This is a genomic window from Arthrobacter sp. RCC_34, assembly GCF_041360795.1.
Taxonomy (GTDB): Bacteria; Actinomycetota; Actinomycetes; order Actinomycetales; family Micrococcaceae; genus Arthrobacter_E.
On sequence record NZ_JBFUPW010000002.1, the window covers coordinates 398,540 to 453,663 of the forward strand.

The following is a 55,124-nucleotide window of genomic DNA, read 5'->3' on the forward strand; positions in this document are numbered from 1 at the left end:
CACGAGCGCGGACTGCGCATCATCATCGCGGGCGCCGGCGGCGCCGCTCACCTGCCGGGGATGCTCGCCTCCGTCACTCCCCTGCCCGTCATCGGCGTCCCTGTGCCGCTCAAGACGCTGGACGGCATGGACTCGCTGCTCTCGATCGTGCAGATGCCGGCAGGCGTGCCGGTGGCGACGGTCTCCATCGGCGGCGCACGCAACGCCGGGCTCCTGGCGGTGCGTATGCTCGCCGCCGGTGAAGGCGAGTTCGCACAGTCCCTCCGCGACGATCTGCTCCGCTTCTCCGAAAGCCTGAACGCCGTCGCCTCGGCCAAGGGCGCTTCGTTGCGGGCCAAGGCCGCGGAGGTCTTCGGGGCCTCCGGAGTGCCCCTCGGTTCGGCAGCGGATGAGGCGCAGGCCTAGGGGCGCCATGATGAGCCGCAACCGCCTGGACGACCCGATCCGCCGGCCTCAGGAGGCGGAGCCGGGCGACCGGGTGCGCCGTGCCTGGGTCCTGATCGCCCTCACCCTTCTGGTCCCGGGATCCGCGCAGGTGGTGGCCGGTGACCGCCGTTTCGGGCGCATCGCCCTGCGGGTCACCTTCGCAGTCTGGGCCCTGGTGCTCCTCGCGCTGGTGCTCGCCCTCCTGAACCGTGCCCTGCTCCTCTCCATCCTGACCCACCCGGTCCTCATGGTGCTCTGGATGATCGGTCTGGTGGCGCTCCTGATCGGCTGGGTGCTCGTGTGGGTGAACACCTTCCGCCTGTGCCGCCTGGCCATCCTGCCGCCGCGCTGGAAGGCCCCTGTGGCCGCCGTGCTCGTGGTCCTCATGGTGCTGAGCTGCGGCGCCCTCGGCTACGGCGCGTACCTGGTCAACGTGGCCCGCGGCGCCCTGGGCGATGTGTTCGACGCCGGCCGTCCGCCCTTCGACCCGGTGGACGGCCGCTACAACATCGCGCTGCTCGGCGGCGACGCCGGCGAGGGCCGCGAAGGTCTCCGCCCGGACAGCATGTCCGTCATCAGCATCGACGCCGCCACCGGCGCCTCCGCGATCATCTCGGTGCCGCGCTCCCTCCAGTACGCGAAGTTCCCGGACAGCTCGCCCATGCACCGCATCTACCCGGACGGGTTCAACAATTGCGAGCCCGATGCGCTGAACTGCCTCCTGAACGCGGTCTACACGGACGCCACGAACAACCACAAGGACATTTACGGCGCGGGGAAGAACGCCGGCGCCGAAGCCACCAAGGACGCCATCTCCGGCACCCTCGGCATCACCATCCAGGCCTACGCCCTGATCGACATGGACGGCTTCGCCCAGCTGATCGACGCCATGGGCGGAGTCAAGATGCGCGTGGGCGCCTGGGTGCCCATCAGTGGCGGGATGCTGCCCGGGAGCGACACCCGGCACGTCAAGCCGGACGGGTGGATCCACCCCGGCAACCAGACCCTCAACGGATTCCAGGCCCAGTGGTTCGCCCGCTCCCGCGAGAACGTGGACGATTTCGCCCGCGTCCAGCGCCAGCAGTGCGTGCAGCAGGCCATGATCAAGCAGCTCGACCCCGCCACCGTGATCACCAAGTTCGAGGCGATCGCCAAGGCCGGCGCGCACGTGGTGGACACGGACATCCCGCAGGGCCAGCTGGGTGGCTTCGTGGACCTGGCCGCCAAGGCCAAGGGGCAGCCGACGGTCCGGATGACGGTCGGCCCGCCGGACTTCCCCGCCGACTTCAGCCTGGGCGATCCGAACTTCGATCTCATCCACTCGAAGGTCAAGGCCCTGCTGGCCAAGGCGACCGGCAAACCGGCCAAGGCCGCGGCTCCGCTGCAGCCCGGCGCGGTGAGCGAGGACGGCACGGTGTCCGCCGCCGTCGCGCCCGGGACCGGAGCACAGGCCCAGGGCGCGGTCCGACCGCCCCTCACGGACGAGCTGCCGCCGGACTTCCCGCTGAGCACCACCCGTCCGGACGGCCAGCCCATCACGGCCCAGTACCTCAATTCGCTCTACGACGCCCAGGATTACCAGACCCTGGACCAGCTGCTGGCGAAGAACGGCAATTGCGCCGCTCTCTGACCCCGTGCCCGGTCCCCTCCCGATCCCGAAAGGACACCCGTGATGCTTCGTCTGGACAATGAGCTGCGCCCCTACGCCTGGGGATCCACCACGGCCATTGCCGAGCTGCTGGGGCGTGCCCCGTCGGGAGGGCCGGAGGCGGAGCTGTGGCTCGGCGCCCACCCGGACTCCCCCTCGCGGGTGCCGGGGGGGGAAGGCCTCGACGAGGTCATCGCCGGCGATCCGGCGCATTTCCTGGGGGCGGAGAGCGTGGCGGCGTTCGGGCCGCGGCTGCCGTTCCTGATGAAGGTCCTCGCCGCGGCGGAGCCCCTGTCCCTCCAGGTCCATCCGAGTCTGGAGCAGGCCCGGGAAGGGTTCGCCCGGGAGGAGGCCGCGGGCGTCCCCCGCGACGCCGCCTGGCGCAATTACAAGGACGACAACCACAAGCCGGAGATGATCCTCGCCCTCACCCCGTTCCGGGCGCTGTGCGGCTTCCGTCCGGTGGAGCAGTCGGTGGCGCTGTTCGAGGCACTGGCCGCCGGCGCCTCGGACGACGACGCGCGGGACCACGCCGCGGGGATCGTCGCGGCGCTGCGCGGGGCTGAGCCGCTCCGGACCGCCTTCGCGGCCCTGCTCACCGGCGGTGACGGGCTGGCCGCCGCGACCTCGTCCCTGCGGGCCGTCGTCGACGGCCTGCCCGTGGACGACGCGCACCGCACCGCACTGGAGGCCGCAGCGGATCTCCAGGACAAGTACCCGGGCGATCCGGGCGTCCTGGTGTCGCTTCTTCTCCATCTCGTGGAGCTGGCTCCGGGCGATGCCATCCACCTTCCGGCCGGAAATGTGCACGCGTATCTGGAGGGCCTCGGGATCGAGGTCATGGCGAACTCGGACAATGTGCTGCGGGGCGGGCTGACCCCCAAGCACGTCGACGTCCCCGAGCTCCTGGCCACCGTGGACTTCACCCCCCTGTCGGAGGTGCCCCGCACGCCCCGCGAGGAGACGCTGCTCGGCCAGGAGGTCTTCACCCCGCCGTTCCGTGAGTTCGCCCTGCAGCGCATCGAGCTTCAGGAAGGAACCGAACACCTCGCCGTCCGGCAGGACGGCGGCACGGTCCTTCTGGTGGTGCGCGGCGCGCTCCGCCTGGACTCCCCTCAGGGCGAGCTGATTCTGCAGCGTGGCGAGAGCGCCTTCATCCCCGCGTCGGAGGACCCTGTCACGGCTCACCCCGCGGTGCGGACCGGATCGATCGCCACGGACGGCGACGGTGATGTGCTGGCGTTCGCCGTCAGCACGGGACTGGGCGTCTCCAACGCCCTGTGAGCGGCAGATGAAAGCCCAGCTGAGTTAATACCGCGGTCCGGACGCGTCCGGCACGACGAAGGCGTGGTCCCCGCAGCGGAATCCGAAAGGATTCGACTGCGGGGGCCACGCCTTCGTTCCGTTCAGGGCTGCGCAGCCCTGGACGCCAAGCGGATCAGGCCCCCTTGGCCTTGACCTTGGCAAGCAGGCCGCGGGCCTTGCTCATGACCTTCTTCGCCTGGGGCAGCGCGACCTCCCACAGGGGGTTCGCCACGGACAGCGGCAGCGCGTAACTGCCCACGAAGTGGTTCTCGTGCTTAGCGAAGTAGCGCTTGAAGTCGCTGATGCGGTCATTCAGGAGACCGTTGAGGTCGAACTGCTCCACACCCTGGGACTTCATGAGCTTCATGCACTCCCACTCGAAGCCGCCGTTGGCCCGGAGCTTGCGGCCCTTGGCGTTCACGCCGCCGTACAGGGCGAACGCGACCCGCGGGGTGACCAGCAGGAACTGGAAACCCACGGTCTCGCCTTCGGAATCCACCAATTCATACACCGGGCTGCCGTCACCCAGATCATCGAAAATGGCGTAATAATAGGCGTCGTCGTGCAATTCGAATCCGGCGCGGTCCGCGATTTCCTTGTATATCTCCAGGCACCGCGCGATTCCCGCGTGATCCGTCACCTCACGGAGTTCAAAACCTTTGTTCCCGAATTTCCGGATGTCCTGCCGGCGCTTCTGATGCATGGCGGCCAGCAGCGTCTCCTCATCCTGCGTGAGATCCAGGACGAGGGTGTCGCCCAGCAGAAGCTTGTTACGCGCGGGCTTCCACTCCTCGGACCCGGCGGGCATGGAGCCCTCCCAGTCCGGCTCGATCATGATGTTGACGGCCTTGCCGGAGTAGTTCTTCTTCAGGTAGTCGCGGAGCGCCTTGAGCACTCGCCCGCGGTCTTCCGGGGCGCAGACGGGCCCGCGGGGGACGTAGAGGAAGGAACGGAACGGGAAGGGCAGCGAGCGGCGGAGGACCTGTGCGGCGCCGATGACCTTCTCGCCGTCGACCACCTGCAGACGGGCCGCGCGCCAGGCTCCGCGCTCCTTGAGAGTCCCCCAGCCCCAGAGCTGCAGCGGGTGCCCGCCGTGCTCCCTGATATGGGCATCCCATGCCGCCTGTTCGGTGCACACCTTCACGTCAACCATGGTCTCCAGTCTACATGGTGTGATAAACGCGTTTGATCGAATTCTCTTTCTCCGGAGATATCCCGAAATGCGGAAAAGAGAATCGAATATTCATGAATTGCCGGGCGTCGTTGAATTCCGCTGCGTGGAGATCACCGCCGGAGCGCCGGCGACTATTTCGGCATCGGTGCTTTGATCGCGGCCGCCCAGGAACGGATCGCCTGGCGTTCCGACGCATTGCACACGTAGCCGTAGCCCACCCTGTAGCCGTTCCGTTCCAGCGACCATTCGTTGTAATAGGTGAGGGCATAGCAATCGGCCATTTTCTCGTTGCTCTTCTGAAAGAGCCCGCGGGCCACGAGCCGGTCCGCACGGCTTTCACCGCCCGGAGAGGACCACTCGTCGGCTCGCTGATAGACATGGGCCAGCTCGTGGACCACAACCATCCGCAGATCCCAGTCTTCGGAAAACGCGCTTTCCTTGAGGAGATGCACCGTCAGGGGGTCTGATCCCTTCACACAGCCGACCGTCTGACCCGTCTTGGACTTCGCCTTGCCGCAGGCCGTGGCCGCGTCCCAGCGGATGTCGATGAAACCGTTCCCCGCACTGTCCACGAGTCCTTCGGACAGCGACCCCGAGGCGTTGACCCGGCGCACCTTCGCCGCGGCGATCCGCTGTTCCAGCTTCTGCCGCAGCTGCCGCGCCTCCGCGGTGAGATTCGTCGCCGACCGGACGCTGAGACCGGGGGTCTTCGCCCGCGTCTCGAGCGAACGGAGACTCCGGGCGTCAGCGACGATCGGCGCCACCGGATTGTTCTTGAGCGTGGCCGCCAGCTGGTCGAACTTCGCCATCTCCGCCTCGAAGGCGCGGAGCTGCTCTTGTGCGCCCGAGCTGGCCGACGGGCCGTTGATCAGGGGCTTCTGCGCCACTCCGGGCGGTCCTTGCCGGTCCCCGGACGAGAAGATCGCATTGAGTCCACCCAGACCGAAACCCACCAGGACGAGCACGAACACCAGCGCCAGGCACCCACAACCGGCGATCCACGGGCCAGGACCGCTCCTCCGAGGGACCGCCGGCCCCGCCATCCCCGGTCCATAGGCTCCGGCCGCATCCCCGGCCTGGGGATACGCGCCGGCAGGGCCGCCCGGGCCGTACCCGGGCGCCTGTTGCAGCGGTGGAACGGGCTGTGGGAAGCCGGGCTGCTGACCGCCGTACCCGACGGGCTGGGCGCCTGCCACAGGGTACTGCCGCAGATGAGGAGGATTGACCTGGGCGATCCACTGCCGGAGTTCCGGTCGCAGCGCGGGATTGGCCTCGAGCACCGGATGGAGGTCCCAGCGCCGGAACGCGATCTCGGACAACAGCCCGGGCGGCGCCCCGGGATCCTGCGCCGCGATCCAGTCCCCATCCTGGTATGTGCCCGTCATGCCCCCATCGTATGCGGCGAGGCGGTCCGGTCCGTGCCGGTGACAGGGCGGGACGGGCAGCACGGCAGCGGGCACCGAACGACGAAGGGCCACACCCCGGGGATCCGGTGGCATGGCCCTTCGTCAGAGGTGACTCGCGAGCGCTGGACTCAGCGGCGCGCCCAGCTCTCCCACTTGGAGGCGTGGTGCTCGGCGTCGACCAGGCGCACGGTGCCCGACTTCGAGCGCATGACGATCGACTGCGTGACCACACGGTCCTTCTGGTACCGCACACCGCGCAGCAGGTCGCCGTCGGTGATGCCGGTCGCGGCGAAGTAGCAGTTGTCGCTCGTGACGAGGTCGTTGGTGGTCAGCACGCGGTCGAGGTCGTGGCCGGCGTCGATCGCCTTCTGCTTCTCCTCGTCGCTCGTCGGCCAGAGGCGGCCCTGGATGACGCCGCCGAGGGACTTGATCGCGCATGCCGCCACAACGCCTTCCGGGGTGCCGCCGATGCCCATCAGGGCATCGACGCCGGTCCCGCTGCGGGCCGCTGCGATCGCGCCGGCGACATCGCCGTCGAGGATGAACTTGGTCCGGGCGCCGGCGTCGCGGATCTCCTCCACGAGCGGCTTGTGGCGGTCACGGTCCAGCACGCAGACCGTCACCTGGTTGATCTTCACGCCCTTGGCCTTGGCGATGAGGTGCAGGTTCTGCTTCACCGGCAGGCGGAGGTCGACCATGTCGGCGGCCTCCGGACCCGTCACGAGCTTCTCCATGTAGAACACGGCGGACGGGTCGAACATGGAACCGCGCTCGGCCACGGCCAGCACGGCCAGCGCGTTGTTGATGCCCAGGGCGGTCAGGCGGGTGCCGTCGATCGGGTCCACGGCCACATCGCACTCGGGGCCCGTGCCGTCGCCCACCTGCTCACCGTTGAACAGCATGGGGGCTTCGTCCTTCTCACCCTCGCCGATGACCACCACACCATTGAAGTGGACCGTCTTGAGGAAGGAACGCATGGCATCCACCGCGGCGCCGTCGGCCTTGTTCTTATCGCCGAAGCCCACCCAGTGGCCGCCCGCGATCGCCGCGGCCTCGGTCACGCGCACCAGCTCAAGGGCGAGGTTGCGGTCCGGCTCGTCGTTCCCGACCGCGAGGTCCGGGGAGATCGTTGAATACTTGCTAGCGCTGGAAGCTGCGGCCACCGTGTACCTCTTCGTTGAGTTCTGCTGAAAAGTAAGGACCCGGGCTCCGAAGGCGCCGGGAGAGGGGAGTTCGGTCCTCGGAACGATCATAGACCGCGGCCTCCGCCCTGCGCCGTGATGTGACAGGTGCAACAGTGTCACAGTCCCGCTTCCCGCCGTTTGGCGCTGGGCACCCGGCATGGGGGACCATGGAGGGGTGAGTGATTCCCCCAAGACCCCCCTCCCCGCCGCCGAAGACTCCTCTCCCGAGACGGTCCCTGAGGCTGCCGGCGAAGCGTCGGGCCGGGGTCCCCTGCCCGGGGAACCGGGGTTCAAAGCGGTCCTCTCGAAGAACGCCGCCAAGCGGGCCAACGCTTCGGTGATCGGCATGATCCTGGCGCTGGCGGTGTCGATCGCCTGCATCCTTCCGGTCATCCTCCTGAACGCCCAGCCGAAGCAGCCCGGCTACGACCCGAAGATCGACGTCTCCGCCGTGTCGGTCAATGCCGCCCCGGTGGCAGGGTTCACTCCGGCCGCTCCGGCGCTCCCCTCCGGCTGGCACCCGAACTACGCGCGCTGGAAGTCCGGCACCGAGTCCGGCGTCCCGGCCTGGGAGGTCGGTTTCGTCTCGCCCGCCCAGGGCTTCGTCGGGCTGACCCAGACCAGGAAGGGCAACCCCACCTGGGTGGCTCAGATCGCGGACAACGCCCCCGTCACCGGCAAGCGCACCATCGACGGCCAGGACTGGACCCTGCGGGACAAGGGCACCGGGCCGAAGACGCTGGTCCTCGAACACCGCGGCTTCACCCTCGTGCTCAACGGCCGTGCGGACCTGAAGGAGTTCGACGTCGTGGCATCCGCCGTCCTGAAGGCCGTGGACGCGGCGCCCGCCGTCACGCCCGCGCCCTCAGCCTCCCCCACCGCGTAAAGTAAGCGGCGTGAGCTCGAATCTGACCCCCCAGCAGGCCTGGCAGAAACTCGTCGAAGGCAACGCCCGTTTCGTCTCGGGCACGTCGTCCCACCCCAATCAGGACGCCAACCGACGCAGTTCCCTGGTCAACGCCCAGAATCCCTTCACCCTGATCTTCGGCTGCTCGGACTCCCGTCTGGCCGCCGAGATCATCTTCGACCTCGGCCTCGGCGACGCTTTCGTCATCCGCACGGCCGGCCAGGTCATGGACGACGCCGTCCTCGGCACCCTCGAATACGGCGTGGACGTCCTGGGCATCCCCCTGATCGTGGTCCTGGGCCACGACAACTGCGGCGCCGTCACGGCCACCAAGGAGGCCGTGGACTCCGGGGACATGCCCGGCGGCTACATCCGCAATCTGGTCGAGCGCATCACGCCCTCCGTGCTGAACTCCCTGCGCCACGGCGAACACGAGGTCAACGACATGGTGGTGGAGCACACCCGCCAGACGGCCGAGCGGCTCGTGGAGCGCTCCCCCTCCATCAAGGCGGCCATCGACGCCGGCCGCACCGCGGTGGTGGGCATGGCCTACCGCCTCGAGGAAGGCCGCGCAGACCTGGTCTCCGGCGTCGGGCACTTCCAGGACTGAGGCGCACCCTGCCGGCCCGGGCAGCCGGGCCGGCCATGACCTCCGCCACATGCGCCCCGGGTGGCACGACGCGAGTTTCAGCGCCGCCGTCGTGCGTCATACAGTAAGGTCATGACTTCTGCTGCTGAAGAATTCCGCATCGAACACGACACCATGGGCGAGGTCCGCGTCCCCGTGAACGCGCTTTACAAGGCCCAGACCCAGCGTGCCGTGGAGAACTTCCCCATTTCCGGCAAGACCCTGGAACGCAAGCACATTGAAGCGCTTGCCCGGGTCAAGAAGGCCGCCGCCCGCGCCAACGAAGAACTCGGAGTGATCGACGGAGATCTCGCCGACGCCATCGCCGACGCCGCGGACCGCGTGGCCGCCGGCGAATTCGACGATCAGTTCCCGATCGACGTCTTCCAGACCGGTTCCGGCACCTCCTCCAACATGAACATGAACGAGGTCCTGGCCGAGCTCGCCACCCGCTCCTTCGCGGACAAGGGCAGCGATCGCGTCGTCCACCCGAACGACCACGTCAACGCCTCCCAGTCCTCCAACGACGTGTTCCCCACCTCGGTGCACGTCGCCGCGACCAACGCGCTGCTCAACGACCTGGTCCCTGCCCTGACCTACCTGGCCGCCTCCCTCTCCCGCAAGGCCGAGGAGTTCAAGGGCATCGTCAAGTCGGGCCGCACCCACCTCATGGACGCCACCCCGGTCACCCTCGGCCAGGAGTTCGGCGGCTACGAGGCCCAGATCCGCTACGGCATCGAGCGCATCCACGCCTCACTGCCGCGCGTGGCCGAGGTCCCCCAGGGCGGCACCGCCGTCGGCACCGGCATCAACACCCCGGACGGCTTCCCGCAGCGCGTCATCGCCCTGCTCGCCGAGGACACCGCGCTGCCCATCACCGAGGCCCGCAACCACTTCGAGGCGCAGGCCAACCGCGACGGCCTGATCGAGGTCTCCGGTCAGCTGCGCACGATCGCGTACTCCATCATGAAGATCAGCAACGACCTCCGCTGGATGGGCTCCGGCCCCAACACGGGCCTGGGCGAGATCGCGATCCCCGATCTGCAGCCGGGCTCCTCCATCATGCCGGGCAAGGTCAACCCCGTGATCTGCGAGGCCGCCATCATGGTCGCCGCCCAGGTCATCGGCAACGACACCACCATCGCCCTGTCCTCGACCAACGGCGCCTTCGAGCTGAACGTGGGCATCCCGGTCATGGCCGCGAACCTGCTCGAGTCCATCCGCCTGCTGACCAACACCTCCCGCGTCATGGCGGACAAGATGATCGACGGCATCAGCGCCAACGAAGAGCGCGCCCGCTTCCTGGCCGAAGCGTCGCCGTCCATCGTCACGCCGCTGAACAAGTACATCGGCTACGAGAACGCCGCGAAGATCGCCAAGACCGCCGTCAAGGAGGGTCTGACCATCCGTCAGGCCACCGAGAAGCTCGGTTTCGTCGGCGAGGGCGACGGCAAGGTCACCGAGGAGGTCCTCGACAAGGCCCTCGACGTCACCACCATGACGGGCAAGTACTGAGCAAGCACTGGGACTGAGCAAACACTGCTCAGCGACTGAGCTGAGCTGAACTCAGCTGAACTGAATGACTGACGACGACGGCGGGTGACCACCCGCCGTCGTCGTCATCTCCGGGTTCGGCCACCATCTTGAGTAAAGTGAGCGGGACACTACTCGACGCTCCGGGACACACAGGGGACCAGTGGCAGGCCAGCAGAAGAAGTACCCGTACCGCACCCGGCCGTGGGCGGCGATCGTGCTGGGCGGGCTCACGGGTCTCATGGCCCTGATCGGGATCGCCCTGAACATCCCCACGTCGACGGTGACGGTCGAGGTGCACGGCTCCGCGGTGTCGGAGAGCCAGGTGCGGGCGGCCCTCGGCGGGCCGCTGAAAGCCTACGAACCGACCCGGCTCCTCGTGTGCGACGCCGGAACCGCGCCTCAGTGCTCCGCTCCGCGGGCGGGGACGGTCGCCGTCGTCGTCAACGGGACGTTCGCGGGGGCGCGGATCCAGAAGGGCTGGTTGCCGGTCCCCCACAATCAGAAGAACTACGACCCGGATGGCGACGACATGGTGTTCGACGCCTTCGCCAACGCCTACCATGCCGGTCAGCGCGCCGGAGCGGCCGCGCTGGCCGCTCGCGCCGCCGTCGACGCGCAATCCCAGGCGATCGGCCGCACGCCGCTCGGATGGCTCGCGCTCACGGCCGCCGGAACCCTCGGCACCGTGGTCCTGGCCCGGCGTCACGCGGCGCGGATGAGGGACGCCCGGAAGCTCTGGCATGACCTCGCCGTCGGGTCCCGGCATCTGGCCACGGTGACCCTCGATCTGGAGCTGACCCGGCTCGCTTCCGAACAGCTCGCCGACGCACCCGCTTCGACCACGACCGCCCGGCTGAAGGCCTCGGCCGAAGAGGTCAGCCGCCGGTCGCTCGAACTCACCCGCGCCGAGGCCGGACTCTACGAGCGTCTCCCCCGCGGGATGCCGACCATGAACGACCTGACCCCGGAGGACGCGGCCGCCTTCCGCCGCACCGCCACGGCGCTGGACGAACTCGACGACGGCGTGGTGCAGGGCACCGCGCTGGTGCTCGGCACTCCGACGGCCTCCCTCGCCTGGGATCTGAACGCGCGACCGTACCTGGACGCCGCGGACCACGTGCGGACGCTGGCGCGGGAAGCAGGACTCGCTCTGGAAGGCGGGCTGGGCACCGCGGTCCGGCGGCTGGAGGACGTCAGGGCCTCCCTCCTGCCGCTCGGCTCCCGCTGGAACGACGGCGCGTCCGCCGATCCGCCGGACGGTGAGGATGCCATCGCGGCGCTCCTGGCGGCAGCGGAGGACACCTCGGAGGCGCTCCGCCAGGCGCTGCATGCCGGGCTTGCCCCGGATCGCGGGCTGAACGCCGACACGGCCCTCGAGCGCGTCCAGGAGCTCTCCGTGCGACAGCCCGGTCCCCCGTTGCTCCGCGCGCTCTGGGGGTCGCCGTCGGCCGCCCCGGCTGCTGTCACGGGTGCAGTCACGGGTGTGCGGAGAAGCCTCAGCCGACAGACGCGGCCGGCGGAGAAGCTCCCAGAACAGCTCCCGGCACAGCCCGGCTTCGACGGACTGAGCCTTGACGGCCTCGACGCCTGGTGGGAGGAGACCCGCGCATCCCTCGGTCTCGCCCCGGTCCTGCGCCCTGATGAGGGCCGTGGACACGGGCGCGTCCCCTGGTGGCGGGCCGGCCAGGATCCGGCCGCGGAGAATCGGACGTCCGACCGCAAGGCCTGGCGCCCCGTCCTGGCGCTCGGTGCGCTGATGGTGGTGATCGTCGCCGGGACCCAGGGCGCGCTGATCGTGGGCACCGTGCTCGGCCAGGACAAGCCGGTGCACTTCGTCTCGCTGCCCACCGGCCCGGGGTGGCAGAGTCTCGCGGAGGCAGACGCGGGCGCTTCCGCGGTCCGCGCCTTCGTCCCGTGGCGCCTCGCCGTCCTCGAGATCCCCGCGGACCCGACCGAGGACGTCGTCGTCAAGGCCAGGCCGGACGAATACTCGACCGGCCGGGAATTCACCAGCCTGAGCAGCACGCGCACCACCGAGCTGCTGCGCACCGCATTCACCCGGCGCCCCGAACTGGTCGATCCGGCCACCGGCGATCTGTACCCGGACGTCATGGTGAACGTGGTGCGCCCTGTAGGCCAGGGCGAATACCGCGAGATCGGCCTCGCTTGGGGCCCCACGCCGGCGCCCCGCCTGTCGGGAGACCATCTGAGCAGTGGTGGCAGCGACTACGCCGATGACCCCCGGGGCCTCGCTTACACGCTGACCTACCGGCTCAAGCAGGACCTGGCCGAGAGCCTCGGCAAACCGGCCTGGACCGAGACCGAAGCCGCCAAGGTCGGCGTCGGGGCCGGGGCCGTGCTCCTGGTGGTCCTCCTGTTCGCCATCCCCTCCGCCATCGGCCGGCTCCGTCGCGATCGCACGGTGTCTCGGAAGGAGAACGACCAGAGGCTGCGCGAGATCCGCACCGAGCTGGAGACCCTGTTTCTCGCCGAGGACTCCGCGGCTCTCGACGCCGTGACGGCCGAGGCGGCGCACGGGACACCAGAGCTGGAGGACCGGCGGCTCCGCGTCCGCGCGCAGACCCTCGCGCTGCGGCGATGCGAGGAACTGGAGACCCGCCATCGGCGAGCGCGCGGGCAGGAGACTCAGGCATTCGACGTCGAGCGGCTGGGCGGACTCGTGAGCGCCCTCACGAGCCGCGAGCGCGATCTGGGGCAGCGCGTGCGCGCGTATCTGGCGACGCTCTAGCGCGCGACGCCGGGCCGCCGTCGCGCGTCAGCCTTTCCTCAGGCGGGCAGCGCCAGCGCCATGGCGGCGCCGGCGATCATGAACGGTCCGAAGGGGATCGAGTCGCGCCATCCCACCCGCCGGGACAGCACCAGGCCCAGGGCCGTGAGTCCAGCCAGGGTGAAGGCGAGCAGCGTCCCGAGCAGCAGGGCCCACCAGCCGACGTAGCCCAGGTGCATCCCGAGCACGCCGGCGAGTTTCACGTCGCCGAAACCGAGGCTGGACGGGTTCACGGCGCGCAGGAGGAAGTGGAACAGCCAGGCGAGGACGCCCCCGGCGATCACTCGCAGTCCCCAGACGCCCCAGAGTGGCGCGGCCAGATCTTCCCGCTGTTCGAACAGGGAAGTGAGCCACTCCGCGGAGCCCGGTGCACCGTGGCCGGTGAAGCCACCGGGACTGAAGACTTCGTTCGCCGACGGAGCATAGGCGACCCAGCCGATGTCGGACGGGAGGTTGCCCGCGCACCCGCAAGCCGCCAGCAGCAGCACTCCCGAAACCACCGCCCAGGGCAGCATGATCCGGTCCGGGAGGAGGCGGGTCTTCGCATCGATCCAGGCCAGGCGCCCCGCCGCGTACAGGAAGACGAGCACCACCAGGGCCAGGAGGACGAGAGTGGCGAGCGGCCAGCCGGCGCCGAGATCCCAGAGCAGGGTCATCCGTGTGAGCATGAGCCGACCCTAACGGGGCTGCCGTGGCAGGGCCATTCACACGTGAGTCTCCCCGGCTGTCCCCGGCTCTCCCCGCCCCCGACGACCGGCCACAGCGGGCCTGCCGGTCCGCCGCGCGTTGGCCGGAGCAGTGCGTTGGCTAGACTCGTCGCCATGCTGACTCTCGAGGAGATCTTCCCGCCCTTCGGCCTGGTCCTGCGCGCCCCTCGCGTGGAGCTCCGCCTGATCCGCGACACCGAACTCCCCGAGCTCATCGAGGCGGTCCGGTCCGGTATTCACGAGCCCGGCAAATCACCCTTCTCGGTCGCCTGGTCCGAGGCCCCCGAACACGAGCTTCCGGCGAACACCGCGCAGTTCCACTGGGGTTCGCGCTCCCGGTTCACACCCGAGCACTGGGACCTGGCCTTCGGGATCTGGCACGACGGGGAGCTGATCGGTTCCCAGTCCCTCATGGCCAAGGAGTTCGCGGCGTTCCGCGTGGTGTCGAGCGGGTCCTGGATGCGGAAGTCGTCACAGGGACGGGGGCTCGGCAAGGAGATGCGGGCGGCCATTCTGCTGTACGCCTTCGACCATCTGGGCGCCGAGGTCGCGGAATCCGCCGCCGCCGTGTGGAACGAGCGGTCCCTCGGGGTGTCACATGCTCTGGGGTACCGGGACAACGGCCGGCACCGCGAACCATCCGCGCAGGGTCCCGCCGAGATCCAACAGCTCCGGCTGGACTCCGCGGACTTCCGGAGGCCCGACTGGGACCTGGAGGTCGAAGGCCACGAGGCCTTCGCTCGCTTCATCGGCCTGGACGCCTGAGCGCACGGCCCCATCCGCCGTCGCGCCCTCACCCCCGCTCGCGAACCGCCACTCGGTGCCCGAACACCCCACGGATACGGGCACCTAGTGGCGGTTCGCGTGGAAGCAGGGCACCGAAAAAGTCCGTGCTCTCGTGCCGCCCCGCTCCTACGATGAAGCGAGGAAGGAAGTGGCATCCATGAAATTGACCACCATGACGCAGGTGACCCTCGACGGCGTCGCGCAAGGCAACGGCGGGGCGACGGAACAGGACATCCGAAACGGCTTCACACGGGGCGGCTGGGCGATGGGCGCGTTCGACGACGAGACGTTCACCTTCATCGTCGAGACCTATCAGCGGGCCGGGGCTTTCCTCTTCGGCCGGACCACCTACGACGTCTTCGCGCCCTACTGGGGTTCGATGCCGCCCGGCGGCCATGCCATCGCGGACGCCCTGAACCGCGCTCCCAAATATCTGGTTTCGTCGTCCGAACCCGAGACCGCCTGGGAGGGCACCACCCGGCTCAGCGGGGATTTGGAAACCCGGATCCGGGAGCTGAAGGACGCGCCGGGCGGCGATCTCCAGGTCCACGGGAGTGTCAGACTGGTCCGCTGGCTCCTAGAACGCGGCCTCGTGGATGAACTGACCCTGCTGGTGGTGCCCGTCGTGCTGGGACAGGGCGATCGGCTGTTCCCGCAGGACGGTCCGGACCTCGCACTCGAGCTGCTCAGCTCGCGCACCGACAGCCGCGGTGTGCTCACGCTCGTCTACCGTCCCGACGGCCCGCCCACGTACCCGAACCGCCAATAGGTGCCCTGATCCGGGAGGGATTCGGGCACCTACTGGCGGTTCGGGCGGGGCACGGTCCGCGTGGGGTGTGAGCGGAGGCCTAGATCTCCGCGCCTTCCAGCAGTTCCGTGACGAGAGCCGCGATCGGCGAGCGCTCACTCCGGGTCAGGGTCATGTGCGCGAACAGCGGGTGCCCCTTGAGCGTCTCGACGACGGCGGCGATCCCGTCATGGCGTCCGACGCGCAGATTGTCGCGCTGCGCGACGTCGTGGGTGAGGACGATCTTGGAGTTCTGCCCCATGCGGCTCATCACGGTGAGAAGCACGTTCTTCTCGAGGGACTGGGCTTCGTCCACGATCACGAACGAATCGTGCAGCGAGCGTCCGCGGATGTGCGTGAGCGGGAGGACCTCCAGCATGCCGCGGTCCATGACCTCCTCAACCACCTCCTGGGAGACCAGAGCGCCGAGGGTGTCGAACACGGCCTGCGCCCAGGGGTTCATCTTCTCCGCCTCGGAGCCCGGCAGGTAGCCGAGTTCCTGGCCGCCCACCGCGTACAGGGGCCGGAAGACCACTACTTTCCGGTGTTCCTGGCGTTCCAGGACAGCCTCGAGGCCGGCGCAGAGGGCCAGGGCCGACTTGCCGGTGCCCGCCCGGCCGCCGAGGGACACGATCCCGACCGAGGGGTCCATCAGCATGTCGATCGCCAGCCGCTGTTCCGCCGAACGCCCGTGGAGGCCGAACACGTCGCGGTCGCCCTTGACGAGACGGACCTGCTTGTCGGCGCCCACCCGGCCGAGGGCCGAACCACGCGGCGAGAGCATCACCAGACCGGTGTTCACCGGGAGTTCGGCCGCGGCCGGGATCAGCACCGGTTCGTGGCCGTAAAGGGTGGAGACCTCCTCCTCGGTGACGTCCAGCTCGGACAGACCCGTCCAGCCGGTGTCCTTGACGAGTTCGTTGCGGTATTCGTCGGCGGCCAGGCCCATGGCGGAGGCCTTCACGCGCATGGGCAGATCCTTGGACACCACGGTCACATCGTGGCCCTCATCGGCGAGGTTCTTGGCGACCGCCAGGATGCGCGCGTCGTTGTCGCCGGACCGGAAGCCGGCCGGAAGCACCTCGGCGCTGATGTGGTTCAGTTCCACCCGCAGCGTGCCGCCGTCGGTCCCGAGCGGGATGGGCCGGTTGAGGCTGCCATGCTCGACCCGGAGGTCATCCAGCAGCCGCAGTGCCTTGCGAGCGAAGTAGCCCAGCTCGGGATCGTGGCGTTTGCCCTCCAGCTCGGCGATCACGACCACCGGGACGATGACCTCGTGCTCAGCGAAACGCAGCAGGGCCCGCGGATCGGAGAGCAGGACGGAGGTGTCGATCACGAAACTGCGGCCAGCGGGCGCCTGGTCCGGGGCCGTCCCCGTCGTGGAACGCCCCCGCGTGGTGCGAGAGGTAGCTTTCTTCGCGGTGCTCTTTTTCGCACCGGTGCCCTGCGCCGTGTCGTTCGCGGTGGTCACATCGGAAATAGCCACATCAACTCCAGCCCCGGGCGCTCGCCCGGATTGATCTAGGTGAGGCGGTCGGCCCGGAGGCCGGATCCGGCCTCCCCCGCAGCTGGTGCGATTCCTCGCTCCATGGATGGCCTCCCGTGGCGCCGGGAGTGTTCCCCGGCGTTAGGACCACGCTAACCCCGGAGGCCCGGCCACGACAGCCGCCACGGCAAGCGCGGCGTTAATTTTCCGTGAACGGCCGAGTCCGGGACCACCGGGGCGCCCCGATAGGCTGGCATCATGGCGACGACGACGATGCAGGAATGGGCGAGCGGGCTCTACACGGGCGAACTGACGGTGCTGCGGGGCCTTCTCCCCGAGGACCTCCCGGAGCTCACGGGCTGGTGGAACGACCCCGGACTCGCCGTGCTCCAGCGCTACACGACCTCGCCGCTTCTCACCGAGGACATCACCGAGCTGTTCCAGCAGTGGAGCAAGAACGACTCCATGAAGGCCGTGGGGTTCAGCATCATCGCTCAGAGCGGCGAGATGTCCCAGGGTGGCGAACTGGTGGGGCACGTGACCGCCTGGGGCATGAACCCGCGCGTCCGGACGGCGACGCTCGCCATCATGATCGGCCCCCGCTATCAGGGGCAGGGCTTCGGCGGGGATGCCCTGCGCGTCATGCTGCGGGTCGTCTTCGAGGAGATGGCCGCTCACAAGGCCGCCCTGGACACCTGGTCCTTCAACGACCGCGCCCTGCGACTGTACCGTTCACTCGGTTTCGTCGAGGAGGGCCGGGAGCGCGACGCCGTGTTCCACCGCGGCGAGTTCCACGACAAGGTGCATCTCGGCATGCTCGAGTCCGAATACCGCGAGCGGTACCGCAGCTAGGCGACTCGCCGTCGTCGTTGTGTGCTCAGTTGTTGCGGGTGTTTCGCGGAATCACCCGCAACAACTGAGCACACAACGCAATAGGGCACAGTCAGGTCCCGAAGCGGCGCTGCCGGCCCGCGTAGTCGCGGAGGGCGCGGAGGAAATCGACTTTGCGGAACGCCGGCCAGAGGGCCTCGCAGAAGTAGAACTCGCTGTACGCGCTCTGCCACATGAGGAATCCGGACAGACGCTGCTCTCCGGAGGTGCGGATGACAAGATCCGGATCGGGCTGGCCCGCGGTATAGAGGAAGCGCGAGATGTCCTCCACCGTGAGCGAGGTGGAGAGGGTTTCCAGGGTCTCGCCTCGCCCGGCGGCGTCCTTCATGAGCGCGCGCACGGCGTCGACGATCTCGCGCCGTCCGCCGTAGCCGACCGCTACGTTGACGTGCACGGCTTCCTGGACGGGGGTCTTATGAGTCAGGCGGTTGAGGCGTTCCGCGAGGTAATCCGGGAGCAGCTCCGGGGCGCCCATCGCGTGGACGGAGATGTTCTCGTCCTCGTCGAGGCGGTCGAGGGTGTCGGCGATGATCGTCATGAGTTCATCGAGTTCTTCGGAGGAGCGGCTCATGTTGTCGGTGGAGAGCATGTAGAGCGTGACGACCTTGACGCCGAGCTCCTGGCACCAGTGCAGGAATTCCAGGATCTTGTCCGCGCCGGCCTGATGTCCCCGGCTCGAGGGTGCGTTGAACTGCTTGGCCCAGCGCCGGTTGCCGTCCACCATGACCCCGATATGGCCCGGGATGCGGTCCTTGGCCAGCCCGTGTTCCAAGCGGCGTTCGTACATGCCGTAGAGGAAATCCTGAATGCTCATCAAGTCCCACCTCTTCCCGTTCGCGCGTACCCGCGCCGCGGGACTTCCGTGTCCAAGGCTACCGCCTGAGAAACGCATTCCGGGGCAGCTTTCAGGTTACCGGTCGGTAACCTACGGAAGCGTAAGTTAGCATGGAGGCATGCGGTCAGTAGCTCCCCAACAGCCCTCGTCCCCTGCCGCCCGCCTCGCGGCCCGCGCCGAAATGCTGGCCATCAAGCCCGCCTGGCGGGGATGGATCCACGCCGTGGCAGCGCCTCTCGCTCTGGCGGCGAGCATCGTCCTGATCTGCCTCGCTCCGACGCCGGACCGGAAGATCGTCTCGGCCGTCTACGCCTTCACAGGCCTCCTACTCTTCACGGTCAGCGCGATCTACCATCGCGGCAACTGGAGTCCGAAGGTCAAGGCCATCCTCAAGCGCCTGGACCACACGAACATCGTGCTGGTCATCGCGGGCAGCTACACCCCGCTGGCCTGGACCCTGCTCGACCGCCCGACGGCGAGCCTCGTCCTCTGGCTCGTCTGGGGCGGCGCGCTGGCCGCCGTCGCGTTCCGGCTACTGTGGCTGCATGCCCCCCGCTGGCTCTACGTCCCCATCTACGTGGCCCTCGGCTGCGCGGCGCTGCTCTTCCTTCCGCAGTTCTTCGCGGCAAGCGTGCCCGCCGCGATCCTGATCTGCTGCGGCGGCGCGTTCTACATCGCGGGCGCCGTGTTCTACGGCCTCAAGCGCCCGAACTTCAGCTACCAGTTCTTCGGCTTCCACGAGCTCTTCCACGCGTTCACGGTGCTCGGCTTCACCTGCCATCTGATCGCGATCTTCTTCAGCGTCCTGGGCTGAGGCTGCGCGGCAGCGGCCGCGCAGTCGGCACTGTCGTGCGCGACGCCGGGGACGGCGCCGGCACCCGGCGGCTGCGGGTGCCGCCCGGCGTCGTCGGCTGTAGCCGTTCGCGTCAGCGATGCGGCTGCTCAGCCCGGATGGGTGAACGCCACAGGCTTCCCCGCCGCTCGCGCGTAGGCGATCTCGCGCTTGGTCGACTCCCCGACGTAGCCACCGGGGTTGATGACCACGACGCGATCCGCCAGGTCGATCTTCCGGAGGTGGAGCTCCCCCTGGAACGCCTTCCGCTCGTCGGTAAGGGTTTCACCGGACCAGCCCGATTCGACCGGCGGAACCCAGCTCCCGCCAGGCTCTCTCGTCAGAAGAATCGAATGGTGCGGCGGAGTGCATCCGGAGATTCATCGAGCAGATCGCCCAGCGACTCGGCCCAGTCATGCTCATATTTCGGGTCGAGTGGTCTGCCGTCAGAACCAAGTTCCGACCTCGCGATGAACTCATCCAGATAGTCCATAGGACGGTCTTCGAACCGCCATATAAAATCCGCCGCTAACGCGAACGCATCCCGAAGGGTCAGGTACGCGACGTCACCATCGATCCTGAGTCGATCCTTCGGAATCGCCCAGAACGGAAACCGCCGCCCATATGCATCAGGCCGAAAGTTCTCAGCAGACGACGGCCACTCGATGTCCCCGACGTCGAGACACCCGAATTCCTCCCTGATCGCGACTCTCCAATCATCAGGTGATGCAGGATCGCCCGGAACTCCGTGACCCATAGGAACTGTCCCTCCGAGCAGGGTCACCAGATCATTGCCAGCACGCCCCCGATAATCGGCGACGAAACGAAGCATGACCCGATACGTTTCGGCAAGAGTGAGCTCGTCAGGGCGTGAGGTTCGAGCCATCACCGGATATTCCTTTCCACGGGCAGACACGCCGAGTCCCAGGCACTGATGACCCCGAAACGAAACTTCGCACGTCTGTTCGTCTGCTCATCCCTGGTTCGCCGACCAGCCCCGCATGATGGCCGATGCCTCCCGGCCGAGTTCCGGATCATCCACGTAGCCTGACACGAACTCTTTCCCCCGCGCACGGCCCAGGCGATTGATCGGCCTGAGAAAATAGATGCGATTAGTTCCGAACTCTGGGTTCTTCACGATGTTCATCATCTGATCCACATGAACCGAGCAGGCGCAACGTGAAAGGGCAGCTGCCAGACCATCGCTTTCACGGCTCCCACGAGGCGCCGCCCGGAAAAGCTCTTCTAGCTCATCCCAATACGGCGCCGCTTCGCGAGTTGCGCAGAGCCGAGCTATCCACCCCCGCGTATCGTCGTCATGGGCGCCGCTCTTCAGCTGCGAAATGGCAACTTCGAACAGCTTCGGATCGCCTATGCTCTTCCCAGTCGCTCGGTCATACGTCTCGACAATGCCTACCTCTGCCAACGCATCGTGGACTGGCTGCCTGTTACGACCCCTCTCAGCCGCACGAAGCGCCAGCTCGGCCTCTCTCGTCTTCTTCCGACGCAAATAATCTTCATCATTCATAAGTTTGGCCATCAGCTCGACAGAAGTCATAGGCTTCCGCCAGTTTCCGGAATTTGTCACGGTATCAACTCCTGGTTGATCAGCGTTTGGAGCATCGAAAAATGGAAGTTCCAGCTGCCGCGTTCGCCCAGCGATCCACCCATCCGCTCACTCAAATTCGGGACCGCACTGAATCGTGGACCATCCGGCGCCTCCAAAATTGGAGATAAAACTTCTCATGACAACTTCCGTTTCTTGGTCATTTTGGGCATCCTCGGATGACCCTGTGGAAAGTGGTTCTATCAGCTCCAGTGCGTCTGAAATATTTGTATAATATGACACGCCGAATAGCTCGAGTGTTGATAGCTCTAGTTCGGAACCCAGTATCACCATTTCCCAGCTGTTATCCGCCCAGCAGGTCCACTTCTGGCTCTCTCCGGAGATGGCCGTGCTCGTTGCGGAGTAATAGTTGTCTTCAACAGGATTCATCAGCATCGCCCAGTACGAGCCTGGGGTCATGGACGCCACGTCAATAGAATCCGCACGAGAGTGCAGCGTTTGTGAATTGCGAGATTCGCTCACTCCCACAAGATCGATAGAGCGATCACCGACGCGATTCGCAAATTCCTTCAGCAGATCAGAGAAATTTCCGTTCAGAAAGTGGTCCCAATGAAAATATGCCTCGTGCCTAAAACTTTGGCGAAATGGATCTGTAGGAACATGACTATTTAGGTCGAATATGCGGGAAAGTCTTGAATGAACATCTCCCCATGGGCGTATTTCGCGATCTACCTCCGCGTTTTCACTCATTCGTTCTACCTCCGTGCTAACCCAGTCGAATCTTCAATATTGCTTTGCGCATTCCGTCGAAGCAGTTGTCGAGCGCATGCCCAGAGATCAAGGAGAGCAAGTGACCACCGTCTTCTCTGAACCATCTACTCTCGTCAGTACGAAAGGTCCTAGGTACTTGGTTGTATGACAACCACAGGAGCGAAGGCTTTCGCTATCAGCTACTCGCTCCGACCTTCTGGGAATTCCCTCCACGGATCATTCTCTCTTAGCTGCGACCCCAAAAGACCTCTCAGGTATGAACCCGACTCGCCCGGGTCCGGGATCATTTCAACACCGCTGACAACTATTAATTGCTGAACTTCGTCCACCCCTTCGCTATAAGCACTTTCCAGCCAACTCAAGATTGCCTCTGCGACATCCCGATCTTGCGCACCTCTATCTGCCAGCCATCGGACGATGTCCGACATAATGAGGTGCGGCAACATTTCGCCAAAATTGTCCTCAAGAGACTCAGAGAGAATAGGTTCTAACTGGGGAAATGCGTGAACCATATTTCTGACGAACTGTTCTGTTTCATTTTTCATAGTTCAACCTTCAGTGCGCTGGATAGCTCATCAAGCAGGCTCAGCGTCGAACTCACGAGGACGCTGAAGTGTCACGAGCACGGTAGGACTTCCACTTGTTACAAGGCGAGTCGCACGAGAACTGCTTCGGAGGCTCCCTCAGGCCGTTGGGACCTCGCCCAGCGCCACGGATATCCTCTGCAGTTCCTCGGCCGGGCGGTTGGTAGCGACCTCCTGGCCGAAGTTCATGAGGGAATGGGCGTCAGCGGGGCGGTCACTCAAACCGGATAGGTGAACGCCACCGGCTTCCCCGCCGCTCGGGCGTAGGCGATCTCGCGCTGCGTCGACTCCCCGACGTACCCGCCCGGATTGATGACCACGACACGATCCGCCAGGTCGATCTTCCGGAGATGGAGCTCCCCCAGGAACGCCTTCCGCTCATCGGTGAGCGCCTCACCGGACCAGGCCGATTCGACCGGAGCGACCACGATCGCCCCGGCGAGGCCCAGCTCCCGCTGCGCGGCCCGGAACTCCTCCGCAAACCGCATCGAACCGCAGAGACAGACGATCTCGGGCCGCGCGATCTCCAACTGCCCAATCTCCGGCGGCGCAATCTCCGGCCGCTCAGTGCTCTCGGACACGGCTCCCTCCCCTCTCTTCGGCGCCGGACCTGCCGGGCAGGGCCAGCGCCGCCAGCGAAACACCGGCCATGGTCAGTGCCGCCAACCCTACTCCCCACGGTATCGAGGTCTGCTCGGCGACCCATCCGGCCACGACCGGGCTGAGGACGAAGGCCGAGTACCCGACGCCGTTGGTGAGGCCGATCGCGCGCCCCTCGGATCCGGCCGGCGCGTACCGGCCCGCCAGCGACATGCCGAGGGGCACGATCGGCGACAGGGCGAATCCCACCAGACCGAACCCGAACGTCGCGATCCAGCCGCCGGTCAGCCAGAGGGAAGCCACAATCGCCAGCGCGGACATCGCTCCCGCGCCGAGGAGCACCGCCCGATCACCCCAGCGCGTCACCGCCCGCTGAGAGACCGACCGGCCCAGCCACGACGAGAAATGGAACACCGCGATCGTCGATCCGGCGAGCCACGCCTGCGCACCGGCTTCGTGACGCACCAGGACCGCCAGGAATGTCTCCAGGATGCCGTCACCGAAGAAGCACAGGACGACGATCGCCACCGCGATCAGCACGGTCGCCGGAAGCCGCACGCCTCCGAGCACCGGAGGCCGGCCGCCGTCGTGCACCGCCGGAGTGACGGGCGGCAGCGGCTGCCGCAGGGTCCAGAGGCCGAAGGCGATCAAGGCGACGCCGAGGAGGGCGAATGCCGGTCGGAAGCCCGCGCCGACCACGCTCCCCACGGCGCTCAGCGTCGCGCCCACCGCGGCCGCAAGGCTGAACCAGGAATGGAACCCGACCATCGACTCCTGCGCAGTGGAACGTTCGAAGTCGGACCCGATGGCGTTGGCCGCGAGGTCGAGAAAGCTGAGGAGCAATCCGTACCCCAGGCAGGCGAGAAGGAATTGGACATAGTCCGCGACCGCGGCGTTGGCCAGGAAACTGGCGCCGGCGCCCACGAGCCCCACCACCAGCAGAGGTCAACGGCCCACCCGGTCGATGAGGAGTGCGCCCGTGGTGAGAGTGAGGATCCCGGCGGCCGCGCCGACGCCCGCGCTGATGCCGAGCTGCTCCGGGCTGAGGTGGAGGACGACGGCGACGTCGGCCCATTGGACGGCGCGCACTCCAACTTGGAGGCCGAGCAGGGAGAAGATGACGGCGATGAACCGTCGCTGAGGTGCATACATGAAGGAGTCTCCTGAGGGAACGTCTGAGAAAGGCGCCCTCCCCGGGAAATGCCGACAGACCTGCCGATGGCAGGCTGAAGGTCAGATGTCAGGGGGCGGGACGCATGAACGGGTCATGCGTCCCGCGTATTTCACCCTCGCCGGCCACGACGTCGAGAACTCTCATCACGGGGCACAGCCTAACAGCGCGGCGGGGCCCCGCACAGGGCATGGTGGCGACCAAGGTCGGCGATCATCATCGCCAGCCGAACCGCAACCCACAGCTCCCGATTGACAGCCCCTTGTGACCCGGGCCATACTCGACACATGAACCTGTCAGACAGCATGACAGCCGGACAGAGCGCGAAGGCAGCGTCGCCTTCCCCTCTGGGCCGTGTCAGCGCCCAGGAAGCCGTGCTCGCGCGGCTCCGGGAGAGCATCGAGGACGGCACCCTCGCCGTCGGCAGCAAGCTCCCCTCCGAAGCCGCCCTCGCCACCGGATATGGCGTCAGCCGGTCGGTCATCCGCGAAGCCCTGCGCTCGTGCGCCGCCCTCGGCCTGACCGAGACCCACACCGGCAAGGGCACTTTCGTCGTCTCCGCGCGCGTCTCCACCGATCTGGTGCTCGGCCGCTACTCCGCCCGGGACCTCACCGAGGCCCGCCCCCACATCGAGGTGCCTGCCGCGTCACTCGCCGCCGAACGCCGCACGGAGGACGATCTGGACACCCTGCGCGGCATCCTGGACGACATGCTTTCCGAGGACGATCCGGAGGCCTGGGTCGTCCTCGACTCGGCGTTCCACCTCCAGATCGCCCGGGCCAGCGGGAACAAGGTCTTCGAGACCGTGGTGAGCGATCTCCGCGAAGCGCTCGGCAAACAGTCCGGCACCCTGAACCTCCTGGCGGACCGCCAGCGCGTCTCCGACGAGGAGCACAGCGCGATCCTCGCGGCCATCGCCTCCGGCTCCCCCGACGGCGCCGCGCGCGCCATGCGGGACCACCTCGCCGCCGTCACCGCCGCCATCGACTCCCTCGACGGAGCCTGACCTCCACCACCGACTCCGCCGGACCGCACAGGCCCGGCCGCCCCGCCCGGGACCACTCAGACCCGGCACGATCCATCCAGCAAGGAAGGCGCCACCCATGCCCGACGTCCCGTCCCACGTCCCCCTGGCCACGCTGAGCCGTGACCAGCGCGTCGAAGGGGTCCACTACGGCTCCTTCGCCGTCGTTTCCCCGGACGGGGAACTGCTCTTCGGCGCCGGAGACCCCCAGACTCCGATGTACCCGCGCTCCGCCCTCAAGCCGTTCCAGGCCGTCGCGATGCTGCGGGCCGGGCTCGACCTGCCGGACGACCTCCTGGCCCTGGCCTCGGCGAGCCACAGCGGAGGCCCCGAGCACCGCGACGGCGCGCACCGCATCCTGGAGCTCCACGGACTGACCGAGGACGCCCTGGCGAACTCCCGCGACCTCCCCTATGGCGTCGCCGAGCGCGAGCAGTGGCTCCGCGACGGCGGCTCGGCGGATCAGATCTGCCAGAACTGCTCCGGGAAGCACGCTGCCATGGTCGGTGTCTGCACCCTGAACGGCTGGGCGGTGGAGGGCTACCTCGAACCCGGCCACCCGCTGCAGCGCCTCGTCGCCGAGACGGTCACCGAGCTCACCGGTGAAGAGCCCGCCCAATGGTCCACCGACGGCTGCGGCACTCCCCTGCCGGCCCTCAGCCTCACGGCGATGGCCCGCGGCTACGGGCGTCTGGCCCGCCTCGCCGCGGAAGCCGCCGAGAACGCCGGAGCCGACGACGACGGAGCCGCACCGTCCGCAGACCGCACCGGAATCGATGCGGCGGCCGCCGCCGTCGCGCGCGCCATGATGCGGCACCCTGAAATGGTGGCCGGCGAAGGCCGCGACGTCACGGCGCTCATGCGCGCGCTGCCGGGCTTCCTCGCCAAGGACGGCTTCGAGGGCGTCCAGCTCATCGGTCTCCCCACCGGCCACGCGGTGGCCGTCAAGATCTCCGACGGCGGAGACCGGGCCCGCATGCCCGTGGCCATCCGCGCTCTGTCCTCGCTCGGCGTCGACATCGAACCCGTGGCGGCCCTGGCGGCCCCGCCCGTGCTGGGCGGCGGCGTGGTCCGCGGCCACCTCGAAGCCCTCGACGCCGCCTTCCCCGCTCCCGTCTCCCCTGACCGAGCCCGAGCAGCCCAGACCCGATAGGACGAATGCTATGACCATCGCCCCCACCCCCATCGCCGACGAAGCGGTCGCCGACGGATTCCGCAGCGAGCATGACCTCCTCGGAAATCGCAACGTCCCCCAGAACGCCTACTGGGGCGTACACACCCTGCGCGCCGTGGAGAACTTCCCCATCACGGGGCAGCGCCTCTCCAGCAACCCCCACCTGATCCACGGCCTGGCCGCCGTGAAGCTCGCCGCCTCCCGCGCCAACCGCGAACTCGGCCTCCTCGACCCCGAGAAGGGCGCGGCGATCGAGGCGGCCTGCCTGGACATCATGGCCGGGCAGCTGGACGACCAGTTCGTGGTGGACGTGATCCAGGGCGGCGCCGGGACGTCGTCGAACATGAACGCCAACGAGGTGATCGCCAACCGTGGGCTCGAGATCCTCGGCTTCCCCCGCGGCGACTACGCCCACCTGCACCCCAACGATGACGTGAACCTCTGCCAGTCCACCAACGACGTGTACCCCACCGCAGTGCGCATCGCGACGGCACGCGGCATCGAGGGCCTGCTGAGCGCGCTCGAGGAGCTCCAGGAGGCCTTCCGGGTCAAGTCCGCCGAGTTCCGCACCGTCGTCAAGATGGGCCGCACCCAGCTGCAGGACGCCGTGCCCATGACGCTCGGCCAGGAGTTCGGCAGCTTCGCCGTCACCATCGGCGAGGACCGCGAGCGCCTGCGCGAATCCGCGCGGCTCATGTACGAGATCAACCTCGGCGCCACCGCGATCGGCACCGGCCTCAACGCCCCCGCCGGCTACGCCGAGTCCGCCTGCCGCCACGTCGCCGAAGCCACCGGGCTGCCCCTCGTGACGGCGCCGGACCTGATCGAGGCCACCTCGGACATGGGCGCCTTCGTGCACTTGTCCGGCGTCCTCAAGCGCGTGGCCGTCAAGCTCTCCAAGATCTGCAACGACCTGCGGCTGCTCTCGAGCGGTCCGCGTGCCGGTCTCGGTGAGATCAACCTGCCGGCCGTCCAGTCCGGCTCGTCCATCATGCCCGGCAAGATCAACCCGGTGATCCCGGAGGTCGTCAGCCAGGTGGCCTACGAGGTGATCGGCAACGACGTCACCGTAACCATGGCCGCGGAGGCGGGCCAGCTGCAGCTCAACGCCTTCGAACCCGTGATCGTGCACAGTCTCCACAAGAGCATCACGCACCTCGAAGCGGCCTGCCGGACCCTGACGGCACGCTGTGTCCAGGGCATCACCGCCAACACGGCACATCTGCGCTCCACCGTGGAGCACTCGATCGGCCTGGTCACCGCGCTCAACCCCCAGCTGGGCTACGCGGCTGCCACCTCGATCGCTCAGGAAGCACTCGCCAGCGGGCGCGGCGTGGCCGAACTCGTCCTGGAGCGCGGCCTGCTCTCGGCCGAACGGCTGGAGGAGCTCCTCCGCCCGGAACGCCTCGCGAATCTGTCCTCCTGACCCCCTCCCCCGCGGGTGCGTTCCGTGCAATCTTGAAGAAACCCCGGCGAAACGCACCTCGTGAATACTGATCTCCCCACCACTCACCGAAAGGACCCATGATGTCCTCCTCCGGAAGCTCCCCGAGTCCACAGGCGGTCCCCGACCACCTGGAGGACGGCGGGCACGCCCACTCGACCGACCACGTCCTGCACGCCGAGGACGCCGGCTACCACAAGGGCCTCAAGAACCGCCAGGTCCAGATGATCGCCATCGGCGGCGCCATCGGAACCGGCCTCTTCATGGGCGCCGGTGGGCGCCTGGCCGCGGCGGGCCCGTCCCTCGTCTTCGCGTACGCGATCTGCGGCGCCTTCGTCTTCCTCATCCTCCGCGCGCTGGGCGAGCTGGTGCTGCACCGCCCGTCCTCCGGCTCGTTCGTCTCCTACGCCCGTGAGTTCTTCGGTGAGAAGGCCGCGTTCGTCTCCGGCTGGTTCTACTGGATCAACTGGGCCATGACCACGATCGTGGACACCACGGCCGCGGCCCTCTACATGAACTTCTTCGGCAAGTACGTGCCGTGGATCGCCGCCGTCCCGCAGTGGGCGTGGGCTCTGATCGCCCTTGTGGTCGTTCTCTCCCTGAACCTCGTCTCGGTGAAGGTGTTCGGTGAGCTGGAGTTCTGGTTCGCGCTCATCAAGGTCGTCGCCCTGGTGTCCTTCCTCCTGGTGGGCATCTGGCTGGTCATCTTCGGCACCCCGACGGGCGCCCCCACCGGGTTCTCCCTCATCACGGACAACGGCGGCATCTTCCCGAACGGCATGATGCCGATGATCCTGCTCATGCAGGGCGTGGTGTTCGCCTACGCCTCCGTGGAGCTGGTGGGCACCGCGGCCGGCGAGACCGAGAACCCGCAGAAGATCATGCCGAAGGCCATCAACTCCGTGGTGTTCCGCATCGCGGTGTTCTACGTCGGCTCCGTCATCCTGCTCTCGCTCCTCCTGCCGTACACGGCGTACCAGAAGGGTGTCAGCCCCTTCGTGACGTTCTTCGGTTCCATCGGCGTGCAGGGCATGGACTCGATCATGAACCTCGTGGTCCTGACCGCCGCGCTCTCCTCCCTCAACGCCGGCCTGTACTCCACCGGCCGCATCCTGCGCTCGATGGCCGCGGCCGGCTCCGCGCCCAAGTTCGCACTGCGCATGAACAAGGCGGGCGTGCCGTATGGCGGCATCGCCATCACCGCAGTGGTCTCCCTCCTGGGCGTCCCGCTGAACTACCTGGTGCCGGGCGAGGCCTTCGAGATCGTCCTCAACGTCGCTTCCGTGGGCATCCTCGCCTCCTGGGCCACGATCATCCTGTGTCAGATCCAGTTGCAGCGCTGGGCCGCCAAGGGCTGGCTGGAGAGGCCGTCGTTCCGCATGCCGGGCGCCCCATACACGGGCTACGTGACCCTGGTGTTCCTCGCGCTGGTGCTCATCATGGTGTTCATCGACTCCCCGTGGACCCTGCTCGCCACGGTGGTGGCCTGCGGTCTGATGGTGGTCGGCTGGTTCGTCTGCCGTGACCGGATCCGTGCCATCGCCGAGGCCAGGAAGGGGTTCACGGGCGCCGCTCCCGTGATCGCCAACCGGCCGACGCCTCGCGCCTGAGGTACGCGGCACTCGCTGAAGCACCCCACTGACGCACGACGACGGCGGCCACCCCGGCCGCCGTCGTCGTGCGTTTGGGGTGTCCCGGCGCAGTCCGGCTGGCCACGCGTCCGCAGGTCACCGATGCGTTCCCTAGGATGGTGGGGTGCCCCAGCAGAATCCCGGACCCGCAAGCCCACCGCCCGCCCGGTACGCCGGGCTGCGCGCGGCCTTGTCCGAGGCGGGCATGGTCTGTCTGGGTTTCGTTCCGCTCGGCATGGGCCTGGGCGTCCTGGTCACCAATCACGGGCTGCCCTGGTGGGTGGCGCCGCTGCTGTCGGGAGTGGTGTTCGCTGGGTCGGTCGAGTTCATCCTGGTGGGGCTGCTGGCGTCGGCCACCCCGGCGCTGAGCATCGCGGTCACCACGTTCCTGGTGAACTCCCGGCACCTCTTCTACGGCTTCTCCTTCCCCCTGGACCGGGTGCGCGGGCGGCTCGCGAAGACGTACAGCATCTTCGCGCTGTGCGATGAGGCCTTCGCGCTCCTGTCCGGCCGGAGAGGGGAACGCGCGAGTTCTTCGCAGATCCTCTGGACCCAGCTGCTGCTGCAGATCTCCTGGGTCTCCGGCTCGGTGCTGGGCGCGCTGCTCGGCTCCGGCTTCCTGGGCAGCATCAAGGGCCTGGGCTTCCTGATGGTGGCGCTGTTCGTCGTGCTGACGCTGGACGCCTTCCGAGCCCGGCCCGATGTGGCGCTCGTGGCCCTGGCGGCGGGGTCGGCGGTCCTGGCCCTGCTGCTCGCCCCGGCGCAGATGCTGCTGGTGGCCCTCTGCCTCCTGTTCGCAGGACTGCTCCTGCGGCACTGGCGCGAATCGCGCTGGACCGGCAAACGCGGGCACGGCGATCAGGGTGGGCCCTCCGCCCCGACGGGAGGCTCCGATGACTGACGTCCCGTACCTGCTCCTCGCCGTGGCCGCGGCCGCCGCCGTGACGTTCGCGCTGCGCGCCATCCCGTTCGCACTGAAAGGCGCGCTCAAGGACTCACCGCTCCTGGCCGACCTCCGGGTGTGGATGCCGCTGGGCGCGATCCTGATCCTGCTCTTCTACGCGGTGAGCGGCGTGGACTTCGGCGGTTCCGGCCACGGCATCCCCGAGATGGCCGGCATCGTGGTCACGGCCCTGACCCATTGGTGGCGCCGTAACGCGATCCTCAGCATGGCGACGGGCACCGCGGTGTGCCTCGTCCTGGCGAACCTGGTGTTCGTCTGAGGCGAGGGCGCTCAGCGCAGCCCGGCCCGCAGCTCCTCCGGTGAGTCCACGGGTGCGTGGCACACCATCTCCCGGCACACGTACGCCCGCGGCGACCCGTCCGGCCCGGGCGTGCGGCCGTCGAGCAGCGGCACTCGGCCACTGTCCTCACCGATCGCGATGACCACTCCGGGCCGCGCGCTGCCGAACACCGCGTCGAGCAGACGGTCCCGCTCGGGCCCGGCCTCGCCCACGACGGCGACCTCCAAGACGCCGAGCAGCCCGGCCAGTTCGACGGCGAGCGCCGTCCCGGCCACACGAGGCTGGCCGGACGCCGCGTCCGACGCAGTGCGGGCCAGTCCGAGTGCCCGGTCCCGCAGCGTCAGGTCGCCGGTGAGGGCCGCAAGCGTCTGCCACGCCCCGGCCAGCACCGACACCGGCGCCGGGGTCGCGCCGTCGAAGAGATCGACCGCCGAGCGGCCGCCGTAGGCCGCCCGCAAGGGTTCGAGGTCTGTGGAGCTCTGCCGGAGGTCCTCGTTCAGCACCTGGCCGTCGCGGAGGAAGCCGGACTCGACGGCGTCGGAGAGCTCGCGGGCCCACTCGTACCAGGTGGCGTCACCGGTCATCTGGTACAGCGCGAGCGCGGCTTCCAGGGTGTGGGCATAGTCCTCGAGCAGGTCCGCCACCGGCCCCGGACGTCCCTCATGGGACACCCTGGCCAGCGACTGCGTCCCAGAGTTCCAGTGCACCTCGCGCAGATACCGGGCGGCTGCCTCGGCCCGCTCCACCCATTCGGGTCGCCCGAGGACCCGCCCGGCCTCGGCGAGGGCCGTGATCGTCATGGCGTTCCAGGAGGCGACCACCTTGTCATCCACCGCCGGACGCGGACGCGTGGCCCGAGCGGCGAGGAGCACGGGGCGCGCGCGGTCGAGCAGCGCTCGGCCGTCGTCGTCGAGGGCGCCGCCCGGATGCAGGGGCGAGCCGAGCGCGGAGACGCTCCCCCGCTCGGCCACGTGCAGCAGGCGGGCCAAGCGCAGGCCGTCCTCGCCGAGGAGTTCGAGCAGCTCGGACGGGGTCCAGAGCGCGAAGGCCCCTTCACGCTCGTGCAGCCCGACCTGCGTCAGCCCGATGCGGGCCAGCTGGTCCGGCGAGGGCTCGGAGTCGGCGTCGATCGCGGACAGGAACGCGCCGCTCGTCCCCGCGGCCAGACCGCCCTGGTCCGCGGGGGTGAGCAGGAAGCCTGCCAGGGCCTCGACCACGGCCTCGGCTTCCGCGTCGGGGAACACGGCCTCCCAGGCTTCGCGGGAGGCGGTCCCTTCGGGCGACCGCAGCAGCCGGACATACCGGGCGTAGGCGCGCAGGAGGAGCGCGTTGTCGTAGAGCATCTTCTCGAAGTGCGGCACGGACCAGTCCCCCGTCACGGAGTAGCGGCAGAAGCCGCCGTCGAGCTGGTCGCGCAGGGCCGAGCGTGCCATGGCGGCGAGCGTCCGAGCGGCCAGTCCCCCGGCCTCCTCGGCCCGGGGCAGCCCGCTCGCCGCGTGATCGGTGAGGAAGGGCAGCAGCGGACCCGGCGGGAACTTCGGGGCCTTGCCGAACCCGCCTTCCGGGGATTCCAGCTCCCCCAGACGCGCGACGGCGGCGGCGAGCCTGGCCGCCGTGCCGCCGTCGTCGGCCGGGGCGGCCGTGAGATGCACCGGCGAGGCGAACTCGCTCAGACCCTGGGCGAGGCGGGAGGCCTGCTGCTCGACGGCGTCGCGGCGCTCCGTCCACGCCTCGGCGACGGCCGCGAGGACCTGGCTGAAGGCGGGCATGCCGCGCGCGGGACGGGGCGGGAAATAGGTGCCGGCGTGGAAGGCGCGGCCGTCGGGGAGCAGGAAGACGCTCATGGGCCAGCCGCCCTGCCCCGTCATGGCCTGCGTGGCGCTCATGTAGACGGCGTCGACGTCGGGGCGCTCCTCGCGGTCCACCTTGACCGGCACGAAATGAGCGTTCAGGTACGCGGCCACGGCGGGGTCGTCGAAGGACTCGTGGGCCATCACGTGGCACCAATGACACGCCGCGTACCCCACGGAGAGGAAGACCGGGACGTCCCGTGCGGCGGCCTCCGCGAAAGCCTCCGGGCCGAAGACGTGCCAGTCCACGGGCTGCTCGGCGTGCTGGCGGAGGTAGAGGCTGCTCTGTCCTGCGAGGTGATTGGCCATGCAGCCACCGTAGCCCGGCACGCGTGACAGTGGCGACGGGGCGTCACGAACCGGCCGCACCCCATGCCCGCCCCCGCTCCCCGACCCACCCTCATCGACTGCTCCATACGATGTCGTTTTCCCCTGGATTCGAGGGATTTCGGCATCGTATGGAGCAGTCGATGGGGGTTGGAGGGGTCACCCTCGTCTGCGGGCAACAGGTCCTCGGGATGACGGTCCTCGTCAGGGAACGATATGTTGAGGAACACATGGTGGCGGCACTGGGTCGCGACGAGCTGGTCCCATACCGAACGGGAGGACGGCCATGAGGTCGAGTCAGGGCCTCGGCGCCGCCACGTCCCTGGATCGGGTACAGGGAGCACGAACGGGACGGTCCGCGTTCAGTGACAGCTCGTTCCGCTGGCTGTGGGCCGCCACGATATCGGCGCAGGGCGCATCAGCGATCGCGGGAGTGCTGATTCCGATTCTGGCCATCCAGGTCCTGGGTGTCGGCGCGGCCGGTGTGACCGTGCTGTCCACCGCTGCGGCATGCGCCGCCGTGGTGATCGCTCTCCCGGCCGGGATGTTCACAGAGTTCCGGCGCAAGCGGCCAATCCTGATCGGCTCCGATGCGGTTCGTTTCCTTGGCTTCGCACTCCTGACGGCCGCGGCTCTGTTCGGGTTCCTGTCACTGCCGTGGCTCGTCGCGGTCCTGTGCGTCAACGCGGTGATGCAGATGCTGTTCGGCAGTGCCTCCCTGGCCCATATCAAGGACCTCGTCCCCGAAGAGTCGCGGGCGGATGCCGTGGGCAAACTCCAGGGCGCGGCATGGATCGCCATGATCGGTGGTCCTGTCGCGGCCGGCTTGCTCGCGAGCGTCGCCCCTCTGACCGTTCTGCTGGCCTGCGCTGCGCTCTGCTTCCTCGGAAGTGCCGGCTGCATTTCCCTCATCCCCAGGCCGGAGAGCCCACCGCCGATCCAGGCTGACGAACGCCACCCCTTCCGAGATGCCTTCGCGGGCATCACCTACTTCGTCCAGGAACCGGTCCTCCGCAGACTCCTGGTTTCCTGGGTTCTTTTCGCCGGGGCCGTCGCCGCCCTCACCCCGGTGACCCAGGTCTTCTTCCTCCACGACCTCGAGTTCTCCACCACCGAGTACGGCATCACCATGGGAGTCCCCTCGATCGCAGCGCTGGTAGGGTCCTGGCTCAGCGGCCCACTCCTGAAAAAGCTCGGCCTTCGCCGCGCCATCAGGATCGGAAGCTTTGCTCGCGTCCCCCTCTACCTGGTCTACCCGGTCCTCCCGGCAGGACAGCTGGGCCTCATCGGCGCGGTTGCGGCATTCGCCGGGATCCTTTTGATCTCGTCGACCGTCAATGCTGCAATCTCGACGCTCCGCATGGAAATGACCCCTGATTCCCTCCTGTCGAGGACCAGCTCGGCGTGGATGGTCGCGACCATGTCGGCGGGGCCCGTCATGATTCCCCTGGCCGGTGTCGTCATGACCGCGTCATCACCTCGGGTGGCTCTCGTGTGCCTTGCCATCACCGTCGCAATCTCGGCGTTGGCGCTGCCGGATAAGGCACTCCGGAAACGGCTTCCGGCTCGCGCTGACGCACCTCGCTGAAGAGATCCCTCACTACGCCGGCCTTCGCTGACCTGGCACCAGCTCACCGACGGCGCTTCACTGCCAGACTCCCCGACCGCCGTCGTCGGTCGCATCGGATGGCCAGTCCGAGCAGCAGGACCACGATCGCCGCTTCCATCGGCAGCCACCAGCTCAGATCGGACGCCGTGAAGCCGCGGCCGTCGCCGGTGCCGACGATCGCCCGGTACACCCCGATCCCGACCACGAAAACCGACACCGTGATCACGCAGACCTCGCCGACCCGGGACCCCTCGACCGAAGCGATCTGCACGGCGAGCAGACTGATGAGGAGCGCGGCGATCGCGATGATCCCCGCGACCAGCGCCCCCTGGGCGCTCTCCTCAGGCCCCAGATACGTATTCTTCCGGCTTGGCGGGTCGAACATCACGGCGAAGGTGAGGGCCGCCGTCAGGCCGATCGTGAGCAGCGTCCCCCACACCACCGACCCCAGGCTCGGCTTCCGCGGGGCGGGCTCACGCGCGGACTCCGGCTTCGGGTCACGACTCTTCACGCGGCTCATCGTAGACCGCAGGGCCGGCGCGGCAGGAAATCCCCACCGCACCGGCCCCACCCCACCCCTTCATCGACTGCTCCACAGGATGTCGTTTCGCCCCTCATATCGAAGGATTTCAGCACCCTATGGAGCAGTCGATCAGCCGGGCTCAGGCCAGCGCGGACTTCAGCGTCTGGATCGCCAGCGCCATGGCCGCACGCGCACCGTGGGTGTCGCGCAGGGCATCCAGCATCACGAAGTCGTGGATGACGCCACCCACCCGGATCTGGGTGACCGGGACACCGGCATCCCGCAGCTTGGCCGCGTAAGCCTCGCCCTCATCACGCAGGACGTCGGCTTCAGCCGTGATCACGAGCGCAGGCGGGAGCCCGGCAAGTTCCTCCGTGGTGGCCCGCAGTGGGGAAGCGGTGATCTGGTTCCGCTCGGCCTCATCGGTGGTGTACTGATCCCAGAACCACTGCATGGCGTCGCGGCGCAGGAAGTACCCCTCGGCGAACTGGTGGTAGGACTCGGTGTCGAACGACGCGTCGGTCACGGGGTAGAACAGCACCTGGTGCTTGAACTCGACCCCGCCCCGCTCCTTGGCCATGAGGGTCAGGACGGTCGCCATGTTGCCGCCCACGGAGTCGCCGGAGATCGCGAGACGCGAACCGTCCAGCCCCTTCTCCGCACCGTGCTCGACGATCCAGCGTGCCGTGGCGAAGTTCTGCTCGATCGCATGCGGGTAGCGGGCCTCGGGCGACAGGTCATACTCCGGGAAGACGACGGCGGCGCCCACTCCCACGGCGAACTCACGGACCAGGCGGTCGTGCGTCGCCGCATTGCCGAACACCCAGCCGGCGCCGTGCGTGTAGAGCACGACGGGCAGCGCCCCGGTGGCCCCTGCGGGACGGACGATACGAGCGGACAGAGGGCGTTCGCCGCCGATCTCGACCCACTCCTCATCGATGGCCGGCTTCTCGACTCCCTCACCGGACTGCACGTCGATGACAGCCTTGCGCCCTTCCACGGGGCCAAGGTCGAAGAGGTACGGAGGCTCGGCGGTGGCGGCCGCGAACTCGGCGGCGGCGGTTTCCAGGATCGGCTGGGACATGGCGTTCACTCCTTGATCGATGGTGCGCAAATTACCTTGCACGCAAGGAATCTATCGAAGTCTCACCTTGCGCGCAAGGTATTTATCGAAAAAACTTGCGCACAAGTTGTACCGTGGGAGGATGGCGACACCTCAACATGGCCTCGACCTCGGCGATCAGCTGTGCTTCTCCCTCTACACCGCACAGCGCCTCGTGACGGCGGCCTACCGCCCGATTCTGGACACCCTCGGGCTCACATACCCCCAGTACGTGGCGATGCTCGCGCTCTGGGAGAAGGCGCCCCAGACCATGGGTGAGCTGGGCGAGAAACTGGGCCTCGACTACGGCACCGTCACCCCGCTCATCAAGAGGCTCGAAGCGACAGGGCTGGTCGTCCGCGAGAAAGTGCCGGAGGACCAGAGGAGCGTCCAGGTGAACCTCACGAGCGCGGGGCAGCACCTCCGGGACAAGGCCGTCACCGTGCCGGATGCGATCGCGGACGCCATGGCCCTCGACACCGAGGAGTTCCAGACCCTCAAGGACTCCTTGGAGCACCTCAGCGCGAATGTGGCGCAGCGCCTGGGAAGCCGCGCGCCGTCCTCGGACTGACTTTTCGGACGCGCAACGACTTTCTGGACGCACGACGGCGCTGGGAGGCGTCAGGCGCGCATCCGCGCTTCACGGGGACTGGGGCTCAGCGGTATGCAGCTCGGTGGTGCACACGGGTCAGCGAGCGTTGCGCGGGCCGTTCTCGCCGTCGTCGGTCGCGATCGGAGTGCCGTTCTCCGGCTCGGCGCCGGCCTGACCAGCGCCGCTCTCCTGCCCAGCGCCGTCCTGCTGCGTGCCGTCCTGCTCCGCCGCTTCGGCCACTTCACCGCGGTAGCGGACACGACGGATGCGGCGGACCATGTCGACGATCAGGAACGCCATGATGATGACGATGAAGGCCGTGGCGAGGAAGCCCAGGAGACCCGGGGTGACCATGTCCTGCGTCAGGCCCGGCTTCAGGCCCGGGAGGGGGCTGGGGCTCGGGTCGTTGGCAAGTTGCACAAGCAGCTGGTACACGCTTCACACCTTCAGGTTCTGGGGGACTCCCCCAATTCTACGCCGGATAGAACTGCCCCGAGACCGGCCGGGCCCGGCCCCGGCCGAGCGTCTCGGCCGTCCCGGCCACACTGCCGTCAGCGCAGTCCGGCGAACAGATCCGTCTCGGGCACGGTGTCCCCGACCTTCGAATCGATCAGAGCGAATTCCTCATAGGGCCAGACGCGCCGCTGCAACTCATCAGGGAACGCGAAGAAGAAGCCGTCCGGGTCGATCTGGGTGCGGTGTGCCTTGAGGGCCGCATCGCGCCGCTCAAACCAGGCGCCGACGTCGATCCGGGTGGTCGGGATGTGCAGCGGCTCGGCCTTGGACTCCAGCCACCCGTCGATCCACTCGAGCCCCTGGATGTTGAGGCCCTCGGCCCGGGCGGCGTCCCGCAGCGCGCGCATGCGCTCCAGGCCGAGACCGCAGTCGTAGTAGAGCTTCGAGGGCTGCCAGGCGGGGCCGGTGCCCGGATAACGCTCCGGATCGCCGGCGGCGTGGTAGGCCTCCACGGCGACTTTGTGGGACATGATGTGGTCCGGGTGCGGATAGCCGCCGTTCTCGTCGTAGGCCACCACGACATGCGGACGGAACGACCGGATGAGGCTGACGAGCGGGGTGGCCGCGACGTCGAGCGGCTGCAGGGCGAAGCAGCCGTCCGGCAGCGCCGGCAGCGGCTCCCCCTCGGGAAGACCGGAGTCCACGAAGCCGAGCCACGTCTGCTGCACGCCGAGGATCCGCGCGGCGTTGTCCATTTCGAGGCGGCGGGCGCCGGCCATGTCCCGCTTCGGGTGGGCCTCGTCCACCACGTGCGGATTCTGGATGTCACCACGGGAACCGTCGGTGCACGTGGCCACGAGGACCTCGGCCCCTTCGTCCACGTATTTGGCCATCGTGGCGGCGCCCTTGCTCGACTCGTCGTCCGGGTGGGCATGAACGAACAGGACGCGGAGGGTCTCCCCGTCGTCGACGACCCGCTCCGGGGTGGCGGGGGCAGCGGCGCTCATGGCGGCCTCCTGTGAAATGGCCCGGCACCGACGGCGGCCAGCGCGCGGGTGACGAGGAACTAGACTGGTGTGGTGACGCCGAGCCAGAGCCCAACGCCGATGGAGTCCAGCCTATCCAATCGCTACGGCCGCCAGAAGCGGCCGGTCACGCGGCGTGCCAAGCTGCTGATCCTCGTGGCGGCCCTGGTGCTCGCCGTGGGCGCCGCCGGATTCCTGGCCATCCGGAACTCCGTCAGCACGGTGGACTTCAAGACTGTGAGCTTCAGCGCCAACGACCCGTCCTTCGCCGAGGTGGACTTCCAGGTGTCCAAGGACCGGGACAGCGCCGCCGTGTGCGCCATCAAGGCGCTGGATGACCACTACGCGGTCGTCGGCTGGAAGTACGTCGACGTCCCGCCCAACGCTGCGGACTTCGGCGCGGAGAACGGCCAGACCACGCAGCGCCGTGTGACGGTGCGCACTGAATCGCTGGCGGTGTCCGGCGTCGTCGACAGCTGCTGGCTGAAACGCTGACCAAACCGGCGCCTGCCGCCGTTGACTTTGGTTTGTCCACCGCTTTGCCTACACTAGGCGAATACCTTTGCCCCGTTGACCTGGTTTGCCCGTCATCCAGCGGCCAGTCAGCGGGGTTCTTTGTGGCAGTTGATCAAGAGGAGTTCTCACGTGTCCAGCACCAATAGCGCATCCGCCGCGTGGCTGACCCAGGAAGCCTACGACCGTCTCAAGGCTGAGCTGGAGCACCTGTCCGGACCGGGCCGAGCCGAGATCGTTCAGAAGATCGAGGCCGCCCGCCAGGAAGGCGATCTGAAGGAGAACGGCGGCTACCACGCCGCCAAGGAGGAGCAGGGCAAGATCGAGGCCCGCATCCGCCAGCTGACCGTCCTGCTCCGTGACGCCCAGGTGGGCGCGGCGCCCGCCGACGACGGCGTCGTCGAGCCCGGCATGCTGGTGGTCGCGAAGATCGCCGGCGACGAGGAGAAGTTCCTCCTCGGTTCCCGCGAGATCGCGGGCAGCTCCGACCTCGACGTCTTCAGCGAGAAGTCCCCCCTGGGCTCGGCCATCATCGGCCACAAGGAGGGTGACACCCTCTCTTACACCGCGCCGAACGGCAAGGAGATCCCGGTCGAGATCATCTCCGCCAAGCCGTTCACCGGCTGATCTCCCCTCCCCTCTTCGCGAGGGAACAGTTGAGGCCCCTACCCGCGCCGGGTAGGGGCCTCAACTGTTCCCTCGCGCTCCTGCGGACGACGACGGCGGTCAGGAGCCCGTGGGCTGCGTCACCAGAAGCGCCCACCGGGCACCCGGCGGTGCAGTGACGGCGACGTCGATGCTGCCGTCGGGTGGGGCCGCCGCACTGCCGCCGAAGGTGGCGAGCTCCCCGGGAGCTGCGCAGTCTCCGCGCACGGAGTATGCAGGCTCGACGGCGGGCCGCAGGGACACCACGAGGGTTCCCTTCCCCAGGCACTGGACCGAGTAGGTCACCTGACCTTTCAGCATGTCCCGGATGTGGACATCCCAGGTCGGCTTCGTCATCCGGTCGACTTTGAGCACCACCTGTTGGGTCACCTTGGAGGTGTCCATGATCAGAGGACCGGACGACGGCGGCGGGGGCAGATAGGGGATGTCCGGGGTCGAAAGGTCCGGCGGGTGCGTGACCGTGTCCACCGGCGCCGTCACGGCCGACCCGCTCGGAGTGGGCGACCGGTCCGGTTGCGTGCCATACGGTGTGCAGCCCGCCAGCAGCGGAACCGCCAGTGCAAGAATCAGCGCGCGCCGCCCGGCGGCCGCAGCAAGATGTTCCCCCGACATGCCCCGAGCCTAGACGCCCGGCCACCCGCCGTCGAGCACCCACAAAAATCGACTGCTCCACAGGATGCCGTTTCCTCCCGATTTCGGGGAGGAAACGGCATCCTGTGGAGCAGTCGATGTGGGGGACGACGCCGGCCAGCCCTCGACCGCGGACCCGGGCGCCTCTACACTCGGCTCATGGTGGGGGCGAAGAGGGCCAGGTCGAACGCGCGGCGTGGGCTGGTGATGGCGGTGCTGCTGCCATTGCTGGCAGGATGCACGTCGACGCCGGACACGTCGTCAATACCGCGACGGACAGCCCAGTACACGCCGGACGGTTTCCCTTCACCGACCGGGTCTCCGACCACGGAACCGGTGGTGATCGACACTTCGGGTATGACCGAGAAGGTCCTCCTGAAGGTGGAACACATGACCGCGACCTCCTGGAAAGGAAGCATCCCCGGAACCGCGGGAACCGCTCTGATATTCACCGTACGATGCCGCGGCGAGGGATCCATCCTGGTACGCGAGCCCGCGCCCACGAGAGGAGCCTGGTCCGCGAACGGCCCTTGCGTCTCGCCCGGGGGACGTGGCTCCACTGGAAGCGCGGTACCCGGCTCACCCGGTGGGACCACGGAGTTCGAAGTCACCGCTCCCCCGGGCTCGGAATGGGCGCTCCTGGTGACCGAGGCTCCGCCGGGCACACTCCTGGACTGAACAGCCGTTCACCGCCCGTCCTCGTCCATCGCGCTCATCGACTGCTCCGTGGATGTCGTTCTGGGTGGCCAAAACGACATCCACGGAGCAATCGATGAGTGGGTGGGGAGCCTGGCCTAGAAGTGCACCACGATCGGCTGGAAGCCCTCGGCCCGCAGCGCGTTGAGCACCACCTCGGAGTGCTCGTGGCCCTTGGTCTCCAGGTCCACCGTGATCGAGACATCGCCCATGCTGATGGAGCCACCCACACGGGTGTGATCCACGCCGGTGACGTTCGCGTCGTGCTCGGCGATGATGCGGGAGATGGTCGCCAGGGAGCCGGGACGGTCGTCGAGGAGGATCCGCACCGTCAGGAAGCGGCCTGCCGCGTACAGACCGCGCTGGATCACCTTGAGCATGAGCATCGGGTCGATGTTGCCGCCGGACAGGATGACGGCCACCTTGCCCGGGTTCTCGATCCGGCCCTCCATGAGCGCCGCCACACCCACCGCGCCGGCCGGCTCCACCACCATCTTGGCGCGTTCCAGCAGGAAGATGAGCGCACGGGCGAGGGCGTCCTCGCTGACCGTGACCACGTCGTCCACGAGTTCGCGGATGATGCTGAACGGCAGCTGCCCGGGGCGGCCCACGGCGATGCCGTCGGCCATCGTGGAGACCTTCTTCAGCGGGACGAGGGCATCCGCGGCGAGCGACGGCGGGTAGGCGGCGGCGTTCTCCGCCTGCACCCCGATCACCCGGATCTCACGGCCCAGTTCACGGGCGCGCTCCTTGATGGCCACGGAGACGCCGGCCAGGAGGCCGCCGCCGCCGACGCCCATGATGATCGTGTCCACATCGGGAACCTGGTCGAGGATCTCGAGGCCGATCGTGCCCTGGCCCGCCACGACGTCCACGTTGTCGAACGGGTGCACGAACACGGCCCCGGACGCCTCCGCGTACCGCTGTGCCTCGGCCAGGGCCTCGTCCACGTTGTGGCCGTGCAGGATGACCTCGGCGCCGTGCCCGCGGGTCGCCGCCAGCTTCGGCAGCGCCACACCGAGCGGCATGTAGATCCGGGCCTTGATGCCGAGGGCCTTGGCCGCGGAGGCGACGCCCTGAGCGTGGTTGCCGGCCGACGCCGCGACGACGCCGCGGGCCTTCTCCTCCGGGCTCAGGCGGGCCATGCGCACGTAGGCGCCACGGACCTTGAACGAGCCCGCGCGCTGCAGGTTCTCGCACTTGAAGACCACGTCGCCACCCACCATCCGGGACAGCGCCCGGGACTTCTCGATGGGCGTGACGGTAATGACGCCGTCGAGCAATTCCTGTGCGCGGACTACGTCCTGGAGCGTGACGGGTAGGGCCTCAGTGGTCATCACTGGCCGCCTCCTTGGAATTGTTCGGTTTCTCTTGCGTCCCCGGCCCGCTCACGGGGGCCGGAAGTTCAGTGCGCTCTTCAGCGGACGACGACGGCGTCTCCCCCGCCGCGGCGTCGATCTCCTCATCGGAGGTGGCCGGCGTCGTCGTGCCGTCCAGGGCGACGACGGCAGGGTCGTCGTCCCAGCCGCGTCCGGCGATGTAACGGATCGCGGTGTTCAGCGCGGCGAGGATCGGCACGGCGAACAGGGCGCCGGGGATGCCCGCCAGGAAGGAGCCCGCGGCGACGGCCAGGATGACGCCCACCGGGTGCAGGGAGACGGCCTTGCCCATGACGAGCGGCTGCAGCACATGGCTCTCCAGCTGCTGCACGGCGAGGACGATCGCGAGCATGATGACGGCGTTCACCAGGCCATTGGCCACGAGGGCCAGGAGCACTGCCACGGCGCCGGTGACGAGGGCGCCCACCACGGGGATGAACGAGCCGAGGAAGACCGCCAGGCCGAGGGGCAGGGCCAGGGGCACACCGATCACGGCGGCGCCGACGCCGATGCCGATCGCGTCGACGGCGGCCACGAACACCTGGATCCGGACGTAGTTGCCCACCGAGATCCAGGCCTTGCTGCCGGCGCCGTAGATGGCCGGGCGGGCCTTCTTCGGGGCCAGCCGGGTGATGAAGCCCCAGATCTGGCGGCCCTCGAGGAGGAAGAAGATCAGGATGAAGAGGGTCAGCAGGAGCCCGGCCGCGATGTGCCCGGCCCCACTGCCGACGCTCAGCGCCCCGGTCAGGATGGTGCTGCTCTGGTTCTGCACGGCGTCCACGACATTGCGGATGTAGCCGTCCAGCTGGTCGGCGGTGAGGTGCAGCGGTCCGTCCTGGAGCCAGCCCTGGATCTGCTTGAGACCTTCGAGCGCCTGACCCCACAGTTCTTTGAAGCCCACGGTGGCCTGGCGGCCGACGAAGATCAAGGTGACGGTGATGACCGCGATCAGGCCGAGCAGCGTGAGGGCGACAGAGAGACCGCGATGGATCTTGTGCCTGCTCAGCCAGCCGACCACCGGGTTCAGCAGAGCGGTGAGGAGCGCCGCGAGGAGGAGCGGGATGATCAGGAAGCTGACCTTCGAGAGCAGCCAGATGAGCGCGCCCGTGGCGAGGAGGATGACCCCCACGCGCCAGGACCAGGCCGCGGCGATCCGGATGCCGTACGGGATGTCCTCATCAAGTTCCCTGCCACGCGTCGGACGGGGCACCACTGACTGACCGTTCTTGGCTACACCTGACATGCATCAATCGTGGCGCAGCCGCCCCCCATTTGGAAATCAGGTTCGCATGGCGGGCGGGCGGAGGGGTCCGGCCGGCCGCGACGCGTTCATGTCAGGGCTTGGGGCTCACCGTGACGATGATGACCTGGACCTTCTTGTCATAGTCGAAGCGGAGGTCATAAATGACCTCCAGGCCCGTCTTATAGCCGGGTGGGAGCGCCGAGTAGTGGCGTCCCGTGGGGTGGTCATTCAGCCCCCGGATCCATTCCTCGACCCTGGCCTGATCGATGCCGTAGTCGGAGACTGCGGCTCGGACCGCGGCGATGTACTCGTCCTTCGATTCCGTGGTCAGGAAGTAACTCAGCTCATCCACGGTGTCCTTGCCGTCGTGGACCAGAGCGTTGAGCACATCGGTCCGCGCCGTGATCTCCCCCTGAGGGGCCGTGATCCGCAGGTCCATCTTTCCTGCTCCCCGCAAATCCACCATTGGCGATTGCAGCCCTGGACCGAGCCCGACCGCGGTGCGGGTCAGGGACCCTGAAGAGAAATCGAACCGCGCCGAACGATCTGCCGTGATCTTGGCGATCCCCGCCTGATCCAGAGTCGAATTTCCGGTGACCGGTGCCCGTTGCGTGGATAAGGTGTGGTCATGGCCGGGGGTGTCGATCGCGACTCCGCAGGCCGTCAGAACGCACGTGAGGCCGAGTGCCGCAACGGAAGCCAGCGCCGCTCGACGTGCGCCGAGTCGACGAGGCCGCAGACGAGTCGGCAGTGCCTGATCGGCCGACTGCGCGACGTCTGCGCCGTAAAACCCTCCACCCATCGGTGTCCCCCTCCCGAACGGCCACCCTGGCCATGGTGACCATCCTAGGGTTCCCCGAGCGCTGCCGCGACGGGGACGCCTCCCCATCCGGCAGCCCTCGGCGGGCGCCTTCAAGGTCCTGTCACCAGGAGGCTTCGATCCCCCAGCTCATGGTGAACTCTCCGCCGGGCTGGACCCACTGCAGACCGTCGCCGGAGTTGAAGGCATTGGCCGGCCCGGTCATCGGTTCGACGGCGAGCGCCTTCGCGCGCCCGTCGAACCCTCCCGTGGCGTAGATATGGACGTAGCCGCACCGGTCGTCCTGCCACAGCGCGACCGACCGGCCGTCGGCGCCGCTGAGCGTGGTCCGGGCGCGCCCCGCGGCATCGCGTTCCAGCCCCGTATACGCCGTGTCGGTGTCCAGGTCGGCGAGCACGACGCCGGCCCGCAGGTCGGTGCCGTCGCTCACCGGGCGCTCGTTCCGGGGGATGAGCCTCTCGTCGGTCTCGAGCCAGCGGTCCGCGCGGACGGTGAGCGTCAGATCCTCGGCCGGGAGCTCACCCAAGCGGAGGTAGGGGTGAGCGCCGAGCACGACCGGAGCCGCGGCGTCGTCGTCGTTCAGAAGGGTCTGGGTGACCCGCAGCGCGCCGCTCTCCTCGAGTTCGTAGGCCACCCGGTGCCGGACGAGGAACGGGTAGCCGTGCTGCGGGAAGACCGTCGCTTCGAGGACCACGTGTGTCCCGCTCTGCTCGACGCAGGCGTAGGGGGCATTGCGGAGGAGACCATGGCTCGCGTTGTTGCGGGACACCTCGGTGATGTCGAGCTGCTGGGTCGCACCGTTCAGCGTCCACTTCCCGTCCTCCACCCGGTTGGCCCACGGCGCCAGCGTGATGCCGGAGGCGCCGGGCGGGATCTGGTGGTCGCTGAACGTCTCGGTGAGGAGCACGCCGTCCACGGAATAGCTGCGGAGCGCCGCGGCGAGTTCGGTCACGACGGCGACGGCCGGCCCGCGCTCGAGGCGGTACTGGGCGCCGCTCGCGCAGCGGATGGCGGGGCTGCTGGAAGATTCAGGCATGGCAACACCGTACCGGTCGGAGTCGAGCGGTCAAACGGCTTCCGGCAGGTGACGCGATCATTAATGTTCTTTTTTGTTAGAAATTATTCGTTCTTTGCTAGAGTCTGATCAGAGCCCCAGAGAGCGGGCGATGGAAGCGAGGGCAGCCATGACATCGGTGACACGTTCACACCTGGCCGACGGCCGCGAAATCATCTATTTCGACGCCGCTCCGGGCCGCACCGCGGACGTTCCGGACACCCGCGACCTTCCTCAGCGGGACCTCGGCCCGGAAGGTTCCGGCGAGGTGCGCTATGACGCCCTGAGCGGGGAATGGGTGGCCGTCGCCGCGCACCGGCAGACCCGCACCCACCTCCCCCCGGCCCACGAATGCCCCATCTGCCCCAGCACCCCCGAGCGCGCGACCGAGATCCCCGCCGAGGACTACGAAGTGGTCGCGTTCGAGAACCGCTTCCCATCGCTCGGTCCCGTGGTGGGCGACATCCCCTCGAGTCCCGGGTGGGGAACACTCGCACCGGCCAGCGGACGATGCGAGGTGGTCACGTTCACCCCGGAGCACAGCGGCTCCTTCGCCGAACTGCCCTGGGAACGCGCGCGCACGGTCGTGGAGGCGTGGTCCCACCGCACCCGGGAGCTCTCGGCGCTCAGTGGCGTCCGCCAGGTGTTCCCGTTCGAGAACCGCGGCGCGGACATCGGGGTCACCCTGCATCACCCCCACGGCCAGATCTATGCCTACCCCTATGTGACGCCGCGCGCCGAGGCCATGGCCCGGACCGCCGTCGAGTACCGCTCGGATCGCCCCGACGGTGAGACGCTGCTGGAAGGAGTGGTCCGCCGCGAGCGCGGCGACGGCTCCCGCGTGGTCCTGGAAGGCGAGCACTTCAGCGCTTACGTGCCGTTCGCCGCCCGGTGGCCGCTGGAGCTGCACCTGGCGCCGCACCGTCACGTCCCGGACTTCGCCGCCCTCACCGGAGCGGAGAAGGACGAGCTCACGACGCTGTACCTGGACCTTCTCGGCCGCGTCGACGGCCTGTACGACACCCCCACCCCGTACATCGCCGCATGGCATCAGGCGCCGCTGCTGCGCGGGTACCGTGAGGCCATGGGCTTCCACCTGCAGCTGACCTCGCCACGCCGCGCCGCCGACAAGCTGAAGTACCTCGCGGGGTCCGAGGCCGCCATGGGAGCGTTCATCAACGACGTCACCCCGGAATCGGTCGCCGCACGGCTGCGCGGCTCCGTCTCGCCGTACCGTTCCACGGCCCAGGCCGCGCCTGTCGCACCGCTCCTCGTCCCCTCCGTCTCTCCTGAAGGAGCCCACTCATGACCTCGCAGCACACCGAGGCCACCAGCCGCCAGGAATCAGGCCAGCAGGACATCCTCGTGGCCTTCCGCGAAGCGTTCGGACACGACGCCGACGGCGTGTGGATGGCGCCCGGGCGGGTCAACCTCATCGGCGAGCACACCGACTACAACGACGGGTTCGTCCTCCCCTTCGCGATCGACCTCAAGGCCCGCGTGGCCGTGCGCGCCCTGCCGGCATCCCGCACGGTCCGTCTGCTCTCGGCCCAGGGCACGGGGGCACAGGGCACCGGCACACAGGGCACCGGAGGCGTGCTCGAGTTCGAGCTGGACCATCTCACGCCCGGAGGCGACTACGGCTGGGCGAGCTACCCCCTCGGCGTGGCCTGGGCCCTGGAGCAGTCCGGCGTGGCCGTGCCGGGCTTCGAGCTGTACCTGGACTCCACGGTCCCCCTCGGCTCCGGCCTGTCCTCCTCCCACGCGATCGAATGCGCCACCATCACGGCACTCGCCGAGCTGTCCGGTGCATCCCTGAGTGCGCAGGATCTGGTGCTGCTGACCCAGCGCGGCGAGAACGACTTCGTGGGCGCCCCCACCGGCATCCTGGACCAGTCCGCCTCCTTGCGCGGCGAGCGCGGTCACGCCGTGTTCCTCGACTGCCGGGATCAGCACGCCGAGCTCATCCCCTTCGACGCCGAAGCGGACGACCTGGTCATGCTCGTCATCGACACCCGCGTGGCGCATTCACACAGCGACGGCGGGTATGCCAGCCGCCGCGCGGCGTGCGAGGCGGGTGCGGCCGCACTAGGGGTCCCCGCGCTGCGCGACCTCGGCCTGGAGGACCTGCCCCGCGCCGAGGAACTCCTGGACGACCTGACCTTCCGCAGGGTCCGTCACGTGGTCACGGAGGACGCGCGGGTCCTCGAGACCGTGGCGGTCCTCCGGACCGAGGGCGCCAAAGCCATCGGGCCTCTCCTCGATGCCAGCCACGTCTCGATGCGCGATGACTTCGAGATCTCCTGCCCGGAACTGGACGTCGCCGTGGACTCCGCACGGGCGGCCGGCGCGATCGGCGCCCGGATGACCGGCGGCGGCTTCGGCGGCTCGGCCATCGCGCTCACGCCCCGGGGCCTCGAGGACGAGGTCCGGCAGGCGGTGCTCGATGCCTTCGCCTCCCAGGGTTTTGCCGAGCCACGGCTCTTCACGGTGACGCCCGCGGACGGCGCGCGCCGTCTCGCCTGACACTCGTAACCCTGCCGACTGAGTCCGCTATGCAGGGCGTGAGTCCGCTACACGATGTAGCGGACTCACGCTGTAGATAGCGGACTCAGCAGCGGCGGCCTCCCCCGCATGGCTGCCATCAGAACAGCTGCCAACGACAGAGCTGCCAACGACGACGGCGCCGCTCCCCTTCCGGGTGAGCGGCGCCGTCGTCGTGTGTCAGCGGAGCCCTGGCCGGGCCCGCGGAGGGAACTAGTCGTTGCCTCTCAGGATGGCGATCAGACGCAGCAGCTCCACGTACAGCCACACCAGGGTGACCGTCAGGCCGAAGGCGGCGGTCCAGGAGTACCGTGCGGGGGCGCCGTTGTGGACGCCGGCCTCGATGTTGGTGAAGTCCATGATCAGGGAGAACGCCGCCAGGATCACGGCGACCACACCGATGATCAGGCCGAGCGGGATGCCGCCGATCGTCATGCCGCGCAGGCCCCACGGGTCCTTCACGACGCCGAAGATCATGAGGAAGAAGTTGATGAGGCTGAACGCCGCGTAGCCGATCATCGCGATCAGGAAGAAACGCATCATCTTGGGGGTCGCACGGACCTTGCCCGAGGTGAAGAGCAGGAGCGTCACGCCGAACACGGCGAGCGTCGCCAGCACGGCCTGAAGACCGATGCCGGGAAGGCGCATCTCCAGGACCTTGGTGATGCCGCCGAGGAACAGACCTTCGAAGCCGGCGTAGGCCAGGATGAGGGCCGGGACCGGCTCCTTCTTGAAGGTGTTGACCATCGCGAGCGCGAAACCGCCCAGTGCGCCCAGGATCATGAGGCCGAGGGCCAGTCCGGGGCTGGTGAACCAGGTGATCGCGGCGCCGACCAGGACGGCGCCGAGGCACAGGAGGGTCTTGACGATCACATCGTCGAAGGTCATCCGGCCGGTCTGCGCGGGGCCTGCGGAGGGCTGCGAGTACATCTGCTGGAGCTGCTCGGCGGAGAGCTGCTGCTGACCGTACTGAGGCTGTCCGTACTGCGGCTGACCCGGCTGGGCGTAACCGGTCTGGCCGTAGCCATTCTGCCCGGGGGCCTGCTGGCCGTACGGGTTCATCATGTTCGGGGGTGGCGGCGCCTGCAGCGCGCCACGGAAGTTCTTGCCGTTGAAGATCGGGTTGCCTCCGGCAGCCATCTCTCATCCCTCCTGGACGTCCAATGCGAGTTGTTCCAAGCTACCAACTCCAACGACCGGCCTGCGGAAAAGTTCCCTGCGCCTTCCCGGCTTGCCCGGAATCGGCCCGTGGCTAGACTTGAAGGCGAGGCCCTGACCGGCCTGCGGACGAGGGAGCAGTACCCGCACAGGACAAGACTGACTCAGAAAGAGCCTTGTCATGGCATGGATCGTTTTGATCATCTCCGGAGTCCTGGAGGCGGTGTGGGCCTCGGCACTCGCGGCATCCCAGGGATTCCGCAAATGGAAACCCGCAGCCCTGTTCGTCATCACCTCGGCTGCCAGCATGATCGGCCTCGCATATGCGATGCGGGAATTGCCCGTCGGCACGGCGTATGCCGTGTGGGTCGGGATCGGCGCGTGCCTCACGGCCGTCTGGGCCATGATCACCCGGCAGGAGAAAGCCACCGTTGCGCGCATCGCGTTGCTGGCGCTCCTGGTCGGCAGCGTCGTCGGCCTGAAGGCGGTGAGCTGAATGCCCTGGATCGTCCTGCTGGCCAGTGCCCTCATGGAAGCCGTCTGGGCCACCGCCCTCGGCCTGTCCCACGGCTTCACCGAAGTGGGGCCGACCATCGTCTTCGCCATCGGCCTCGTGCTGAGCATGATCGGCCTCGGCTGGGCCGCCAAACACATCGCCATGGGCACCGCGTATGCGGTGTGGACCGGCGTCGGCGCGGCACTGACCGTCGGCTACGCCATGGCGACCGGGGCTGAGAGCGCCAGCCCGCTGAAACTCCTCTTCATCGCGGGGATCATCGCAGCGGTGGGCGGGCTCAAGCTGCTGCCCTCCAATTCACCCGGCAAGCACTGACTCACCCGGCAAGCACTGACCGTCAGTCATCGATGGCGGGCTGCTGCCGCTCGCGCAGCAGCACCGCCACCGCCATGCCGACGACGGCGCCCAGCAGCGTCTCCACCGCACGGTCGGTGAGCACGGGCACGGGATCGCCCGGGTTGGACAGCAGCGTCACCAGCAGCACGACCGGGGTCAGGAACGCCTGCGCGAGCCCGTAGTTCCGCCGCATGAAGAGCTCCGACGGGAATTGCAGGAGCGGGATCAGCAGCACCAGCATCATCGTGGACGGTTGCGGCCAGAGGATCAGAGCCGTGAGCCCGATGCCCACGAGCGTTCCCACGATCCGGTGCACGCCCCGTTTCAGACGGGCGCTCAGCGCTCCCGCGGCCAGCGGGATCGCGGCAGAGGCCATCGCCCAGTAGGGATGACCCCAGCCACTCGCGATCCCCGCCACACCCGCGACGCCGACCGCCACGAAGTACCGCAGCGCCTGCCGCAGGATCACGCCGTCGCGCCATGGGCTGGAGACACGGAGACGCCGCTCCCCGACGGCCGCGTCGGGAGCCAGCCGCCAGACCACGAGGCTCAGGGCCAGGCTCACCGCCGACGACGCCCCTCCCACGACGAACGGAACCCAGAGCGGCATCGGATGGGTGACGGAGGCGGAGGCGCCGAGGGCGAACAAGGCCCAGAACGGCCCCACGGGATTGAGTTTCGCGGCGTCCGCCACCACCGATCCGAGCGCGGCGAAACACGTCTCCACCAGGACCAGGACGGGGGTGGGGGCATGCAGATGGGCCAGCACGGTGCCGATCAGGACGGCGGAGACCAGCAAGGCGGACGCCTCCAGCTGATGGACCACCCGCCACAGATGAGGTTCGCCCCGGCCGTACATGCTGGTGAAGGCGCCGAACACGGCATAGATCGACCATTCGGGATGGCCGATCATCAGAAGCGTGACCATGGGGATCGCCACACTGAGCGCCACGCGAACCGCGGCGACTCCGTGGTTCCCGGCCGGCCCTGTGGCGAAGAATCCGCGACCCGTGCTGAGGAGTGCGCCCACCAAAGCCTTTCCTGGTGGGGCCGTCAGGCCGGGTCACACCCCGGCCGCAGCAGCCCCGCCCGCTTCCCGGAGACCCTCTCGGATCCCCTCAGGGAAATCCTAGGTCCCCCTCAGGTCCGCGGGCGAACCGGCCCCGTCACGAACCGGCCCCGTCACGAGGTGGCGATCAGGCGTTCGCGCGAGACACCTCGTGGAGCGCCGCGACGAGCGCCGCCAGCTCCTGGTGCTCTCCGGCGTCGCTCAGGATGCGTTCGAGGGCCTCGTCATGGACCGGCTTCGCCTTCTCATACAGCTCGCGGCCCGCGGACGTGAGCTCGGTGTAGATCCCCCGGCGGTCGTCCGCGCAGAGGATCCGGGTCAGCAGGCCGCGGTCCTCCAGCCGGGTGACCAGGCGGGTGGTGGCGCTGGCGCTCAGTGCGGTGGCACGGGCGAGCTGCTGCATGCGCATGTGCCAGCCGTCCTGGCGGCTCAGGGCGTCGAGCACCGTGTATTCGACCACGGAGAGCTTCACCTCGTCACTGAGGGCGCGCTCCAGCCCGGCTTCGATCACACCGTGCAGCGCGGCAAGGGTGCGCCAGCCCTGGGCGCGCACTTCGACGGCGTCGTCGTCAATGCTCATGGGGACCTCCTGAAGACTCGGCTTGCATCACTTGCTTGCGTGTGCAACTATTGCATCTGCAAGTGAAATAACCAGCGCTTGCAACTAAATCCAGTCTAGCAGGAGTGTTCATCACCATGCCTATCGGTCTTCTCGCGCTCTCCGTCGGCGCCTTCGGGATCGGGCTGACCGAGTTCGTCATCATGGGGCTGCTGCCCGAGGTCGCCACCGACTTCGGGGTCTCCGAGGCAACCGCCGGATGGCTGATCTCCGGATACGCCCTCGCCGTCACGGTCGGCGCACTGCTTCTCACCGCTGCCACCACCCGGCTCCCCCGCAAGCCTGTGCTGCTCGGCCTTCTCATCCTCTTCATCGCCGGCAACACCCTGTCCGCGATCGCCCCCAACTACGGCGTCATGCTGACCGGCCGCATCCTCGCGGCCCTCTGCCACGGCGCGTTCTTCGGCATCGGCGCAGTGGTCGCCTCCGGTCTCGTGGCACCCGCCAAGAAGGCCCAGGCGGTGGCCATCATGTTCACGGGCCTGACCGCGGCCAACGTGCTCGGCGTCCCCTTCGGTACGCTGCTCGGTCAGCAGTTCGGCTGGCGCTCGACCTTCTGGGTCATCTCTGCCACCGGCGTCGTCGCCTTCATCGGCATCGCCGCACTGGTGCCGCCACTGCACCAGGACGGCAAGGCGCCCAGCCTTCGCCACGAGCTCACCGCGTTCCGCAGCGGACAGGTCTGGCTCTCGCTCCTCGTCACGATCCTCGCCTATGGCGGCATGTTCGGCGCCTTCACCTACATGGCCTACACGCTCACCGGGATCTCCGGCTACCCGAGCAGCGCCGTGCCGTGGCTCCTCATGCTCTCCGGCGCCGGCCTGTTCGTCGGCAACTGGATCGGCGGCAAGCTCGCCGACCGCGACATCGACAAGACCCTGATCTTCTTCGTGGCCGGACTGCTCGTGACCCTGGTGCTCTTCGGGCTCCTCGCCTCGATCCCGTGGATCGCCGCCGTCGCGCTGTTCGTCATGGGCGGCTTCGGCTTCGGCACGGTGCCCGGACTGCAGTCCCGCATCATGCAGTACGCGGGCGGCGCTCCCACTCTGGCGTCCGGAGCGAACATCGGCGCCTTCAACGTGGGCAACGCCCTCGGCGCCTGGGCCGGCGGTCTGGCGATCTCCGCCGGGCTCGGCTACGCCTCCCCCGTCTGGACCGGCGCGCTGATCACCATCCCGGCCCTGATCATCATGATCATCGCCGCCCTGAAAGCCCGGCGGGAACAGTCCGCCACCCTCTCCACCGAATCCGAGCAGGCTCCGGCCACCGCCTGAGCCCGCCGAACCATCCAACTCCCAGGAGGACGACACGATGACCACCATCCCCACCATCACCCTGAACAACGGCATCGAGATGCCGCAGCTCGGTTTCGGCGTGTTCCAGGTCCCGGACGCGGAGACGACGGCGGCCGTCGCCGAAGCTCTCACGGCCGGCTACCGCAGCATCGACACCGCAGCCATCTATGGCAACGAGCGCGGCGTCGGCCAGGCGATCGCCGACTCCGGCATCGACCGCGGCGAGCTGTTCATCACCAGCAAGGTGTGGAACGCGGACCAGGGCTTCGAGGAGACGCTCGCCGCCTATGACGCGAGTCTGGAGAAGCTCGGCCTGGACTACCTCGACCTGTACCTGATCCACTGGCCGGCCCCCGCGAACGGCCGCTTCATCGACACGTGGAAGGCCCTCGAGAAGCTCTACGCAGATGGCCGCGTCCGGGCGATCGGCGTCTCGAACTTCGAACCGGATCAGCTGGAGCAACTGCTCGCCGAAGCCACGGTCGTCCCCGTGGTCAACCAGGTGGAACTGCACCCCGCCCTGCAGAACCGTGCGGTGCAGGCTTTCGGCGCCGAGCACGGCATCGCCACCGAGGCCTGGAGCCCGCTGGCCCAGGGCGCGGCGCTGCAGGACCCGTCCGTGCTGGCGATCGCGGAGGCCCACGGCCGCACCCCCGCCCAGGTGATCCTGCGCTGGCACCTCCAGCAGGGCCGCATCGTGATCCCGAAGTCCGTCACGCCGTCGCGCATCGCGGAGAACCTGGACGTCTTCGGCTTCGAGCTGAGCGCCGAGGAACTCAGTGCGATCGACGCCCTGGAGAAGGACGGCCGCACCGGTCCCCACCCGGCGGCCTTCAACGGCTGATTCCTGACGCGAACCCCGGGCGGGAGGCGGCGATGATGATCGCTGTCTCCCGCATGGGGTTGAGCCGTCCTCTCAGGCCGCCGACGGTCCGCGAAGCTCGCGCAGACGCGCCAGCAGGATGGCCGCCGGCTCGGGGGCCGCGCACTCCTCGAGCGCCAGAAGCAGGTGAGCGGCTCCGATCCGGCGGCTCTTGGCGTCCGCCGCGTGGCCGAGAGCGCGCCGCAGCACGTCCTTGGCGCCGGGGGTGAAGGACGCCCGTCCCGCGCCCGCCGCCGGCGCCAGTGGCCCGAACCGTTCGACGTCGATCCCCACGCGGGCGAGGGCCTCACGGTCGAGGGCGTCGGCCAGTTCGCGAAGCTCGTCGGCCGTGACCCCCAGCGACTGGGAAGCGCCGGGATCGTGCACCACACCGATCAGCAAGTGGTCCGTGGAGACCTTCCGGTCACCACGGAGGCCGGCCTCCGCGACGGCACGGGTGACGGTCTCGCGTGCCTCGTGGGCGAATCGTTCAAACATGGCGTGACGCCTTTCCGTTCGAGGTCTTCCCATGCTTCGCATGGACGGACTGACGGGTGACGCCGAGTGCCGCGCCGATCTGCTCCCAGGACCAGCCGGCGTCGCGAGCGGCGGTCACCGAGGTGGCCTCCACCCGCTCGGCCAGGCGGTGGAGCGCGACGACGGCACGCAGACCCGCCCCTGGGTCGGCGGTCGGATCCTGCTCGGAGAGCCCTTCGAAGTCCATGGTGTCAGTTTAGGTTGACATCGATGATGGCGTCAATTAAAACTGACACGCCTCTCGTCCTCCCCACCGCCCTAGTCCGCCTGAAGCGCCCCGCGAATGGCGTAGCGGTGCAAGGTGACGCCCGCTTCAAACGAAGCCTGCTCCAGCAGCTCGAGTTCCAGCGGTTCGTCCACGTGGTCGAAGAGCGGGCGTCCCCGGCCCAGGATCGCCGGGTGGGTGAAGAGCATGACCTCGTCCAGGAGACGCGCGTTCAGCAACTGCGTGGCCAGCGTGGCGCCGCCGACGCCGATATCGCCGCTCTCCTCCGCCCTCAACGCGGCCAGCTGGGCGATGGCGTCGTCCCCGCCGATGATGCGGGTGTTGTGCTCGGCGCTCGTGCGGGTCCGGGAGACGAGCACCTTGGGCACGTCCGTCCAGATCTCGCCGTATTCGCGCATGAAGTCGGGTAAAGACGTGTCGGTCCGGGCCTTCGGCCAGAACGATTCCATGGTCTCGTAGATGACGCGGCCGGAGACATCCATGCTGAGGGCACGGGCCCTCGCATTGAACTCGCGATGCAGGGACTCGCCGATGCGCATCCAGTCGCCGCCGCCCTCCTCCCCCGGCTCGCCCTCGATCATCAGGTCCAGCGAAACATTCATCCAGTACACGAAACGGGCGGCCATGCCCTCACCTCCGGAAGGTCGGATGGGATGGCGCCGACGACGCGACACCGTTGTCCGAGGCACAGGAGGCCGAGCTTCAGCCCGGACGAGGCCACGGACTGTCATCGTAAGGCGGCGGGTTCCGGATGGCCAGAGTCCGGGTCCAGCCCGCGAGCGGCGCGGCCGCGCGTCAGGCCTCCCGCATCGCCTCCGCCTCGGGAAGCCCCGTCGGGAAGCCATCGATACTGGAGCGGTTGCGTTCCTGCTGATAGGCGAGCAGCCCCTCGGTTCCCTTCTTCCCGGCCCAGGAATCCATCAGCGTCCGCTGTTCCTG

The 55,124-nt window shown here is 68.3% G+C and carries 58 protein-coding genes and 1 riboswitch (2 of these 59 running past the window's edge); of the genes, 27 read left to right on the top strand and 31 right to left on the bottom strand.

Translation table 11 applies throughout. The features are described from left to right. The 3 genes in view from purE to manA are tightly spaced (at most 42 nt apart) and all read left to right on the top strand, a layout consistent with a single transcriptional unit that may run on beyond the window. Window positions 1-405, top strand: partial view of a 5-(carboxyamino)imidazole ribonucleotide mutase gene (gene purE, locus AB6732_RS10500; RefSeq protein WP_370959907.1) — the 3' portion only. 171 nt of this gene lie to the left of the window's left edge; the window shows 405 of its 576 coding nt (coding positions 172-576); its start codon lies beyond the left edge, outside the window; its stop codon occupies window positions 403-405. A 10-nt stretch (window positions 406-415) separates the two neighbouring features. Further along, window positions 416-2,056, top strand: a complete 1,641-nt coding sequence (locus tag AB6732_RS10505; protein WP_370959908.1) for an LCP family protein — start codon at window positions 416-418, stop codon at window positions 2,054-2,056. A gap of 42 nt (window positions 2,057-2,098) precedes the next feature. Beyond that, window positions 2,099-3,358, top strand: coding sequence for a mannose-6-phosphate isomerase, class I (gene manA / locus AB6732_RS10510; protein ID WP_370959909.1), 1,260 nt, complete (start codon window positions 2,099-2,101; stop codon window positions 3,356-3,358). A 154-nt stretch (window positions 3,359-3,512) separates the two neighbouring features. Here the strand turns inward: manA and AB6732_RS10515 are convergent, their stop codons facing one another. From AB6732_RS10515 to glpX, 3 genes are all read right to left on the bottom strand, one after another. Beyond that, on the bottom strand, window positions 3,513-4,532 hold the full coding sequence (locus AB6732_RS10515; RefSeq protein ID WP_370959910.1) for a lipid II:glycine glycyltransferase FemX: 1,020 nt from the start codon (window positions 4,530-4,532) through the stop codon (window positions 3,513-3,515). A 152-nt stretch (window positions 4,533-4,684) separates the two neighbouring features. Further along, on the bottom strand, window positions 4,685-5,938 hold the full coding sequence (locus tag AB6732_RS10520; protein WP_370959911.1) for a hypothetical protein: 1,254 nt from the start codon (window positions 5,936-5,938) through the stop codon (window positions 4,685-4,687). 149 nt (window positions 5,939-6,087) lie between these two features. Next, complete coding sequence (gene glpX, locus AB6732_RS10525; protein ID WP_370959912.1) at window positions 6,088-7,122, bottom strand: class II fructose-bisphosphatase; 1,035 nt, start codon at window positions 7,120-7,122, stop codon at window positions 6,088-6,090. A 196-nt stretch (window positions 7,123-7,318) separates the two neighbouring features. Here glpX and AB6732_RS10530 point away from each other — a divergent pair, with 196 nt between their 5' ends. The 4 genes from AB6732_RS10530 (at window position 7,319) to AB6732_RS10545 (ending at window position 12,963) form a co-directional block, all read left to right on the top strand. Next, window positions 7,319-8,029, top strand: coding sequence for a DUF4245 domain-containing protein (locus tag AB6732_RS10530; RefSeq protein WP_370959913.1), 711 nt, complete (start codon window positions 7,319-7,321; stop codon window positions 8,027-8,029). A gap of 10 nt (window positions 8,030-8,039) precedes the next feature. Next, entirely contained in the window at window positions 8,040-8,660 is a 621-nt protein-coding gene (locus AB6732_RS10535; RefSeq protein WP_370959914.1) for a carbonic anhydrase, read from the top strand. A gap of 111 nt (window positions 8,661-8,771) precedes the next feature. Continuing rightward, window positions 8,772-10,193 carry a class II fumarate hydratase gene (locus tag AB6732_RS10540; protein WP_370959915.1) on the top strand — a complete coding sequence of 474 codons (1,422 nt, stop codon included), beginning with the start codon at window positions 8,772-8,774 and terminating at the stop codon, window positions 10,191-10,193. A gap of 181 nt (window positions 10,194-10,374) precedes the next feature. Further along, window positions 10,375-12,963 (top strand): DUF5129 domain-containing protein, encoded by a 2,589-nt coding sequence (locus AB6732_RS10545; protein ID WP_370959916.1) that lies wholly within the window; start codon window positions 10,375-10,377, stop codon window positions 12,961-12,963. Between the two features lie 38 nt (window positions 12,964-13,001). On the opposite strand, the gene AB6732_RS10550 is transcribed toward AB6732_RS10545, so the two are convergent. After that, window positions 13,002-13,670 (bottom strand): prepilin peptidase, encoded by a 669-nt coding sequence (locus tag AB6732_RS10550; protein ID WP_370959917.1) that lies wholly within the window; start codon window positions 13,668-13,670, stop codon window positions 13,002-13,004. 153 nt (window positions 13,671-13,823) lie between these two features. Here AB6732_RS10550 and AB6732_RS10555 point away from each other — a divergent pair, with 153 nt between their 5' ends. Both AB6732_RS10555 and AB6732_RS10560 read left to right on the top strand, forming a co-directional pair. Beyond that, on the top strand, window positions 13,824-14,474 hold the full coding sequence (locus tag AB6732_RS10555) for a GNAT family N-acetyltransferase (protein ID WP_370959918.1): 651 nt from the start codon (window positions 13,824-13,826) through the stop codon (window positions 14,472-14,474). 178 nt (window positions 14,475-14,652) lie between these two features. After that, window positions 14,653-15,264, top strand: coding sequence for a dihydrofolate reductase family protein (locus tag AB6732_RS10560; protein WP_370959919.1), 612 nt, complete (start codon window positions 14,653-14,655; stop codon window positions 15,262-15,264). A gap of 79 nt (window positions 15,265-15,343) precedes the next feature. Here AB6732_RS10560 and AB6732_RS10565 read toward each other — a convergent pair whose 3' ends face one another. After that, a complete protein-coding gene (locus AB6732_RS10565; protein ID WP_370960121.1) occupies window positions 15,344-16,753 on the bottom strand; it encodes a PhoH family protein in 1,410 nt (469 codons plus the stop codon). A gap of 273 nt (window positions 16,754-17,026) precedes the next feature. Between AB6732_RS10565 and AB6732_RS10570 the strand changes: the two genes are divergently transcribed. Further along, the gene (locus AB6732_RS10570) at window positions 17,027-17,620 is read left to right on the top strand and encodes a GNAT family N-acetyltransferase (protein WP_370959920.1); all 594 of its coding nucleotides are present in this window, start codon (window positions 17,027-17,029) and stop codon (window positions 17,618-17,620) included. A 91-nt stretch (window positions 17,621-17,711) separates the two neighbouring features. On the opposite strand, the gene AB6732_RS10575 is transcribed toward AB6732_RS10570, so the two are convergent. Beyond that, window positions 17,712-18,473, bottom strand: a complete 762-nt coding sequence (locus AB6732_RS10575; RefSeq protein WP_370959921.1) for an isoprenyl transferase — start codon at window positions 18,471-18,473, stop codon at window positions 17,712-17,714. Between the two features lie 139 nt (window positions 18,474-18,612). On the opposite strand from AB6732_RS10575, the gene AB6732_RS10580 reads away from it, so the two are divergent. After that, window positions 18,613-19,308 carry a hemolysin III family protein gene (locus AB6732_RS10580; RefSeq protein ID WP_370959922.1) on the top strand — a complete coding sequence of 232 codons (696 nt, stop codon included), beginning with the start codon at window positions 18,613-18,615 and terminating at the stop codon, window positions 19,306-19,308. Between the two features lie 358 nt (window positions 19,309-19,666). Here the strand turns inward: AB6732_RS10580 and AB6732_RS10585 are convergent, their stop codons facing one another. The 7 genes from AB6732_RS10585 to AB6732_RS10615 form a co-directional block, all read right to left on the bottom strand. Further along, window positions 19,667-20,158, bottom strand: coding sequence for a hypothetical protein (locus tag AB6732_RS10585; RefSeq protein WP_370959923.1), 492 nt, complete (start codon window positions 20,156-20,158; stop codon window positions 19,667-19,669). 141 nt (window positions 20,159-20,299) lie between these two features. Continuing rightward, window positions 20,300-20,884: a hypothetical protein gene (locus tag AB6732_RS10590; RefSeq protein ID WP_370959924.1), complete on the bottom strand. Its 585-nt coding sequence runs from the start codon at window positions 20,882-20,884 to the stop codon at window positions 20,300-20,302. Between the two features lie 117 nt (window positions 20,885-21,001). Continuing rightward, entirely contained in the window at window positions 21,002-21,643 is a 642-nt protein-coding gene (locus AB6732_RS10595; RefSeq protein ID WP_370959925.1) for a hypothetical protein, read from the bottom strand. Between the two features lie 200 nt (window positions 21,644-21,843). Next, the gene (locus AB6732_RS10600; protein WP_370959926.1) at window positions 21,844-22,209 is read right to left on the bottom strand and encodes a hypothetical protein; all 366 of its coding nucleotides are present in this window, start codon (window positions 22,207-22,209) and stop codon (window positions 21,844-21,846) included. Between the two features lie 257 nt (window positions 22,210-22,466). Further along, window positions 22,467-22,829, bottom strand: coding sequence for a hypothetical protein (locus AB6732_RS10605; protein WP_370959927.1), 363 nt, complete (start codon window positions 22,827-22,829; stop codon window positions 22,467-22,469). Next, a complete protein-coding gene (locus AB6732_RS10610) occupies window positions 22,813-23,784 on the bottom strand; it encodes a sugar MFS transporter (RefSeq protein ID WP_370959928.1) in 972 nt (323 codons plus the stop codon). Before AB6732_RS10610 ends, AB6732_RS10605 begins: the two co-directional genes overlap by 17 nt. A gap of 9 nt (window positions 23,785-23,793) precedes the next feature. Beyond that, window positions 23,794-24,000 carry a hypothetical protein gene (locus tag AB6732_RS10615; protein ID WP_370959929.1) on the bottom strand — a complete coding sequence of 69 codons (207 nt, stop codon included), beginning with the start codon at window positions 23,998-24,000 and terminating at the stop codon, window positions 23,794-23,796. A 306-nt stretch (window positions 24,001-24,306) separates the two neighbouring features. Here AB6732_RS10615 and AB6732_RS10620 point away from each other — a divergent pair, with 306 nt between their 5' ends. From AB6732_RS10620 to AB6732_RS10645, 6 genes are all read left to right on the top strand, one after another. Beyond that, a complete protein-coding gene (locus AB6732_RS10620) occupies window positions 24,307-25,026 on the top strand; it encodes a FadR/GntR family transcriptional regulator (RefSeq protein ID WP_370959930.1) in 720 nt (239 codons plus the stop codon). A 97-nt stretch (window positions 25,027-25,123) separates the two neighbouring features. Next, the gene (locus tag AB6732_RS10625; protein ID WP_370959931.1) at window positions 25,124-26,197 is read left to right on the top strand and encodes an asparaginase; all 1,074 of its coding nucleotides are present in this window, start codon (window positions 25,124-25,126) and stop codon (window positions 26,195-26,197) included. A 10-nt stretch (window positions 26,198-26,207) separates the two neighbouring features. Continuing rightward, window positions 26,208-27,644, top strand: coding sequence for an aspartate ammonia-lyase (locus tag AB6732_RS10630; protein ID WP_370959932.1), 1,437 nt, complete (start codon window positions 26,208-26,210; stop codon window positions 27,642-27,644). 98 nt (window positions 27,645-27,742) lie between these two features. Then, a complete protein-coding gene (locus tag AB6732_RS10635) occupies window positions 27,743-29,272 on the top strand; it encodes an amino acid permease (RefSeq protein ID WP_370959933.1) in 1,530 nt (509 codons plus the stop codon). A gap of 145 nt (window positions 29,273-29,417) precedes the next feature. Continuing rightward, entirely contained in the window at window positions 29,418-30,194 is a 777-nt protein-coding gene (locus AB6732_RS10640) for an AzlC family ABC transporter permease (protein ID WP_370959934.1), read from the top strand. Then, window positions 30,187-30,516, top strand: coding sequence for a branched-chain amino acid transporter permease (locus AB6732_RS10645; RefSeq protein WP_066214545.1), 330 nt, complete (start codon window positions 30,187-30,189; stop codon window positions 30,514-30,516). Before AB6732_RS10640 ends, AB6732_RS10645 begins: the two co-directional genes overlap by 8 nt. An 11-nt stretch (window positions 30,517-30,527) precedes the next feature. Here AB6732_RS10645 and AB6732_RS10650 read toward each other — a convergent pair whose 3' ends face one another. Then, a complete protein-coding gene (locus AB6732_RS10650; RefSeq protein ID WP_370959935.1) occupies window positions 30,528-32,696 on the bottom strand; it encodes a thioredoxin domain-containing protein in 2,169 nt (722 codons plus the stop codon). Between the two features lie 304 nt (window positions 32,697-33,000). Here AB6732_RS10650 and AB6732_RS10655 point away from each other — a divergent pair, with 304 nt between their 5' ends. After that, entirely contained in the window at window positions 33,001-34,302 is a 1,302-nt protein-coding gene (locus AB6732_RS10655; protein ID WP_370959936.1) for an MFS transporter, read from the top strand. A 43-nt stretch (window positions 34,303-34,345) separates the two neighbouring features. Here the strand turns inward: AB6732_RS10655 and AB6732_RS10660 are convergent, their stop codons facing one another. Together AB6732_RS10660 and AB6732_RS10665 are read right to left on the bottom strand one after the other, a co-directional pair. Beyond that, window positions 34,346-34,834: a hypothetical protein gene (locus AB6732_RS10660; protein WP_370959937.1), complete on the bottom strand. Its 489-nt coding sequence runs from the start codon at window positions 34,832-34,834 to the stop codon at window positions 34,346-34,348. Between the two features lie 151 nt (window positions 34,835-34,985). Then, window positions 34,986-35,930 carry an alpha/beta hydrolase gene (locus AB6732_RS10665; RefSeq protein WP_370959938.1) on the bottom strand — a complete coding sequence of 315 codons (945 nt, stop codon included), beginning with the start codon at window positions 35,928-35,930 and terminating at the stop codon, window positions 34,986-34,988. A gap of 121 nt (window positions 35,931-36,051) precedes the next feature. On the opposite strand from AB6732_RS10665, the gene AB6732_RS10670 reads away from it, so the two are divergent. Beyond that, complete coding sequence (locus tag AB6732_RS10670; protein WP_370959939.1) at window positions 36,052-36,519, top strand: MarR family winged helix-turn-helix transcriptional regulator; 468 nt, start codon at window positions 36,052-36,054, stop codon at window positions 36,517-36,519. A gap of 117 nt (window positions 36,520-36,636) precedes the next feature. Here the strand turns inward: AB6732_RS10670 and AB6732_RS10675 are convergent, their stop codons facing one another. Continuing rightward, window positions 36,637-36,975 carry a hypothetical protein gene (locus AB6732_RS10675; RefSeq protein ID WP_370959940.1) on the bottom strand — a complete coding sequence of 113 codons (339 nt, stop codon included), beginning with the start codon at window positions 36,973-36,975 and terminating at the stop codon, window positions 36,637-36,639. A gap of 116 nt (window positions 36,976-37,091) precedes the next feature. Further along, complete coding sequence (gene mca, locus AB6732_RS10680) at window positions 37,092-38,003, bottom strand: mycothiol conjugate amidase Mca (RefSeq protein WP_370959941.1); 912 nt, start codon at window positions 38,001-38,003, stop codon at window positions 37,092-37,094. Between the two features lie 72 nt (window positions 38,004-38,075). Between mca and AB6732_RS10685 the strand changes: the two genes are divergently transcribed. Then, window positions 38,076-38,516 (top strand): DUF4307 domain-containing protein, encoded by a 441-nt coding sequence (locus AB6732_RS10685; RefSeq protein ID WP_370959942.1) that lies wholly within the window; start codon window positions 38,076-38,078, stop codon window positions 38,514-38,516. Window positions 38,517-38,666: 150 nt separating this feature from the next. Continuing rightward, window positions 38,667-39,161 (top strand): transcription elongation factor GreA, encoded by a 495-nt coding sequence (gene greA, locus AB6732_RS10690; protein WP_370959943.1) that lies wholly within the window; start codon window positions 38,667-38,669, stop codon window positions 39,159-39,161. A 99-nt stretch (window positions 39,162-39,260) separates the two neighbouring features. Here greA and AB6732_RS10695 read toward each other — a convergent pair whose 3' ends face one another. From AB6732_RS10695 to AB6732_RS10720, 6 genes are all read right to left on the bottom strand, one after another. Beyond that, window positions 39,261-39,812, bottom strand: a complete 552-nt coding sequence (locus tag AB6732_RS10695) for a hypothetical protein (RefSeq protein ID WP_370959944.1) — start codon at window positions 39,810-39,812, stop codon at window positions 39,261-39,263. Window positions 39,813-39,976: 164 nt separating this feature from the next. Continuing rightward, entirely contained in the window at window positions 39,977-40,222 is a 246-nt protein-coding gene (locus AB6732_RS10700; RefSeq protein WP_370959945.1) for a hypothetical protein, read from the bottom strand. A gap of 402 nt (window positions 40,223-40,624) precedes the next feature. Next, the gene (gene ilvA / locus AB6732_RS10705; RefSeq protein WP_370959946.1) at window positions 40,625-41,863 is read right to left on the bottom strand and encodes a threonine ammonia-lyase; all 1,239 of its coding nucleotides are present in this window, start codon (window positions 41,861-41,863) and stop codon (window positions 40,625-40,627) included. Next, window positions 41,853-43,148 carry an AI-2E family transporter gene (locus AB6732_RS10710; RefSeq protein WP_370959947.1) on the bottom strand — a complete coding sequence of 432 codons (1,296 nt, stop codon included), beginning with the start codon at window positions 43,146-43,148 and terminating at the stop codon, window positions 41,853-41,855. Before AB6732_RS10710 ends, ilvA begins: the two co-directional genes overlap by 11 nt. Window positions 43,149-43,239: 91 nt before the next feature. Then, on the bottom strand, window positions 43,240-43,587 hold the full coding sequence (locus AB6732_RS10715; RefSeq protein ID WP_370959948.1) for a hypothetical protein: 348 nt from the start codon (window positions 43,585-43,587) through the stop codon (window positions 43,240-43,242). 484 nt (window positions 43,588-44,071) lie between these two features. Next, on the bottom strand, window positions 44,072-45,004 hold the full coding sequence (locus tag AB6732_RS10720; protein WP_370959949.1) for an aldose 1-epimerase family protein: 933 nt from the start codon (window positions 45,002-45,004) through the stop codon (window positions 44,072-44,074). A gap of 148 nt (window positions 45,005-45,152) precedes the next feature. Between AB6732_RS10720 and galT the strand changes: the two genes are divergently transcribed. Both galT and galK read left to right on the top strand, forming a co-directional pair. Next, the gene (galT, locus tag AB6732_RS10725; protein WP_370959950.1) at window positions 45,153-46,331 is read left to right on the top strand and encodes a galactose-1-phosphate uridylyltransferase; all 1,179 of its coding nucleotides are present in this window, start codon (window positions 45,153-45,155) and stop codon (window positions 46,329-46,331) included. Beyond that, complete coding sequence (gene galK / locus AB6732_RS10730) at window positions 46,328-47,548, top strand: galactokinase (protein ID WP_370959951.1); 1,221 nt, start codon at window positions 46,328-46,330, stop codon at window positions 47,546-47,548. The genes galT and galK overlap by 4 nt, the downstream gene beginning before the upstream one ends. A gap of 231 nt (window positions 47,549-47,779) precedes the next feature. On the opposite strand, the gene AB6732_RS10735 is transcribed toward galK, so the two are convergent. Further along, on the bottom strand, window positions 47,780-48,706 hold the full coding sequence (locus tag AB6732_RS10735) for a Bax inhibitor-1/YccA family protein (protein WP_287902168.1): 927 nt from the start codon (window positions 48,704-48,706) through the stop codon (window positions 47,780-47,782). Between the two features lie 124 nt (window positions 48,707-48,830). Beyond that, window positions 48,831-48,893: riboswitch (guanidine-III (ykkC-III) riboswitch) on the top strand. A 12-nt stretch (window positions 48,894-48,905) separates the two neighbouring features. On the opposite strand from AB6732_RS10735, the gene AB6732_RS10740 reads away from it, so the two are divergent. Together AB6732_RS10740 and AB6732_RS10745 are read left to right on the top strand one after the other, a co-directional pair. Beyond that, a complete protein-coding gene (locus AB6732_RS10740) occupies window positions 48,906-49,220 on the top strand; it encodes a multidrug efflux SMR transporter (RefSeq protein WP_066214514.1) in 315 nt (104 codons plus the stop codon). Next, window positions 49,221-49,556, top strand: a complete 336-nt coding sequence (locus tag AB6732_RS10745) for a multidrug efflux SMR transporter (protein ID WP_370959952.1) — start codon at window positions 49,221-49,223, stop codon at window positions 49,554-49,556. Window positions 49,557-49,578: 22 nt separating this feature from the next. Here the strand turns inward: AB6732_RS10745 and AB6732_RS10750 are convergent, their stop codons facing one another. After that, on the bottom strand, window positions 49,579-50,607 hold the full coding sequence (locus AB6732_RS10750) for an FUSC family protein (RefSeq protein ID WP_370959953.1): 1,029 nt from the start codon (window positions 50,605-50,607) through the stop codon (window positions 49,579-49,581). Window positions 50,608-50,773: 166 nt separating this feature from the next. Next, window positions 50,774-51,226 carry a MarR family winged helix-turn-helix transcriptional regulator gene (locus AB6732_RS10755; RefSeq protein WP_370959954.1) on the bottom strand — a complete coding sequence of 151 codons (453 nt, stop codon included), beginning with the start codon at window positions 51,224-51,226 and terminating at the stop codon, window positions 50,774-50,776. Window positions 51,227-51,342: 116 nt separating this feature from the next. Here AB6732_RS10755 and AB6732_RS10760 point away from each other — a divergent pair, with 116 nt between their 5' ends. Together AB6732_RS10760 and AB6732_RS10765 are read left to right on the top strand one after the other, a co-directional pair. Next, window positions 51,343-52,539: an MFS transporter gene (locus AB6732_RS10760; RefSeq protein WP_370959955.1), complete on the top strand. Its 1,197-nt coding sequence runs from the start codon at window positions 51,343-51,345 to the stop codon at window positions 52,537-52,539. Window positions 52,540-52,576: 37 nt separating this feature from the next. After that, window positions 52,577-53,404: an aldo/keto reductase gene (locus AB6732_RS10765; protein WP_370959956.1), complete on the top strand. Its 828-nt coding sequence runs from the start codon at window positions 52,577-52,579 to the stop codon at window positions 53,402-53,404. Window positions 53,405-53,476: 72 nt separating this feature from the next. Here the strand turns inward: AB6732_RS10765 and AB6732_RS10770 are convergent, their stop codons facing one another. The 4 genes from AB6732_RS10770 to AB6732_RS10785 form a co-directional block, all read right to left on the bottom strand. Then, window positions 53,477-53,920 (bottom strand): Clp protease N-terminal domain-containing protein, encoded by a 444-nt coding sequence (locus tag AB6732_RS10770; protein WP_370959957.1) that lies wholly within the window; start codon window positions 53,918-53,920, stop codon window positions 53,477-53,479. Next, window positions 53,913-54,146, bottom strand: a complete 234-nt coding sequence (locus AB6732_RS10775) for a helix-turn-helix domain-containing protein (protein WP_370959958.1) — start codon at window positions 54,144-54,146, stop codon at window positions 53,913-53,915. Before AB6732_RS10775 ends, AB6732_RS10770 begins: the two co-directional genes overlap by 8 nt. 71 nt (window positions 54,147-54,217) lie before the next feature. Then, the gene (locus AB6732_RS10780; protein ID WP_370959959.1) at window positions 54,218-54,811 is read right to left on the bottom strand and encodes a dihydrofolate reductase family protein; all 594 of its coding nucleotides are present in this window, start codon (window positions 54,809-54,811) and stop codon (window positions 54,218-54,220) included. A 169-nt stretch (window positions 54,812-54,980) separates the two neighbouring features. Further along, window positions 54,981-55,124 carry the 3' end of a pyridoxamine 5'-phosphate oxidase family protein gene (locus AB6732_RS10785; RefSeq protein ID WP_370959960.1) on the bottom strand. Its footprint extends 420 nt past the window's final position, so the window shows 144 of its 564 coding nt (coding positions 421-564); its start codon lies off the right edge, out of view; its stop codon occupies window positions 54,981-54,983.

What these genes read in the sequence shown, in the direction of transcription:
- AB6732_RS10650 (WP_370959935.1), bottom strand. Translation starts at nt 32,696, where the DNA reads ATGGCCAATCACCTCGCAGGACAGAGCAGCCTCTACCTCCGCCAGCAC.
- ilvA (WP_370959946.1), bottom strand. Translation starts at nt 41,863, where the DNA reads ATGACCACTGAGGCCCTACCCGTCACGCTCCAGGACGTAGTCCGCGCA.
- AB6732_RS10515 (WP_370959910.1), bottom strand. Translation starts at nt 4,532, where the DNA reads ATGGTTGACGTGAAGGTGTGCACCGAACAGGCGGCATGGGATGCCCAT.
- AB6732_RS10755 (WP_370959954.1), bottom strand. Translation starts at nt 51,226, where the DNA reads ATGAGCATTGACGACGACGCCGTCGAAGTGCGCGCCCAGGGCTGGCGC.
- AB6732_RS10625 (WP_370959931.1), top strand. Translation starts at nt 25,124, where the DNA reads ATGCCCGACGTCCCGTCCCACGTCCCCCTGGCCACGCTGAGCCGTGAC.
- AB6732_RS10570 (WP_370959920.1), top strand. Translation starts at nt 17,027, where the DNA reads ATGGCGACGACGACGATGCAGGAATGGGCGAGCGGGCTCTACACGGGC.
- AB6732_RS10550 (WP_370959917.1), bottom strand. Translation starts at nt 13,670, where the DNA reads ATGCTCACACGGATGACCCTGCTCTGGGATCTCGGCGCCGGCTGGCCG.
- mca (WP_370959941.1), bottom strand. Translation starts at nt 38,003, where the DNA reads ATGAGCGCCGCTGCCCCCGCCACCCCGGAGCGGGTCGTCGACGACGGG.
- AB6732_RS10740 (WP_066214514.1), top strand. Translation starts at nt 48,906, where the DNA reads ATGGCATGGATCGTTTTGATCATCTCCGGAGTCCTGGAGGCGGTGTGG.
- AB6732_RS10520 (WP_370959911.1), bottom strand. Translation starts at nt 5,938, where the DNA reads ATGACGGGCACATACCAGGATGGGGACTGGATCGCGGCGCAGGATCCC.
- AB6732_RS10635 (WP_370959933.1), top strand. Translation starts at nt 27,743, where the DNA reads ATGATGTCCTCCTCCGGAAGCTCCCCGAGTCCACAGGCGGTCCCCGAC.
- AB6732_RS10655 (WP_370959936.1), top strand. Translation starts at nt 33,001, where the DNA reads ATGAGGTCGAGTCAGGGCCTCGGCGCCGCCACGTCCCTGGATCGGGTA.
- AB6732_RS10595 (WP_370959925.1), bottom strand. Translation starts at nt 21,643, where the DNA reads ATGAGTGAAAACGCGGAGGTAGATCGCGAAATACGCCCATGGGGAGAT.
- AB6732_RS10715 (WP_370959948.1), bottom strand. Translation starts at nt 43,587, where the DNA reads ATGGACCTGCGGATCACGGCCCCTCAGGGGGAGATCACGGCGCGGACC.
- AB6732_RS10670 (WP_370959939.1), top strand. Translation starts at nt 36,052, where the DNA reads ATGGCGACACCTCAACATGGCCTCGACCTCGGCGATCAGCTGTGCTTC.
- galK (WP_370959951.1), top strand. Translation starts at nt 46,328, where the DNA reads ATGACCTCGCAGCACACCGAGGCCACCAGCCGCCAGGAATCAGGCCAG.
- AB6732_RS10555 (WP_370959918.1), top strand. Translation starts at nt 13,824, where the DNA reads ATGCTGACTCTCGAGGAGATCTTCCCGCCCTTCGGCCTGGTCCTGCGC.
- AB6732_RS10735 (WP_287902168.1), bottom strand. Translation starts at nt 48,706, where the DNA reads ATGGCTGCCGGAGGCAACCCGATCTTCAACGGCAAGAACTTCCGTGGC.
- AB6732_RS10615 (WP_370959929.1), bottom strand. Translation starts at nt 24,000, where the DNA reads ATGTATGCACCTCAGCGACGGTTCATCGCCGTCATCTTCTCCCTGCTC.
- AB6732_RS10600 (WP_370959926.1), bottom strand. Translation starts at nt 22,209, where the DNA reads ATGAAAAATGAAACAGAACAGTTCGTCAGAAATATGGTTCACGCATTT.
- AB6732_RS10695 (WP_370959944.1), bottom strand. Translation starts at nt 39,812, where the DNA reads ATGTCGGGGGAACATCTTGCTGCGGCCGCCGGGCGGCGCGCGCTGATT.
- AB6732_RS10710 (WP_370959947.1), bottom strand. Translation starts at nt 43,148, where the DNA reads ATGTCAGGTGTAGCCAAGAACGGTCAGTCAGTGGTGCCCCGTCCGACG.
- AB6732_RS10765 (WP_370959956.1), top strand. Translation starts at nt 52,577, where the DNA reads ATGACCACCATCCCCACCATCACCCTGAACAACGGCATCGAGATGCCG.
- AB6732_RS10540 (WP_370959915.1), top strand. Translation starts at nt 8,772, where the DNA reads ATGACTTCTGCTGCTGAAGAATTCCGCATCGAACACGACACCATGGGC.
- AB6732_RS10665 (WP_370959938.1), bottom strand. Translation starts at nt 35,930, where the DNA reads ATGTCCCAGCCGATCCTGGAAACCGCCGCCGCCGAGTTCGCGGCCGCC.
- AB6732_RS10760 (WP_370959955.1), top strand. Translation starts at nt 51,343, where the DNA reads ATGCCTATCGGTCTTCTCGCGCTCTCCGTCGGCGCCTTCGGGATCGGG.
- AB6732_RS10580 (WP_370959922.1), top strand. Translation starts at nt 18,613, where the DNA reads ATGCGGTCAGTAGCTCCCCAACAGCCCTCGTCCCCTGCCGCCCGCCTC.
- AB6732_RS10720 (WP_370959949.1), bottom strand. Translation starts at nt 45,004, where the DNA reads ATGCCTGAATCTTCCAGCAGCCCCGCCATCCGCTGCGCGAGCGGCGCC.
- AB6732_RS10745 (WP_370959952.1), top strand. Translation starts at nt 49,221, where the DNA reads ATGCCCTGGATCGTCCTGCTGGCCAGTGCCCTCATGGAAGCCGTCTGG.
- AB6732_RS10630 (WP_370959932.1), top strand. Translation starts at nt 26,208, where the DNA reads ATGACCATCGCCCCCACCCCCATCGCCGACGAAGCGGTCGCCGACGGA.
- AB6732_RS10505 (WP_370959908.1), top strand. Translation starts at nt 416, where the DNA reads ATGAGCCGCAACCGCCTGGACGACCCGATCCGCCGGCCTCAGGAGGCG.
- AB6732_RS10560 (WP_370959919.1), top strand. Translation starts at nt 14,653, where the DNA reads ATGAAATTGACCACCATGACGCAGGTGACCCTCGACGGCGTCGCGCAA.
- AB6732_RS10780 (WP_370959959.1), bottom strand. Translation starts at nt 54,811, where the DNA reads ATGGCCGCCCGTTTCGTGTACTGGATGAATGTTTCGCTGGACCTGATG.
- manA (WP_370959909.1), top strand. Translation starts at nt 2,099, where the DNA reads ATGCTTCGTCTGGACAATGAGCTGCGCCCCTACGCCTGGGGATCCACC.
- AB6732_RS10575 (WP_370959921.1), bottom strand. Translation starts at nt 18,473, where the DNA reads ATGAGCATTCAGGATTTCCTCTACGGCATGTACGAACGCCGCTTGGAA.
- AB6732_RS10775 (WP_370959958.1), bottom strand. Translation starts at nt 54,146, where the DNA reads ATGGACTTCGAAGGGCTCTCCGAGCAGGATCCGACCGCCGACCCAGGG.
- AB6732_RS10620 (WP_370959930.1), top strand. Translation starts at nt 24,307, where the DNA reads ATGAACCTGTCAGACAGCATGACAGCCGGACAGAGCGCGAAGGCAGCG.
- AB6732_RS10645 (WP_066214545.1), top strand. Translation starts at nt 30,187, where the DNA reads ATGACTGACGTCCCGTACCTGCTCCTCGCCGTGGCCGCGGCCGCCGCC.
- AB6732_RS10770 (WP_370959957.1), bottom strand. Translation starts at nt 53,920, where the DNA reads ATGTTTGAACGATTCGCCCACGAGGCACGCGAGACCGTCACCCGTGCC.
- AB6732_RS10590 (WP_370959924.1), bottom strand. Translation starts at nt 20,884, where the DNA reads ATGACTTCTGTCGAGCTGATGGCCAAACTTATGAATGATGAAGATTAT.
- AB6732_RS10700 (WP_370959945.1), bottom strand. Translation starts at nt 40,222, where the DNA reads ATGTGTTCCACCTTCAGGAGGACCTTCTCGGTCATACCCGAAGTGTCG.
- AB6732_RS10585 (WP_370959923.1), bottom strand. Translation starts at nt 20,158, where the DNA reads ATGCTTCGTTTCGTCGCCGATTATCGGGGGCGTGCTGGCAATGATCTG.
- galT (WP_370959950.1), top strand. Translation starts at nt 45,153, where the DNA reads ATGACATCGGTGACACGTTCACACCTGGCCGACGGCCGCGAAATCATC.